Genomic DNA, 57,369 nt, shown 5'->3' with positions numbered 1-57,369 from the left:
CAACAGCAGCGCCCGAAAGCAAGATGACAATGACGATCATTAGGCCCCGCACGAGATCAACCGGCTGCCCGAGGCTCTTTGCGGAGTCGTCTCCAAAGCGAATAAGATCGAGTTCTCGGGCGGCAAGGAAAGCAAGCGTAACGGGCACAATGAGCCAGAGAGCGAGCAGGCGAACCTTGATCATGCTGGCATCGTAGACACTGCCTGCCAGCCAGATCATCGCCCGCTGCACATCGCCAATGTCGCCAAAAGTTGAGAGAAAGGTGGTGAAGGCCGTCGCGATCGCGGAAAGGCCGATGCCAATCAGGATGATGCGAAGCGAGGATGACCCGTTGCGCCAGGCGAGCGCGTAAACCGCCAGCGCCATGGCCGCTGCACCCAAAAAGCCAGCCGCTTGCAAGAGTAAAACGGGCGGATCCTGGACCAGAACAATAACTGCCATCGCCGCTGCCGCCGCACCACTGTTGATGCCGAGAACACCTGGCTCCGCAAGCGGGTTACGCATGATGGCAAGCGTTATCGTGCCAGCCATCGCGAGCGCAACTCCGACGAGGAGCGCGAGAAGGACCCGCGGCAGCCGAAGGTCGAAGACAATCATAGCACTCTGCGGATCGGGGTCGCCTGTGCCCGTTAGCGCCTGGAAAAGATCCTTCCATGTCAGCGACACGTCGCCAAAGGCGAGGCTCGCGGCAACGAGAAAGGCGAGCAGAAGCGTAAGAGCGCAGCAAGTTCGGATCATGCCTCGTTCCTCAACCGCGTGACGGCGAGGTAGAGGAAGAACGGTGTACCAATGAGCGCGATCGTCACGCCAACCGGAAAACTCTGGCTTCCGAAAACGAGCCTCCCGAACATATCTGCGAGGAGGACGAGCAGTGCACCACCAACCGCTGCGAAAGGAATAATCCAACGGTAATCGACACCAATGCACATCCGCACGATATGCGGGACAACAAGGCCAACAAAGCCAATCGGTCCGGTAAGCGCGACAGCGCCGCCCGCAAGCAAGATGACGATGGCAATCGAAACACCGCGCCAGACGATCTGGTTCTGTCCGAGGGATCGCGAAGCATCCGCCCCAAGGCTAAGCGTCGTCAGATGACGGCCAAGAAGGAGTGCTGCGACAAGGCCGGCGAGGATGGAAGGTGCGACCATTCGAGCCTGCGCCATGGTTCGCCCCGTCACCGAGCCAGCGGTCCAGAGCCGTACCGCATCGAGCGTGCTCTCGTCAAAAATCAGCACGGCGGTGGTGAGCGACGTGAGAAAGGTGGCGACGACGACACCCGCGAGCACAAGCCCGAGTGTTGAGTGCCTAACCCCACCCAGGGAGCTTACGGCGTATACGGTGATCGCCGCGGTTGCGGCACCGAGAAATGAGAACCAGACATAGATATCCCCGACGCTGGCGCCAAAGAGGCTTATCAGCGTGACGACTGCAAATGCTGCCCCGGCGTTGATGCCGAGAAGGTCGGGCGAGGCAAGTGGGTTGTTCGTAACGGCCTGCATGATGGAGCCGGAGACGGCGAGCGCGCTACCGGCAAGGAGTGCCGCGATGGCGCGAGGCAGCCGGATAGTCATCACCAGCAAGTGGTCGCGTGAGCCATCGAACTGAAAGATCGCGGATGTAATTCGGGAAAACGCTATGGGTACCGAACCGGTCGCGACGGAGTTCATTGCCGCAAATACGAGGAGACAGAGGAGTGCTGAGAGCGCAAGCATCCGCGCGCCATCGGCAGCAGCAAGACGAGCGCCTCTTCGACCTGTCATCGGTCCACCAGAATATAGCGCTCGACGTCGTCGAGAATGCGATTTGCCGAACCGATGCCGTGGAAGCTCTGCCACGGCCCCCTGTTGACCCGGTGGGTACGTCCAGCCTGGACGGCAGGCAGCAATTGCCATAGCGGGTTTTCAGTTACCTGCTTTTCCAACGCGTCGTCTGGACCGCTCTCGAAGCCGCTGGCGGAAACGTAGAGCAGCACGTCTCCGTCGAGATTGCCAAGCTCCTCCCAGTCCGGCCGCTTGACGATGGTGTCGTCGGTCACGGTCTCGTAAGGCGATCGCTTAACACCTGCCTCATGCAGCACGGCGAAAGGGGCGTAGGCTTTGGGTCCATCGACGAAAACGACAAATCGATCAGGCGCCAACCGAACGGATGATACCGTGAGCTTCTTGCCCTTCATTCGTTCGCGGATCTCAGCGACGCGGATATGGTAGGCATCCAGCGAAGTCTTCGCGACGCCTTCTCGACCGGTCACCTGAGAAAGGCGCTCCAGGTAGATTTTCCAGTCCATATGCTTGAACAGCACCGTGGGTGCAATTTTTGCAACCTGTTCATAAATGCCGGAATGAACTTCCGCCGACCCGATGATGAGATCTGGTTTGAGAGCGGCAACCCGCTCGAGGCTGGGCTCCTTCGGATTGCCGAGATCGACCATCTTTTTGGCCTTCACCACATCGAGAACAGCCTCATCGGTGATCGCCATATAAGGCGTGGCTACAACAGGCGCCTCCAATTCGATCAGCATTCCAAGCGTGATCAATGGATCAAGCGTGACGACTCTCTTGGGGGCTTGCGGAATGCAGAATGGCGGATTGTAGACCTCGTCGACCAGCATATCGCCCTGACAGGCGGCCTGCGCCAGCGAGCCAGCCAACAAAAATGCTAGGAGACAGAGAGAGAAGCGCAAGGGAGAACCACTTCATTGCTGGAAATTGAAGAGCGATTGCGGAGATAAGCCCCGCAACCGATGGGGTTAAAGCGCGCTGCGGAGCATAGTGTCACGCAGCGCAGATGTGCGACCATACGCTAGAACTTCGCTCGCACATTGAGGCCGAAGGAGCGGCCCTTTCCAGCCTGTCCGTAGGGAAGCGAAGCGTTTGGATCGATCTGTGTGAAGTATTTTTCATCCGTCAGATTTTCCGCCAGGAGAGTGACCTGCCAGTTGTCGACTTTGAAACCGACCTGCGTGTTCAGGATGAAGCGCGAGTCGATGTCGTACATGCCTTTTGAGCCGAAACGGGAATTGTACTCGCTGGTATATTTCGCATCGGCCCCCACGAATATCCCACTTTCGAATTCGTAGCGTCCGCCAAAGCCCAGGCTCCATTCGGGTGCCTCTGGGAAGGATTTTCCGTTCTGCGATTCAGCCAGCGATGCAAGGTTGAATTCTATGAACTTTGTGTTGAGATAACCGAGCGAAGCAAATGCAGTGAATTGATCCGTCACCTCCATGCTGGGCTCGATTTCGAAGCCCCATGCGCGTGAATTGGCGGCGTTCGAAATGACGCGGTAGCCCGCATTATTGGGGTCAGGACGGATTTCCACCTGCTGATCATCATACTTGGTATAGAAAAGATTGGCATTCAGTGTCATGCGTCCGTCGAGAAGCGTACCCTTGTATGACAGTTCCACGTTCTGCGAGTATTCGGGGTCATATTTGCCGAGGGTATCTTTCACCCGATCGTAATAGGATGCGCCCGAGCGGAACCCCTGCGTATAGGTAAGACCGACAGTCTGATTGTCTGCGAACTCATTCGAAATACCCACTTTCGGTATGAAGTTGATTTCGTTGAGCGATGAGGGATCGCCGGTCAGAACCGCCGCCGGATCAATGACTCCCAGGTAGTTTTTCTGGTGATCCTTGTCCTTTACATAGTCCAGACGTCCGCCAGCGGTGGCAAACCACGTCGGTGCAAACTCGTAGGTGGCTTCACCAAAAACGGCGAGGTTGGATGTGCGGCGGTGCTGAGTGTCGCTCTGCTGATAGGGAGCGATAAAAAAGTCGGTTGCCCCGTCCCATTTTTCGTAGCTGCCGTAAACGCCGGAGACCCATTTCCAGCGGTCACCTTCGTAATTCAGGCGAAACTCGTGCGTAAAGATCGAGTTGTCATCTTCGCCCGTGCTGCCATCTGTAATGCCAGCCGTGCCGTAATCGACAGAACGTCTGTTGTTGATGCCATATTGGAAACCCGTTTGCGAAGTGAAGCGCAGGGTGTCAGAAATGTCATGCGTGACTTCCAGCCCGAGATTGTGGGTCTCCGTCCAGCGGAGTTCAGTATATGTGATGGGTTTGTTGTTGAAATCGCCGCGCCCCGAATAAAGCCCCACCAGCGCATCGTTGGGTCGATCTTTCGAATATGAGTAGGTCAGTACCGCGCGAGTATCTGGCATTTCCGATGGGGTCAGCAGCAGCTTGCCACGCAGCACGCCGCTCATGTCAGTGATGAGATCGTCGTAATAGTTGTACGTGCTTAAGTTCGAGTAATCCGGTTGGGCGCGCGAACGCTCGAAAGCGCCGGAAATTCTGAGTGCGACCTGATCGTCGACAACAGGCGTATTGTACATGAAGGCGCTACCGACAAGATGGTCGGTGCCCACGGTGCTGGAAAGCTCCAGTTCCTTTTCGAAGGTTGGGTCCTTTGATTTGATGTAGACGGCACCGGTCATGGCTGCGCGGCCGGAAAGCGTGGATTGCGGCCCGCGATAAACCTCGACCTGCTCGACGTCCCAGAGATTGCGTGCGCCAAAACGGGCGTTGTAGCGTGTTTGCAGGATGCCATCGACATAGATGGAGCCGGCAGCGTTACCGGAAGCCACAAGACCTTCGGAACTCATGCCACGGATAACGAAACCAGAATTGACGGTTGCGCTATCCATCACGTTCGCCATGCGGCGATATGCTTCCTGGGTGGTGCGAATCTGGCTATTTTCCAAGCTTTGAGCACTGAGAACGGCGACACCACTTGTCGTGCTGGCGAGGGTGGTCGCATTGCGGGCACCGTAGATCACGATGGGTTCGAGCACGGTCCCGACCTGCTCCGGGTTTCCTGGGGAAGAAGGCGTACTCTGCAACGTGACCCGATTTTCTCCGGCAAAGCGCGCATCAACGCCGGTTCCGGCGAGTAGGGCCTTCAATGCCTGTTCGGGTGTCAGCATCCCATTCAAGCCGCGGGTTGATTTGCTTTGGGCAACCGACGCGTCGAACAGAATCTGCAAGCCGGTCTGGGCGGCAAGGCTGTTAAGCGCCGGGGTAAGCGGACCTGCTGGTACTGAGATCGCCTGCTGTGCTGCCTGAACCTCTCGCGCCATTGCAGGCAGCGTTGGTGTCAACATTATAAGCGCTGATCCTGCAAAAAGGACAGCTCTGAGGCTCGCTCGCGCCTCGCCTGTAGCGGAATAAGTATTTATCATAGAATCCCCAAACTCTCCGGTATTCAAGGCTTTGCGGCCTACCGCTAGGAGCAACTCCACATTGTGCTCGAGGGATAGACGATTGATCCATCCGGTTTGGGACTCTGGCTGCAAAAAAATGATTAGGTTTTTAGTCTGCGACGCCGAGATGTCGCCGCATGGCGCGGCTTTTCGTGGCATCATTGCCGCATGAGAGAGGCATGGGGTTATACCCTTCGCCCATGTGCAGGGCCAAACGCACCACTGACGGCGTCCAAAAGACCCAAACGGCGGACGCGCGGACAGTGCCTCTCGTTTTTCAACGAAATCAGCGCAGTCCAGCCATGAATGTTACAGCTTCGGAACGGACTATGGCGCCTACTGTTGTATCCGGAACCTCGATCAGACAGGCTGACAACGGTGAAATTGGCGGCCGGATAGGTGCTCCCCTTCTCCCCGTCATCACAATCGCCTCACGATCTTCCTTTCGTCTCCCGACATCGTTGCGAACAAAACTTGACGCTATCCCAGTTCTTCTCCCACTTCTTTCGCCATGAAAACGGCCTGCCGCAAACCGGGCAAATCTTTGTAGGCAGGTTTGATTTTTCGCGATGTTTTGCCATCCGTTATTCCAGAATCTTCTATCGTTAAAACAACCTTCGCCTAGGATGGCGAGAGCAGTTTGGCGACAACGTGCGCGCGGTCAGCTTGGCGGCCATCGGCGGTTTCCGTGACGATATTAGGGCTGCCTTTGGGGATGTAAACAAGTCTGCCTCAATCGGCCGTTCAGTTGACACTCCATCCACGCACCTGCTGCCCACCGAATATCATTTCAGTCGGCATCTGGAAGATGAAATAAGGATTGAGCATCGGCAGCGCGCTTGCCACTTCCAGTCGTTGCAGATGTTCATCCTCCAGTACAATGTCGAGAGAGGCAATGTTTTGGGTGAGTTGCTCTACCCGGCTTGCGCCGATCAGCACTGAGGAGACGCCAGGGCGTTTCGCTACCCAGGCCAGCGCCACTTCCGCAGGCGAACGGCCAACCTCCATTGCTACCGCTTTCAGAACATCAACAATATCGAAGTTGCGATCCGTAAACAGCATGCCACCAAACGGGTTGTCACCATTGAGGCGCCCATCGCTTTGGCCTTCACTCACGGTTCCGGCCTTGTCTGGCAGGGCGGCTGCCCGGTTGGCGTCGCTGATCTTGTCGAGACCGTATTTTCCTGTCAGCAGACCAGCCGCAAGTGGGCTCCATGGCACCATTCCCAAACCAAATTCGGCACCAGCCGGAATGAGATCCAGCTCCACGCCACGGTCGATCAGCGAATAGGCATATTGCAAGCCGATCGGCTTTGGCAGACCATGCGCTTCTGCAAGTGTCGCGACCTTTGCCACATACCAGGCAGGTGTGTTGGAAAAACCATAATGCAGGATCTTGCCAGCGCGAACCGCATCGGACAGCGTTTGCAAAACCTCTTCTGCTGGAGTCGTGCGGTCCCACACATGCATCCAGTACATGTCGATGTAATCGGTTTTCAGCCGCTTTAGCGAGCCTTCCATCCCCATACGAATATTCTTGGCACCGTTGCCACCCCACAAAGGTGTGCCCTGCCCGCGCGGAAAACCGGATTTGGTCGCGATCACCAACCGATCACGCATGCCGCTGTCGGAAACAAAAGTCCCGAGCATGTCCTCGCTGCGGCCGGCGGAATAAACATCCGCAGTATCGATGAAATTGCCACCGGCTTCGACATAGGCATCGAAAATTGCGCGCGCGGTTTTGTCGCCAGCGCCCCAGCGCTCTGCCCCGAATGTCATGGTGCCAAGCGCCAGCGGGCTGACGATAAGGCCGGACTTGCCAAGCGTGCGGTAACTGGTGAGATCCATCGGTGTTCTCCATCATTGTTGTGTAGAGGTGTAACGACCGGTGTCTGAGAAGATAAGCCATTGTTAGCGGCATGAACTTATGAGCACAGTGCATGAATGGAACGAAACGAACTCAATGATCTCCTCGCCTTTGCTGCCGTTGCCCGCGAACGCAGCTTTACCCGTGCTGCCGCCATTCTCGGCATGTCACCCTCGGCGCTGAGCCATGCGATGCGCGGACTGGAGGAGCGGTTGGGCGTCCGGCTTCTTTCGCGCACCACGCGCAGCGTGGCACCGACTGAACCGGGTGAACGGCTGCTGCAATCGCTCAATCCGGCACTTGCCAATATTGAGAGCGGACTAGAAGCGTTGGCGGAGTGGCGCGACAACCCTTCTGGTACGGTCCGGATCACCACTTTCGCCTATGCATCCCGCATGGTGCTTCTGCCGAAACTGCCAGCGTTTCTACTGGCCAATCCGGATGTGCGGGTTGAGGTGAATATCGATGATGGACTGACGGATATCGTGGCCGCAGGTTTCGATGCCGGTATTCGGCTGGGAGAGGCCGTCGCCAAGGATATGGTCGCGGTGAAGGTGGGCCCGGATTTAAGGACGGTGGTGGTTGGAACGCCGTCCTATTTCGAGCGCTACCCTGCACCGTTGACCCCATATGACCTCGAACGTCATGCCTGTATCGGCTACCGACTGACGACATCAGGCGGATTACTCCCTTGGGAATTCGAGAAAGACGGCAAAGAGATCAATATCCGCACCAGCGGCCCCCTGGTGGCCAATGATGGCGATCTACCGGCGGCTGCCGTTCGTGCCGGCGCCGGGCTCGGTTACATCAATGAGCATGATGTGGCTGACGAGATCGCAGCGGGAACCCTTGTTCAGGTGCTGAAGGACTGGTGTCCAAGCTATCCTGGCTTTTTCCTGTATCACCCCAGCCGCAGGCAATCGCCACCAGCTTTGAGGGCTCTGATCGCTGCCCTTAAGGTGGCATGAAATTCCGCCACGCCTTTGGCACGAGATGGATGATTGTTTAGAGATATAAAAAACAACCTTCCAAATCGTCCAGCGACCATGTATGTTCCGCATTTGTTCGTGAGGCCATCCAACTTCACTCTCGGCATCAAGTGAGCTCTTATGGCAGTTGCGTATCTGGAAAAATTGAACGAGCAGCAGCGCCGAGCCGTCGAGCATGGCGTGGGGTTGGCGGAGGGCAACACGGCGGGGCCGCTGCTGATCATCGCTGGCGCTGGCTCTGGCAAAACCAATACGCTGGCGCATCGTGTGGCTCACCTCATCGTCAATGGTGCGGACCCGCGCCGCATTCTGCTGATGACCTTTTCGCGCAGAGCCGCCTCGGAAATGGCTCGCCGCGTGGAGCGCATCTGCCGCAATGTGCTGGGTGCCAATGCTGGTATCCTCACAGACGCGCTTGCGTGGTCCGGTACGTTTCATGGGATCGGTGCGAGACTGTTGCGGATGTATGCCGAGCAGATCGGTCTCAACCTTGACTTCACCATTCATGATCGTGAGGACAGCGCGGACCTCATCAACCTCGTGCGCCACGAGCTTGGATTTTCCAAGACGGAGAGCCGCTTTCCGACCAAGGGCACCTGTCTCGCGATCTATTCACGGGTGGTGAACTCGCAGATGCCGCTGAGCGAAATCCTGCGGCTGCACTACCCATGGGTGGCCACCTGGGAAGAACAGTTGAAGGAATTGTTCGGAGCTTATGTGGAGGCCAAGCAGGCGCAGAACGTGCTCGATTATGACGATCTCCTGCTTTACTGGGCGCAAATGGTCAGCGATCCCGATCTCGCCGACGATATCGGCAATCGCTTCGACCATGTCATGGTCGATGAATATCAGGACACGAACAAGCTGCAAGCGTCTGTCCTTATGGCGCTCAAGCCCGGCGGACGTGGTTTGACCGTTGTCGGTGATGATGCGCAATCGATCTATTCGTTCCGGGCCGCGACGGTTCGCAACATTCTAGACTTCCCGGCATCTTTCAGTCCGGCGGCAGACGTTATCACATTGGACCGGAACTACCGTTCGACCCAGCCTATTCTCGCAGCAGCCAATGGCGTGATCGAACTGGCGCGCGAGCGTTTCACCAAGAACCTTTGGACCGAACGGGAATCGCTTGAGCGACCCAAACTCGTGACTGTCAAGGATGAGACCGAACAGGCGAATTTCATTGTCGAGCAGGTGCTGGCAAACCGCGAAACCGGGATGACGTTGAAACAGCAGGCCGTCTTGTTTCGCACATCGAGCCACAGTGGCACGCTCGAGGTCGAACTGACGCGCAGAAACATTCCCTTCGTCAAATTTGGCGGCTTAAAGTTTCTCGACAGTGCACATGTTAAGGACATGCTGGCGGTGCTGCGTTTCGCCCAGAACCCGCGTGATCGGGTTGCGGGGTTTCGGCTCCTGCAAATGCTGCCAGGCATCGGCCCCAAGAAAGCCGGCACCATTCTAGACACGATCGCCACCGACCCTGAGCCGCTACTGGCGCTTGCCGAAATCCCACCGCCGCCCAAAACGGGTGCGGACTGGACCTCCTTCGTTCAACTGCTGGGCGGCCTTCGGAAAAACCATGATGGCTGGCCGTCGGATATCGCGCAGGCCAGGCAATGGTACGAACCACATCTGGATCGCATCCACGAAGATGCTGACACCCGCAAGGCCGACCTGCTGCAACTCGAACAGATTGCCAGCGGCTACCCCTCACGCGAACGGTTCCTCACAGAGCTGACGCTTGATCCACCAGATGCCACGAGCGATCAGGCGGGCGTGCCGTTGCTTGATGAGGACTATCTCATCCTGTCGACCATCCATTCGGCCAAGGGCCAGGAATGGCGCTCGGTCTTCATGCTCAATGTTGTCGATGGCTGCATACCGTCAGACCTCGGGACAGGTACGACGCAGGAAATCGAGGAGGAGCGGCGACTTCTCTATGTCGGCATGACGCGCGCAAAAGACAGTCTGGCGCTGATCACACCGCAACGGTTTTTCACGCACGGCCAGAACTCGCAGGGTGATCGGCATGTTTACGCTTCGCGTTCTCGGTTCATCCCGGCGACCCTGCTGCAATATTTCGAGGCGGTTGCCTGGCCGAAAGTCTCAGCCGCAGCATCTGAACGCAGTGCGCAGCAGATCCGCATAGATGTCGGCGCACGCATGCGCGGCATGTGGAAATAGGAGCGGTCGCATTGCAGAGGATGGGCATACAGACCGATCCAGCAAGCACAAGGGCAATCGGTAAGGACCAGACATGCACCCGGTTCGCAAAATCATTCACGTGGATATGGATGCGTTCTACGCTTCTGTCGAGCAACGTGACAACCCTAAGCTCCGGGGCAAGCCGCTGGCGGTTGGGGGATCGGCTGCCCGAGGGGTTGTGGCTGCCGCCAGTTATGAGGCAAGAGCCTTCGGCGTCTATTCGGCAATGCCGTCGATCACCGCCAAACGGAAATGCCCGGACCTGATATTCGTGCCGCCTCGTTTCGAGGTCTATCGTCAAGTCTCCCAGCAAATCCGCGAGATCTTTGCCCAGTACACACCCGTTATCGAACCGCTTTCACTTGATGAGGCGTATCTCGATGTTACCGAGAACCTGAAAGGCATGGAGATTGCAACTGATATAGCGCTCGAAATCCGCGCAAAGATAAAGGATGTCACGGGCCTCAACGCATCTGCGGGAATCTCATACAACAAGTTTCTGGCGAAGATGGCGAGTGACCTGAACAAGCCAAATGGCCAAGCGGTGATAACACCGAAAAACGGGCCGGCCTTTGTCGAGGCCCTCCCCGTCAAGAAATTCCATGGCGTGGGTCCCGCCACAGCCGAGCGTATGAAACGACACGGGATCGAAACGGGTCTGGATCTGAAAACCAAACCGCTTGCCTTCCTGCAACAGCACTTTGGCAAATCAGGCCCATATTTTTATGGCATTGCGCGCGGCATCGATGAGCGGCAGGTCAAGCCCAATCGCATCCGTAAATCCGTCGGCGCGGAAGACACGTTTGTCGAGGACATCGAGCATCTCGACGTCGCCAAGGCCGAATTGAGACCCTTGGCCGAAAAGGTCTGGCGGTACTGCGAGGCACACGACATCACCGGAAAAACAGTGACGGTCAAAATCAAATATTCAGATTTCACCCAGGCGACACGAAGCAAGACCGTAGGGGTAGATGTCTCAGGCATCGACATGATCCTGGACATAGCGGAGCCCCTGCTCTCTTCGGTTTTTCCGTTTAAAGGCCCTGTGCGACTACTTGGGGTAACCCTGTCATCACTGAACACCCAAGAAAACGGCCATAAACAACAGCTCGCGCTTGGGCTGTGACCCGGTAGCCGTCACTTCAAAAAAAGATGTAACACAGCAGGAGTGATGCCGCTGTTGCCGACATAGAGACGCCCGCGTTATCGGCGGGCGTGGTGGCCGTTGGGATGTGCAGGCAAACGCCTGCTTAACGTGCGAGCGACTGGCGGGCAACGCTCTGGATGTCAGCGCGATTGATACCCAGATCTTCGAGTTCGCGCGAGCTCATACGGCCAAGTTCGCTAACGGTCTGACGGTACTTGCGCCAGTTGTTGAAAGTGCGTGCTACGTTCATGATGATCCCCTTTCGTGAGGTCTCTTGACGCCAGCAACCTTGCTTCGGTTCCAACGTCGTTTCGATGGGCTTGATATAGGCGCCTCGCCGTTGGCCGATAAGGCACAAGGTCTCAGGCCCGCTATGCGTTCAAAGCATGGGTCTGACCGCAGACTGCGGCGTCATATAGCTAGGCGCCTATCAACACACCTCTATTATTTCATTTAAAGCAATTCACTCTCAATTTTTATTGCAATTCTTCAGCATCATCCGCTGGCTTAAGTTCTCAACTGTAACCAAGAGATGAACGCACAGAGGCAAGGCAAGCAACATGATGTCACTTTCAGACAATCGTTCGGCATAACCTTCAAGACTTGCCGCCTCCCCTCCTCCATTCCCTTACGCAACCCATCAAAGGAAATACGACATGTCCAACAAGCTTCAGGTTCTCACACCCCAGAACAGCCAGATCATCTTCATCGACCAACAGCCGCAGATGGCCTTCGGCGTTCAGTCCATCGACCGTCAGGTGTTGAAGAATAATGTCGTCGGTCTTGCCAAGGCTGCCAGCATTTTCAACATTCCGACCACCATCACCACCGTCGAAACAGACAGCTTCTCGGGCAACACCTTCCCTGAATTGCTGGCCGCCGTTCCCAACAATGACATCCTCGAGCGTACATCAATGAACTCCTGGGACGACCAGAACGTTCGCGATGCGCTTGGCAAACACGCAGCCGAAGGCCGCAAGAAGATCGTTGTTTCCGGCCTGTGGACCGAAGTCTGCAACACGACCTTCGCGCTGTCTTGCATGCATGACACAGATTATGAAATCTACATGGTTGCCGACGCCTCCGGCGGCACGTCCGTGGATGCGCACAAATATGCCATGGACCGTATGGTTCAGGCTGGTGTGGTTCCCGTCACCTGGCAGCAGGTTCTTCTGGAATGGCAGCGCGATTGGGCGCGCAAGGAAACCTACGACGCCGTTACCACCTTGGTCAAAGAGCATTCCGGCGCTTACGGCATGGGCATTGATTATGCCGTTACGCACGTTCACGGCGGTTCCGAGCGCGTCAGTCACGGCAAGCGCATCGGCCCTAACCCGGCCGCCATCTGATCTGAAGCAGCCCCGCCTGAATTGCCGGGCGGGGCAATCATTTTGGAAAAGGATCGCTTCAATGAAAATCTACCTCCTTTCGCTCGCCGTCGGACTTCTCGTCGGGATGATTTACGGGCTTCTCAATGTGCGGTCACCGGCACCACCTGTCATCGCTTTGGTCGGCTTGCTTGGCATTCTCGTCGGCGAACAGATCGTGCCGCTGGCAAAGACCATATGGGCAAAGGAGCCCGCTGCCGTTTCGTGGCTCACCCATATCAAGCCACATATGTTTGGCCATATGCCGAAGGGCGGGCAAGGCCCAGTTGCGGTCGTATCCCGAGATGACGCGACGGATGGGCAAGCCTGATGGCGACGCGCCGCACGTTCCTCGGCGGGGCGTCAAGCCTCGCTCTGTCCAATCTCTTCTCCACGGCCAAAGCCGCAGATCCAAACAAGACCGGAGCAGACACGATGCATCCCGATATCATCCTGCACAACGGACGCGTCACAACGCTTGACCGCGCCAACCCCGAGGCAGGGGCCATCGCCATCAAGGACGGCATTTTCACTGACGTGGGCAGCGAGGCCGATGTGATGGCGCTGGCCGGACCGGACACGAAGATCATCAATCTCAGGGGTAAGCGCGTTCTGCCCGGCCTGATCGACAATCATACCCACGTTGTGCGCGGTGGGTTGAACTTCAACATGGAACTGCGCTGGGACGGCGTCCGCTCGCTCGCCGATGCCATGGATATGCTCAAACGGCAGGTGGCGATAACCCCCGCTCCGCAGTGGGTGCGTGTCGTTGGCGGCTTCACCGAGCACCAGTTTGCAGAAAAACGCCTGCCGACAATCGAAGAAATCAACGCTGTCGCGCCCGATACACCCGTCTTCCTGCTCCACCTCTATGACAGGGCACTTCTGAATGGCGCGGCCCTTCGTGCCGTTGGCTACACCAAGGATACACCTGAGCCGCATGGTGGTAAGATTACGCGCGATCTCAATGGCAATCCGACCGGGTTGCTGCTGGCCAAGCCGAATGCAGCCATTCTCTATTCCACCCTTGCCAAGGGGCCGAAACTGCCGCTGGATTATCAGGTCAATTCGACCCGTCATTTCATGCGGGAACTGAACCGGTTGGGCGTTACCGGCGTGATTGATGCCGGCGGCGGTTTTCAGAATTACCCGGACGATTACGAAGTCATCCAGAAACTTTCTGACGAAAACCAGATGACGGTTCGTCTCGCCTACAATCTGTTCACGCAAAAGCCGAAGGAAGAGAAAGAAGACTTTCTCAAATGGACGCAGTCGGTCAAATACAAGCAGGGCAATGACTACTTCCGGCACAATGGCGCTGGCGAGATGCTCGTCTTCTCCGCCGCCGATTTCGAGGACTTCCGCCAACCAAGGCCCGAAATGGCACCGGAAATGGAAGGTGAACTGGAGGAAGTGGTGCGGGTTCTGGCCGAGAACCGCTGGCCATGGCGTCTGCACGCCACCTATGACGAGACGATCACCCGTGCGCTCGACGTGTTCGAAAAGGTCAACAACGACATTCCGCTCGAAGGTCTCAACTGGTTCTTCGACCATGCCGAGACGATTTCGGATCGCTCCATAGACCGTATCGCGGCGCTTGGTGGTGGCATCGCCACCCAGCACCGCATGGCCTATCAGGGCGAATATTTCGTGGAACGCTACGGTCACGGTGTAGCCGAAGCCACTCCGCCCATCGCCAAGATGCTGGAGAAGGGCGTCCATGTTTCAGCCGGTACCGATGCAACCCGTGTCGCCTCCTATAATCCTTGGGTGTCACTATCATGGATGGTGACCGGCAAGACCGTTGGCGGCATGCAGCTTTATCCCCGTGCCAACTGCCTTGACCGTGAAACCGCTCTGCGCATGTGGACGGAAAAGGTCACGTGGTTCTCCAACGAGGAGGGCAAGAAGGGTCGCATCGAAAAGGGCCAGTTCGCGGACCTCATTGTGCCGGACAAGGACTTTTTCTCCTGCTCCGAAGACGAAATCTCGTTCCTGACCTCGGATCTCACCATGGTCGGTGGCAAGATCGTCTATGGTTCGGGTGACTTCAAGGCGCTGGATGAAAACGACGTGCCGCCCGCCATGCCGGATTGGTCTCCCGTTCGAAAGTTCGGCGGTTACGCTGCATGGGGCGAGCCTGAGGGTGCAGGTGCACGTTCCTTGCGCCGCACCGCGATTTCCAACTGCGGCTGTGCCAGCGATTGCGGCGTTCACGGTCACGATCATGCGGGCGCATGGACGTCGAAGCTGCCGATCGCCGACCTCAAGGGCTTCTTCGGGGCGCTGGGTTGCTCGTGCTGGGCGGTGTGATTGTTCCTACTCTGAGGGACGGGCCTCATAGCCCGTCCGCATCTCACTATTGTAAAAAATGCAATTAAATCGAAACTATTGATGCAATTGCTGGCAGCAACGTTTCGGCTCAAGATCACTCCATCGCAACAGCTCATCAACATGGGCAAACCTGCAGGAGCAGCCATGACCTACCATTCATCGACCACCACTAAACTGAAAACAGGTCTGGCGGGCATTATTGCAACCCCAGCGGTCCGGACCATTGGACTGCTTGCGCTATGCGCAGCCTATATCCAGGGACCTTTGACCAAGATTGTCGATTTCAATGGTGCCATGGGAGAGATGGACCATTTCGGCCTGCATCCAGCGGCCGTCTTTGCGGTCATCGTCATTGTTTTTGAGCTGACGGCGTCTGCCATGGTGATTTCAGGGTTTCTTCGCTGGGCGGGTGCACTCGCCTTGGCAGGCTTCACTGTGATGGCGACGCTCATCGCTCTGCGGTTCTGGGAAATGGCTCCCGGCATGGACCGCATGATGGCGACCAACGCTTTCTTCGAACATCTTGGCCTTGCCGGGGCATTCGTCTTTGTTGCAGCCTTTGATCTGACCAAGGGAGCGAAGTGATGAGCGCCCGCACATCCACAAGCGGAAGCTTTGCCCCGCTGCGCCAGCCAGTCTTTGCGGTCCTGTGGGCGGCAACGGTTCTGGGCAACACCGGCAGCTTCATGCGCGATGTCGCCAGTTCCTGGTTGATGACCGATCTTTCCGCAGCACCGGCAGCCGTTGCCCTTGTGCAAGCCGCAGGTACATTACCGATCTTCCTTCTGGCGATCCCGGCGGGCGTTCTCTCTGACATTCTCGACCGTCGGAAGTTTCTGATCGCCATTCAGCTTCTGCTGGCCAGCGTCAGCATATCGCTGATGACCCTGTCCTATTTCGGCATGCTGTCCGTCAGCGCCTTGATTGGCCTGACATTTCTAGGCGGCATAGGAGCTGCTCTGATGGGGCCGACATGGCAGGCCATCGTGCCGGAACTGGTGCCGCGCGAAGATGTGAAAGGCGCGGTCGCGCTGAACTCGCTGGGTATAAACATCGCCCGCTCGATTGGCCCTGCGGCAGGCGGGCTTTTGCTCGCGGCCTTCGGAGCGGCTGTCACCTACGGGGCTGATGTTGCCAGCTACATTCTCGTCATAGCGGCACTCATCTGGTGGCCTCGCGCCAAAAATGCCGACGACGCCTTGTCCGAAAATTTCCTCGGCGCGTTTCGTGCTGGGCTGAGATATACCCGCGCCAGCAAGCCATTGCATGTCGTGCTGTTGCGAGCGGCCATTTTCTTTGCCTTTGCCAGCGCCGTCTGGGCGCTGCTGCCCCTCGTCGCCCGCCAGCTTCTTGGCGGTGACGCCAGCTTCTATGGACTTTTGCTCGGCTCGGTCGGCGCGGGCGCCATCGGTGGGGCGCTGGTCATGCCGAAATTGAGAGAGCGTTTCGATTCGGATGCTCTTTTGCTGGGCTCTGCCATCGTCACAGCCCTGGTTATGGGCGCACTCTCCTTTGCCCCACCACAATGGCTGGCCATCATCATCCTGCTGTTTCTTGGAGCATCGTGGATAACCGCACTAACGACATTGAATGGCGCGGCGCAGGCTGTTCTACCCAATTGGGTCAGAGGACGCGGGCTTGCAGTTTATCTGACGGTGTTCAATGGCGCGATGACGGCGGGCAGCCTTGGTTGGGGCGCGGTGGGCGAAGCTGTGGGCGTACCAGCAACGCTGCTCATCGGAGCGGCAGGATTGCTGGTCGCGGGCTTCATCATGCACCGCGTCAAGCTTCCAGCAGGCGATGCCGATCTGGTCTCGTCCAACCATTGGCCTGAGCCGCTGGTCGCAGAGCCCGTCGCGCATGATCGTGGCCCTGTATTGATCCTGATCGACTACCATGTCGAGAAGCACAACCGCGCCAAGTTCCTGCACGCGCTCAATGATATGTCGTCCGAACGACGCCGCGATGGCGCCTATGGTTGGGGTGTTACCGAGGACTCCTCCGATCCGCAGAAAATCACCGAGTGGTTCATGGTGGAATCCTGGGCGGAACATTTGCGCCAGCATAAGCGCGTGTCCAATGCGGATGCGGATATGCAGAGCAAGGTCATCGCCTTCCATACCGGTCCAAACAAGCCCGTGGTTCGGCACCTCCTGACAATCAACAAACCCGGCAAGGTGAGGTAAAAGAATTATTGCAATAATCGAAACTCATTCGAGACTTTTGTTGCAATTGTTGGCCGGTTTCTCTCGGTGCATTCTCTTCACACAGACGTACGCATGACCACGAAAATACCTCGAACGAACAAGGAGCCGTCATGGCCAACCACAATCTTTCCCTCAGCCGCCGTGATGCCCTTCTTGCGGGCGCTGTGTTGACCGCAGGGATGCTGCTTCCAACCCGCCCAGTTCATGCCGCACAGGCTACCAACCATCCAAACCCAACGACAGGAGACGATACAATGAGCTTCGTTAAAACCACAGACGGCGTCGACATTTTCTACAAGGATTGGGGTCCGAAGGACGCTCAGCCAATCGTATTCCACCATGGCTGGCCGCTGTCGTCAGACGATTGGGATGCGCAGATGCTGTTCTTCGTTTCCAAGGGTTACCGGGTGGTTGCCCATGACCGCCGTGGCCATGGACGCTCAGCCCAGGTATCCGAAGGGCATGATATGGACCATTATGCCGCTGATGCCTTTGCGGTGGCCGAACATCTGGACCTGAAAAATGCCGTCCATATCGGCCATTCCACAGGTGGCGGTGAAGTTGCGCGTTATGTTGCCAAGCATGGCGAACCCGCTGGCCGCGTTGCCAAGGCTGTTCTCGTCTCTGCTGTTCCACCGCTGATGCTGAAGACAGAAAGCAACCCCGAAGGTCTGCCCATGGAAGTCTTTGACGGTTTCCGCTCGGCACTTGCCGCCAACCGCGCCCAGTTCTTCCGTGATGTTCCCTCAGGTCCGTTCTATGGCTTCAACCGGGATGGCGCGACCGTGCACGAAGGTGTCATCCAGAATTGGTGGCGTCAGGGCATGATGGGCAGCGCGAAAGCCCATTATGATGGCATCAAGGCGTTTTCGGAAACCGACCAGACCGAGGATCTGAAGGCCATCAGCGTTCCAACGCTGGTTCTCCATGGCGAAGACGACCAGATCGTTCCGATTGCCGACGCGGCCCACAAGGCCATCAAGCTTTTGAAGAACGGCACGATCAAGACCTACCCCGGCTTCTCCCACGGCATGCTGACCGTGAATGCCGATGTGCTGAACGCTGATCTCCTGGCCTTCATCAAGGGCTGAGACGCCCCCGTTGACCGACTAAAAAATGCTGATGCCGATGGCCAACCCGCTGTCGGCATCACGCCGGCTAGTGCCGGTTACGCAAGCGCCATTCGCTTGGCGCAACACCGGTGACCCGCGTGAAGCTTTCAACAAATGCAATCTGATCTTTAAAACCGCAAACCTGCGCCACCGCGCCAATGGTTTCTGCCGTTTTGACAAGATAGGACTTGGCCCTTGCGATCCGGGTTTCGAGCAACCATTCGCTAACACGGTAACCAGTCGTTTGTTCAAAACCGTATGCCAAATCCTCTACCGAAAAGCCGCTTGCCATCGATATGTCCGCGAGGCTGATCTCGCGGGACAGGTTGGTGTTGATATAGGTCTTGATACGTTTTTCCTGCAGGGGTGTAAGCCGACCGGACGCAGACAGGTTTTGCGCAGGCGACAGTCCGTATCTGTGGGCAAGGTGAGCCATAAATGCGAGGCCAATGTGGGGAACAAGCATGTCTCGTGCCTGATCCGGCATGTCAAACAATGGCATCAACGCCGCACCCATGTTGCGGATGACCTGATCGTGCAGACCCCGACAGATCATAAAATCATCGATCCGTGGTTCACCCGCTTCCTCTGCAAGCTCGGCAAGATGCGACGCAGGGATGTGAAAAACGAGCACATCAAGTGTGCCGTCTATGGAAATGGCCGCACCCTTCGCCAAACTCACCAGACAGATCGAGCCGTTTGAATAGGTCTTGATCGCACCCAAGCTACCATCAGACGCAATGTCGCAATGTCGGGCATCTCCAAGATAGAGCATAACCATAAACGCATCATCAGGTGCGAGGACAACCCGGCTGTTGCCGTGTTCGTAGCAACTCACAATATGCACGATGGTGAGTTGCGCTCCCCCCAGCGGCTTGACTACGAATGCCCTTGCTGCATCGACACCAAAGCTGGCCGCGATTTTTTCATTGACTTTCAACCATTTACTCACATCTGTATAGTGCTGGCATGAATTGCGCTGTAGCCGTAATCGGGGGCCATATATTGCAGTTTCCTACACGCTAATTTTCACGCTATATTGTACAAAAGCGCTTTTTCAAGATCGATTGGTCGCTAAACTTTACGTCAAGCGACCAGCATAATTTATGGGTAAACTGCGTTCGTCGCAGATAAGGGAGCTAGGTTTCATGATGACTGGCCCCGGAAATGCAAGCCTTTATACCCCAGTCAAAGCTGCGGACAAATTCGGCTGCACGTTGACCCAATTGGCGACGAACCAAAACCTGTCATCGCCGGACATGGATATTTTCCGCAAGGCAACGCGCTCCTCCCAACTCGATCAGGTCAGCACATCTGGAAGCGATCAGGGGTTTCTGGTCGGCGTGTCGTTACGCGCAGGTCATCAGCGGCGTATTTTTCAAGAGCACCACGCGACCAGCCACGACTTTTTCGAAAACGCATTTTATATCCGTAACCTGGCGGATGACTACAAAGCTGATCTTTGCACGCCGTTCGATTTCATGCTGTTTCAGATATCGCCTTCTTCACTGGCAAAGATCGCTGATGATGCTGACGTGGGCGGGGTGAATATGCTGCTACCGGCGACGGCTGGCAAGGATATCGTTCTGACAAATCTGGCGCGCGCGCTGGTTCCTGCCCTCCAGCGACCCGAAGAGGCCAACGCTCTTTTCGTTGATCAGATGACGACGGCGATCGGCACCTATCTGGTTCAGCGTTACGGCGGACGGCCTGTACCCGCTCCTGTGCGAACGCCGGTGCTTTCCCGCGCGCAAGAGCAACTGGCAAAATCCATTCTGCTTGAGCATCTTGAAGGAGATGTTTCGATTGCTGACGTTGCGCAGGCCTGCAACCTGTCGCGCGGCTATTTCATCCGTGCTTTCCGCGAAGCCACAGGCGTGACGCCCTATCAATGGCTCCTGAACCAACGCGTCGATCGCGCCCGGCACCTGATAAAAACGTCCAGTGCGCCTCTCGCGGAGATTGCCGTGGCCTGTGGATTTGCGGATCAGAGCCACTTCACACGCGTGTTCTCGGCTCTTGTCGGGACAACGCCCGGCACTTGGCGACGCAGTATTTGATTTTTTCCTACAATGAAGTTTTACCCCACCGCGACCGCCGCATACGACTAAACGTGCGCGACGGTGCAGAGGGGCCGTCCTGATGTGATCTCTGTCTGGTAAAACCATCAGGCAACGTTGACGCGCACATTGCCGCTAAACGGACGCGGTAATCACCGCGTCGTAAATGACCTCGGCCACATCCGCAGGTGCTGACAGCAAAGACATGTGGCTAGCCTCAAGCTCGATTGTCTTTGCTTCCATTTTCACGGCGAGTGCACGTTGCAACTCAACGTTTACTGCACGGTCTTCACTGGAAACGACGTAGTAGGTGGGTCTGTCTAACCACGCCGCTTGGCTCACTGTGTCACTGAACGTTGAAACTCCAAGCGGCGTCTGCACAGCGGCAAGGAGCCTTGCCTCGCTCTCAGGAAGATCTTGGGCGACGTTGCCGATCCAGCTTTCCACACTCATTATAAGCTTGCCGTTTCCAATGTCGGTCACACCGCTCAAACCTGGAGGTGCTTCATGCGCGTCCACTTGATCGCCGGTCGACTGCCCCACGTCGGGGGCGAACGCCGCAACATAGACCAAGGCTTTGACGTTCGGACTGTTACCTGCTTGCGTAATAACCGTTCCACCCCAGCTATGACCGACAAGGACTACCGGTCCCTTGATTGCATCGAGCACGAGTTGCGTGGCAGCAACGTCATCGGCCAGCGAGGTGGTCGGGTTCTGGACCGCGACAACGTCGATCCCCTTTTCCAGAAGCAACCTGATGACGCGCCGCCAGCTGGAGCCGTCGGCCCAGGCACCGTGAACAAGCACTGCGGTGGCATTACGAGATGAATGCAATTCCATGATCGATCTCCTTGATCGTTTGAATGCGGTGTGTCTCGTCCCCTAAGCCTGGGAGCAAGCTCCTGACAGCTTGGGCAGATGCGCTGTTTATGCCGCGAGTGGCGCGAGATTAGCCTCGATCTCATGGCGGAAGTCCTCATAGCGGCTGGGCAGTTTCAGTGCCTCACCGAGGTGAGCCGTGTCTTCATCCCGATTGAATCCCGGTTCGTTGGTGGCGATCTCGAAGAGGATGCCGCCCGGAGTTCGGAAATAGATTGCCCAGAAGTAATCGCGGTCGATGACCGGGGTCACCTGATAACCGGTATCCATCAGCGCCTTGCGCACCTGGAGCTGCTTTTCCCTGTTATCAACGGCAAAGGCGATGTGATGGACAGAGCCAGCACCCTGCCGAGCAAATGGCGTCTTCCCAAGTCCGGCGAGATCGATCGTATTCGCCCCATTACCGCCGGGAATGATGAACCGGGTAACATTGCCTTCAGTCTCGGCCCGCTCATACCCCATAAAGCCTAGAAGCTCTTGGGTGGCTGCCGTTTCGTGGAGGTTGAAGCGCGCTCCGGAAAAGCCTCTGATAGCAACATCGTCGGGCACGCCCTCGCCGACCCAGGCAGTACGGTCGTCATCTGTCGTTTCGACCAAGGCGAAGCCGTCACCATCAGGACCGTTGAACCGCAAGCGGTTCGCTCCAAACACGCTGTCGGTAGAAAGCCCGCTGACACCCTGGGAAACAAAGCGATCCTTCCAGAAGGCGAGAGCACCTTTAGGAACGGCGAATTGCGTTTCACCAACTTCGCCGACACCCGGACGTTTGGGCATCATGTTCGGAAAGGGAAAATAGGTCATGACCGTACCAGGCGTACCGTTTTCATCGCCATAGTAGAGGTGATAGACACTTGGATCGTCGAAATTGACTGTCTTTTTCACTCGGCGAAGTCCGAGCGTATCGGTGAAAAACCTGTTATTTTGCCGCGTATCAGATGCCATGGAAGTGATGTGATGCAGCCCTTTGATATCCTTGATCATCGCCCTTGTCCTTCTGCATGATGACTGTCTGTTCCAGTGAACAAAGATCTACCCGGCTTGATCGCGACACGGAATTGCAATATTGCTGTCGAATGAATTGCTCTTTTTGAAATAATCGAGATGAATGATTACAAGGTTCTGAAGACGTTTCTGCTGGCTGCCGAGAAGCGTAATTTTGCGCAGGTCGCTCGCGAGCTCAACATGACGGCTGCCGCCGTAACGCGGGCAATTGCAGCCCTTGAGGACGACCTTGGCGTCCAGCTTTTCGTGCGAACGACCCGGCAGGTATCGCTGACAACGGATGGCGCGGTTTTCGCCGCGCAGATTCAGCCGGCGGTAGAGGCGCTTGAAAGCGCCCGCAAGGATATCCGCAATGCCCACAAGGCTGATCAGGGCCGCCTGCGGATCAGCGCGCCGACCTGGTTCGGCAAAGCTGTGTTGCAACCGATCCTATCCGGTTTCAGGGAGCTTCATCCGAAAATCAGTTTCGAGATATCGCTGTCCGATGGGCTCGTGGATATCGTCGATGACGATTATGATCTGGCCATCCGTATCTCATCCCAACCGTCGGACAAGTTCACGATCTGGCGCAAGATCCGAGTTGTGCAACGCATTCTGGTCGCAGCACCGGGAAGCCGGTTCGTCGATATGCAGCATCCGAGCGAACTGACGCCCGACGATTGCCTTGCCTATAGTGGCGAAAGCCGCCGGGAAAACTGGGTTTTGTCAGATGGCGGGGCAAGTATGACAATCCCTGCCGGACAGGCATTCAGCGCCAATAGTGGTGAAGTTCTGGCCGATATGGCCGCCGATGGTGCCGGTGTTGCATTGCTGCCGGGCTTTCACATCTCGGAACATCTGAAGACCGGACGCCTGGTGCACATTCTCCCGGGATGGTCGCCACCAGATCTCTGGCTGACACTCTACTATCCGCCATACCAGGCCCTGCCGCCCCGCATCGCCTCGTTCTCAAAATTCTTCGAAGAACAGGTGGCCTCGCATATGGTCATGCTGAACTGAGGCAGCCTGATCCAAGGATCACGACAGCACTGGCGTATTCGAGAAAACCAGTTCCATTCGGTCAGCGAGAAACCGCGTCACAATGCTCTGCACCGGCCTGTCCTCCAGATCGACATCCACGGCCTGACTGACGAGGATGATGCTATCCGATGCGCAGTTTAGAAAATCCTCGTCCCGCGCAGAGGCGCGCTCAGCGGTTAGTCGTGTTTCGCGTCGCCGGTAATCGGCCAGCCCTTCACGCAGCAAAGCTTTGGTGATCGAACCTGTCTCTGCATAGGCCGCGATAATTCCGGGAAAACGGTCGGCTGAGAAGAACGAAGTCGAACGCGACATCGGCACTCCATCGACCACCGCCAGATGTTCGAGGCGATGCAGAGGTATGCCGACACTACAGTCCAGAAGCCGCGCCTGAACTGCATCCGCAGATACTCTTTGCGCGTTGATAAGTCGGCCCGATGGTTCCAGCGACTGGCGCATCATGTTCTCGGAAAAGCGCGCTCTGGCTCCAATCGGGTAGACGATCCGCTTCTGGACCGCGTTGACAAAAGTGCCGCGTCCGCGCTCGGCGCGCAGCAAACCCTCGCTCGAAAGTGCAGCGATCGCACGCCGCACCGTATGGCGGTTGACGCCATATTGCGCCGCAAGTTCGGTTTCCGGAGGCAGTTGATCGTTGATTGCCCCTTCGCCGATGGCGCTGCGTAACCCGTCTGCAACCCTTCGCCAGCGCGAAATGCCATCATCTGTTCCGTTCATCGCAATATCTTCCAGCTGTCATTCGACCGTCATCGTTCTCAGTATATAAAGTCAACAAGACTAGTTGTCTACACAAATAGACAAATACGGAGCGACAATGATCAGCGATAATAATGTCGATATCTTCTCCAGAAAGAACGCGCTGGGCATGCTGGCCGCGGCATCGGCAGACATTCTTGCCGAACAGTATGAGGCGCTGGAGCCGACGCTGCCGGCTGCAGTTCCAGTTCGCGGCCCGGAAATCGGTGCCGTCATGATCCGCGGCAAGGTTGGTGGCGGAGGCGCTGCATTTAACCTTGGCGAGGCCAGCGTCACCCGTGCAACGGTCAAGCTTGCAAGCGGAGAGATTGGGCATTCGATCATCCTTGGCAGGGACGAGCGCAAAGCTCGCATCGTCGCTCATCTAGATGCATTGCGGCAGATACCGGATTGGGTTGAGCAGATCGACAGCAAGATCGTCCGCCCCGCACTCGATGCGATGAACGCTGAAAAGCTTCGCCGCGCCGAAGAAACCGAGGCCACCAGAGTCGACTTCTTCACCGTCGCACGAGGAGAAGATTGATGCAGGATGCAGTTTTCGACGGCGGCTTTGCCGATCCGGTGTTTGCCTCACAGGATATTTTCCGCGCCGTGATGGATGCAATGTCTCGTCCGGGCACGATGGTCGATCTCGGCTTACGTGCTACTGGACCTTACCCGCTGAATTCTGCCGCATCGGCAATTCTGCTGACGCTTGCCGATTATGATACGCCGGTCTGGTTCGAGGCCTCGAGTGATGTGCGGGAAGCTGCAGCCTGGCTGACTTTTCAGACCGGCGCGGTGATTGCTCCGGACGCCGGAAAAGCCAGTTTCGTCGTCCTGTCGGAGATGAGCGACACGACGCGGTGGCAGGCTTTTCCCCGTGGAACGATGGCTTATCCCGACCGCTCTGCAACGTTGCTGCTACCCGTCCAATCTCTTGTCGGCGGGGCAACTCTCCAACTCTCCGGCCCCGGCATCGAAACCATCTGCGAAATCGCACCGAGTGGTTTGCCGGAAAGGTTCACCGAGGTGATGAAGACCAATGCAGCGTCATATCCGCTCGGCTTCGACGTCATTCTTGTCTGCGATGCAAAGGCAGTCGCCTTGCCGCGCACGACGCGCATCCGGGAGGCTTGAGGCATGTATGTAGCCGTAAAGGGCGGCGAAGCCGCAATCGATAAGGCTCATAAGCTGCTGGCCGACCGCCGCCGCGGAGAACGCGACATCCCGGCCCTGACCCTCGAGCAGATAGCCGGACAATTGTCGCTCACTGTCGACCGGGTCATGGCCGAAGGCTCTCTCTACGATCCTGATCTTGCCGCCATGGCCGTGCGCCAATCGCGTGGTGATCTGATTGAGGCGATCTTCCTTCTACGCGCCTATCGTACAACTCTGCCCCGTTTTGGCTATTCCAAACCACTCGATACCGGCGCAATGCAGATCGAACGGCGTGTGTCTGCAACCTACAAAGATGTCCCCGGAGGCCAGTTGCTCGGCCCCACCTTTGACTACACACACCGCCTGATCGATCCGGCCATGGCAGGCGACGAACCGGTGGAACGGCCTGCCAGACGACCGCTCGATAGTGACGTTGCCTATCCCCGCGTCACCGACATCCTCAATGACGAAGGCCTGATCGAACCAGATGTACCCTCGGATAAAGAGCCCGCCGACCTGACACGCGATCCGACAGCTTTTCCAGTCAGTCGCGATCTGCGCCTGCAGGCGCTGGCGCGCGGCGACGAAGGTTTCCTGCTTTCGCTCGGTTATTCGACACAGCGTGGCTATGGCCGAACCCATCCTTTCGTCGGCGAAGTGCGCATCGGGCTGGTGGAGATCGAGATCGATATTCCAGAGCTTGGTTTCGCGGTGGCGATCGGCTCGATCCGTGTGACGGAATGCCAAATGGTCTCCCAATTCAAGGGATCGGCTGAGGACGGCCAGCGCTTTACCCGCGGCTACGGCCTTGTCTTCGGCCAGTCTGAGCGAAAAGCAATGGCGATGAGCCTGTTGGACCGCGCCCTTCGCGCCGACGAGTTCGATGAACAGCGCGTGGCACCTGCGCAGGACGAGGAATTCGTCCTCGCCCATTGCGATAATGTCGAAGCAACAGGCTTTGTCGAGCATCTGAAGCTCCCACACTACGTGGATTTCCAGGCCGAACTCGGCCTGCTGCGCATGTTGCGGCAGGAAAGCGCTGACGCCTTGCATCAGAAGGAGGCGGCGGAATGAGCCTTCCCGCTTACAATTTTGCTTATCTCGACGAACAAACCAAGCGAATGATCCGCCGTGCAATTTTGAAAGCGATCGCCATTCCCGGTTATCAGGTCCCTTTTGCCTCGCGCGAAATGCCGATGCCCTATGGCTGGGGAACCGGCGGCGTTCAAGTCACCGCCGCCATTCTGGGGCCTGACGACGTGCTGAAAGTCATCGACCAGGGTGCGGACGACACCACCAACGCGGTCTCCATCCGCGCATTCTTCGCCAAGACCGCAAATGTTGCGACCACGACAAAGACGACCGAGGCAAGCGTTATCCAGACCCGCCATCGCATCCCGGAAACGCCTCTCAAGGCAGGTCAGATCCTTGTCTATCAGGTGCCTATTCCTGAGCCGCTGCGGTTTCTCGAACCGCGTGAGACCGAAACCCGCATCATGCATGGGCTGGAAGAATACGGTCTGATCCAGGTTAAGCTTTACGAGGACATCGCCCAGCATGGCCATATCGCAACGACCTATGCCTACCCGGTCAAGGTCGAAGGCCGTTATGTGATGGACCCCTCGCCTATCCCGAAATTCGACAATCCGAAAATGCACAATTCCCCGGCATTGCAGCTGTTCGGTGCAGGCCGTGAAAAACGTATCTACGCTTTGCCGCCATTCACCAAGGTCGTCAGCCTGGATTTTGAAGACCATCCATTTGCCGTGCAGACATTCACGTCGTCCTGTGCGCTTTGCAATGCCAGCGATGTGTACCTCGATGAAGTGGTCACGGACGACCGCGGTGGTCGTATGTTCGTCTGCTCCGATACCGATCATTGCGAGACACGGCAGACCGAAGGTCATCACGGACCCGGATTGCCGCAGTCATCCATCGGAGATCAGCCATGACCGGCCCCATCCTTTCCGTCCGCGACCTCGAACGGCGCTATGGTAGTTTCATCGGCTGCACGGATATCTCGTTCGACGTCTGGCCCGGAGAAGTCGTTGCCATCGTTGGCGAATCCGGTTCCGGGAAAACCACGTTGCTGAACTGCATCTCCGCTCGTCTCGACCGATCGTCCGGAAGCGTACGATACCGCATGCGTGACGGAGAGTTCCCCGACCTCGCCGATCTCTCCGAAGCAGAACGCCGGTTCCTGATGCGCACCGACTGGGGCTTCGTTCACCAGAATCCGGCTGATGGATTGCGGATGCGGGTTTCCGCCGGTGCCAATGTCGGCGAGAGGCTGATGGCAGTCGGCGAACGGCACTATGGCGATATTCGCCGCACCGCTGGCGAATGGCTGTCCCGCGTCGAGATCGCCACCGACCGTATCGACGACCAGCCAATAGAGTTTTCCGGCGGCATGCGGCAGCGGCTGCAGATTGCCCGCAATCTGGTCACGCATCCCCGACTGATCTTCATGGATGAGCCAACCGGCGGCCTGGATGTCTCGGTTCAGGCCCGCGTACTCGATCTTTTGCGGGGCTTGGTCAACGACCTCGGTCTGTCCGTCGTGCTTGTTACCCATGATCTGGCTGTCGCCCGTCTGCTGTCGCAACGGATGATCGTCATGAAGCGTGGCCGGATTGTGGAACAGGGACTGACCGACAGGGTGCTGGACGATCCGCAACATGCCTACACCCAGCTACTTGTCGCTTCGATCCCGGAGAGCTGAGATGACACTTTACGCCCCGCCCACAACCCTCGACGATAACGTGCTGCTCTCAGTGCGTGACGTCGCAAAATCCTTCACCATGCATCTGCGCGACGGTCTCATCTTGCCGGTCGTCAGGAATGTGAGTTTCGATCTGCACCGCGGCGAATGCGTCGTCCTCGGCGGTCCGTCAGGGGTGGGAAAATCCTCGATCCTGCGCATGGTCTACGGCAACTACGCCATCGACCAGGGCCAGATAGTGGTTCGGGATGGCGCGTCTCTAGCAGTACAGGATCTCGGCAGCGGCGATCCGAGACTGGTGCTGGAATTGCGAAAACGCAGCATTGGCTATGTCAGCCAGTTCCTGCGTGCCGTTCCACGTGTTTCAGCGCGAGAAGTCGTCGCCGAACCGTTAACGTCTCGCGGTGTGGCGCGTGACGAGGCGCTTGAAACAGCCGGGGCATTGCTCTCACGGCTAAACTTGCCCGAAACCCTGTTCGGCTTGCCGCCCGCCACCTTTTCGGGCGGCGAGAAGCAGCGCGTCAACATCGCCCGTGGGTTTATAACAGATCATCCGATCCTGCTTCTCGATGAACCGACAGCGTCGCTGGATGCGGAAAACCGCGACGTGGTCTTGGCAATGATCGCGGAAAAGCGTGCCAAGGGCACAGCGATCCTTGGGATATTCCACGACCAGCCCGTTCGTGACGCAGTCGCGACACGGATTCTAGATGTGTCTGCATTCTCCGCCCGAAAGGTCGCAGCATGACCAAGCTCTCAATCCAGCCATTGATCCATCCCACGGCTGAGGTCAGTGACTCCACTCTCGGTATCTACACCGAGATCGCCGAATTATGCCGCATCTCCGAGACCGATATTGGCGACTATTCCTACATCGAACGTGGCGGCCAGATTTGGTGCGCGACAATCGGCAAGTTCGTCAACATTGCCGCTTGCGTGCGCATCAATGCCACCAACCATCCGATGGATCGCGCCAGCCTTCATCACTTTACCTATCGGGCCGGAGACTACTGGCCGGGTGCCGGTGACGAGACGGACTTCTTCGCGCAACGGCGGGCAAAGCGTGTGTTCATCGGTCACGATGTCTGGCTCGGCCACGGCGTGACGCTTCTTCCCGGCGTCACAATTGGCAATGGGGCCGTTGTTGGCGCAGGCGCCGTGGTGTCTCGTAATGTCGCGCCCTACACCGTCGTCGGCGGTGTCCCGGCCCGGCTGATCAGAGCCAGATTTGCTGATGGTGTAGGTGAGCGCATGGACCACCTTGCATGGTGGGATTGGCCACATGACCAGCTGTTCGAAGCGCTTGAAGACTTCCGCAGACTCTCCGCTGAAGATTTTCTTTCCCGTTACGGCGGTTGACGCAAAAACTTCATCAAAGCGTCACTGCACGATCATCGAAAGCCATCCAATCTCTTCGAACCGACCGAGCCATGGAGACGAGCAATGACTGCGATTACGGTTTCCAATCTTTCTAAAAATTACGGCGCAACTCGTGCGCTTGCGGGCGTTAGCCTGACACTGGAACGCGGTGAAATGGTCGCACTGATTGGTGCATCTGGTTCCGGCAAGAGCACGCTGATCCGGCATCTAGCGGGTCTTGAAACGGCGGATGGTCAGAGCGGGCAGATCGACATTCTCGGCACGGTATCGCAAAAGGCTGGCCGCATGACCGGTCGGGTCAAGCGTGGCGCAGTGTCGGTGATCTTCCAGCAGTTCAACCTTGTTGGCCGGTTGTCGGTGCTGACCAATGTCTTGGTCGGCCATCTCGGCCATGTTCCACGTTGGCGCGGAACGCTTGGTCTGTTTAACCGCGACGAAAAGGACAAGGCGCGTGCGGCCCTTGCCCGCGTCGGCATTCCGCAGGTCGCTGCGCAACGCTCATCGACCCTTTCCGGCGGCCAGCAGCAGCGCGCGGCAATCGCACGAACCCTGGTCCAGGGAGCAAAGATCCTGATTGCCGATGAGCCGATTTCGGCGCTCGACCCATCTTCCGCACGCCGCGTCATGGACGTTCTTGCCGATATCAACACGCAGGACGACATCACGATTCTCGTGTCACTGCATCAGGTCGAATACGCCCGGCGCTACTGCAAGCGGACAATCGCAATGCGCGACGGCGTGATTGTCTTCGATGGCCCATCAACAGCCCTTTCCAACGCTTTCCTTGCCGAACTCTATGGGTCGGCCTCGGAAGAACTCGTCCTGCCGGATGCCCCGGCGGAGCAATCGACACCGGTGGTCGCCACCGGGTCAGTCAAACGTCAGCCGGTCCTAACGACTGCCTGATCAACACAGCACCGGAGACCAAACATGAACGCGATACTGAAAAGCATGGCGGCGATGTCTGTCGCCTTTACGATGACCTCCGCGGCCTTTGCGCAGGAAAGCACGATCAACTTCGGCATCATTTCCACCGAATCCCAGCAGAACCTCAAAACAAACTGGGATCCACTTCTTGCCGACATGAAGAAGAAGACCGGCCTTGATGTGAAGGCATTCTTTGCTTCGGACTACGCCGGCATCATCGAAGGCATGCGCTTCGACAAGGTTCAGATCGCCTGGTACGGCAACAAGTCTGCAATGGAAGCCGTGGACCGCGCCGATGGCGAAATTTTCGTACAGAGCGTTCCCGCAAGTGGTGAGCCGGGTTACTGGTCGGTTGTTATCGTGCCAACAGACAGCCCGCTGAAGAACATCGATGACCTGCTGAAATGCGACAAGTCGATCAACTTCGGCCTTGGCGACCCCAATTCAACGTCTGGCTACCTTGTTCCAATGACGTTCGTATTTGGCGCCAAGGGCATAGATCCAAAGACGTGCTTCAAGAACGTCACCAATGCCAACCATGAAACCAATGCCATGGCTGTTGCCAACAAGCAGGTCGACGCTGCTGCCAACAACACCGAGAATATGGCGCTGATCAAGCAAAACAAGCCTGAAGCTTTCGCAAAAATCCGCGAAATCTGGCGCTCGCCTCTGATCCCGTCTGACCCGATTGTATGGCGCAAGAACCTTCCGGAAGCTTCCAAGACAAAGATCCGCGACTTCTTCATGACCTACGGCACCGACAAATCGACAGGCGATGTCGCTGCAGAAAAGAAAATCCTCGCAGGCCTGAAATGGGCACCGTTCCGTGCCTCTAGCGACAAGCAGCTTCTGCCAGTCCGCGTCATGGAACTCTCGAAGTCGATCTCGCAGGTTGACGCCGATGCCACCCTTTCCGCTGATGCCAAGGCCACCAAAATCAAGGCCTTGACCGAGCAGAAGACCAAGTTCGAAGCCGAACTCGCATTGGCTTCCAAGAGCTGATTGCACCGATCATTGACGGGCGGATCTTGTATCCGCCCCTTTTTCCGAAACTTGGACCGTAACGATGAGCGAAACAATCCTTTCGGCGAACACCACCGCCAAACCAGCCATGTCCCATGCGAAGCGGCAGGGCGGCATGCGGAACGGGTTACTGACGCTTGGTATCCTGGCGGCGCTGGCTTTCAGCTGGGGACCCGCAGAGATGAGCCGCTGGACTTACCTGTTTACTGACAGCGGCAACATGGCGGACTACGCCAAGGATTTTCTCAGGCCAGATTTCAAGACATGGCAATATTATCTCGAGGAAATGCTCGTCACCGTCCAGATCGCGCTTTGGGGTACGTTCCTCTCGGTCATCCTGTCTGTCCCACTTGGTATTCTCTCAGCGCATAACATGGCGCCATGGTGGGTCAATCAGCCCGTCCGCCGACTGATGGACATGTTCCGCGCCATCCATGAAGTCGTGTTCGCCGTCCTCTTCGTCGTCGCTGTCGGTCTTGGACCGTTTGCAGGCGTGATGGCCCTGTTCATCCACACAACTGGCATTCTCGCCAAACTGTTTTCCGAAGCGGTGGAAGCGATTGACCCACGTCCGGTCGAGGCTATCCGCACGACGGGCGCATCCCGCATTCAGCAGGTCATCTTTGGCGTCATTCCGCAGGTGCTGCCGCTCTGGATCTCGTTTTCATTGTACCGGCTTGAATCCAACATTCGATCAGCCACCGTCCTCGGCCTCATCGGCGCCGGTGGCATTGGCCAGATCCTGTTCGAAACGATCCGTGGTTTCTATTACCCGCAGGCCTCGGCAATCATCATTATCATCGTGCTGACAGTGACGGTGATGGACCTCATTTCGCAGCAACTCCGCAAGCTCGTTATCTGACCCTGTTGGCCAAGACGAACCCCTTCCAAAACAAGAATGATCCCACCAATGACATCTGAACTCACCTTCACAAACGGCTCCATCATTCTTCATGACGAGATAGTACAGGGCACGCTTGTTGTCCGTGATGGCAAGATTGCAGACATCGCCACCGGCTCCTCGGTTTCCGGCATCGATCTTGGCGGCGACACCATCATGCCTGGTTGCGTGGAACTTCATACCGACCATCTTGAAACCCATTTCCAACCACGCCCGAAAGTGCGGTGGAACATGGATGCGGCTCTTCAGGCTCATGACGGGCAGATCGCCACATCCGGCATCACCACCGTTTTCGATGCGCTGCGCGTCGGAATGGATGGCGATACTGAACTTGGGGCACCCGAAATGTCAGCGATGGCGCGGACCATTTCCACCGCCAGCGCTGCCAACAGGCTGCGTGCCGAACATTTCATCCACCTGCGTTGTGAAGTCTCGGTGCCAGATGTGGTCGAACATTTTGATGAGATGAGCGGAAACAACCGCATACGCCTCGCCTCTTTGATGGACCACGCACCCGGCCAGCGCCAGTTTGTCAGCCTTGACGCGTATCGCATCTATTATCAGGGCAAGAAGAAGCTTTCTGACGAAGCCTTCAAAGCCTTTAGTGAAAGGCGAATTGCAGAATCCGAGGCCAATTCCGTAAAAAACCGGAAACTGATCGCAGATCGTTGCCACGCGGCCGGCATTTCTATCGCCTCGCATGACGACGCGACCGCCGAGCACGTTGCCGAGGGTATTGAACTCGGCATATCGATGGCAGAATTTCCAACCACGGTCATTGCTGCCGAACTTTCCCGTCAGGCTGGGCTTCAGATCCTGATGGGTGCCCCAAATGTTGTTCGCGGCGGCTCTCACTCCGGCAACGTCTCGGCCCTCGATCTTCTCAGCCATGGTGCGCTGGATATCCTCTCCTCCGACTACGTCCCGTTCAGCCTGGTTCAGGCGGCATTTCTGCTCGCAGAGAAACAGATCATCGCCCTTCCTCACGCCATCCGGCTCATCTCGGCCAACCCGGCCGATGCGGCAAAGCTGCATGACCGTGGGCGGATAGAGATTGGACGCCGCGCTGATTTGGTCAGGGTGCGGACAACAACAGGACTGCCACCGTTCATCGCTGGCGTCTGGCGGGAGGGAATGCGTGTCGCCTGAACGAAAAGGTATCTTATTGCCCGGTAAAAAAGTGCTGGCATCTGGCCGGGCAAAGATAACGTTTTCGCGATAGAAGAGAAAACATCTCGTGCTTAAAACTAACCGTGCCTATGTAATCTGGTCAGGTTAGAAAAGGAGATGGAATGAGCGAAACGTATGGTCCCCACGCCCAAATGGCAACACTTGCAGAGCGAATGGCGGCTCATTTCCAAACGGATTCAAACCTTGAGCTAGGCCCGCACCTTTCTCATTACATGGAGGAGGTCGAGGTGAACATTGCCGCTCACAGTTTTGACCATGTTGGGTTCATGAGCAAGATTCATGAGCGGCTGGAAATAACACTGGCGGCAACATCCAACCCCCGGCGGCACGAATTCTTGCAAGCCGTTATTGGCGCACTTGGAGGTCGGATAGACCGGTATAAGATAGTGAGCGCAGGGTAGCATCGGAGCTCGCCCAGGCGCGACTGGCCTTTGCGATTTGGCAGCAGGACCCAAACCGTTCGTGATCCCTTTGATCGCCGCCACTGTAGATGAGCAGCCTAGGGCTGCAATCCAGCACAGCGCGCCGTGTTTTGGATATGCGCTTCCATTTCACTGCGGGCCAAAGCGCCATCATTTGCTCTCAGGGCAGCGATGATACGGCGGTGTTCTGCAATGGATTGGCGCATTCTTTCCGGATCAGTGATCGGGATTGGCTGGCGCTGGGTTTCGGTAACCTGATCCCGTACGGTCTGGTAAAGCGCTTTCAGCATGGTGTTGGAGCAGGCCGAGACGATGGTGCCATGAAACTCCAGATCGGCATCGACATTGGCGAGCAGGTCTTGATTGGCCCAGCAATCCTCCATGGTCTTGGTTGCCTTTTCCATCTTTTCCAATTGCGTTTGTGAAAGACGTCCAGCGGAGAGACGCGCGATCTCACCCTCCAGCAGGATACGGGTCTGGAAAACATCGAACACGGAATAGCTTTCAGAATAACGCCATGGCGCCATGTGCCCCGCCTGTCCTGCGGTTCCATCAGCCGCAGCAACGAATGTCCCGCGTCCGGCTTCCGTTTTCAGCAGGCCTAAAGTTTCCAGGGTGAGCAGCGCTTCTCTCAGAGACGCCCGGCTAATGCCAAATTTTTGGGAGAACTCGCGCTGTGACGGGATCTTTTCCCCAGCCTTCAGTTGCCCAGCCTGTATCATGGCCTGGATTTCGCGGGCTACCGATTGCGGCACTAGCGTCTTGTTGAGCATTCGATCCCTGTTTCCCTAAAGCCACCTCGGCCTTTCGATATATTTTTCAAGACGCATCTTGCAAAGCATAAAAGCACATGCTTGTTTGGTCGGACTGGTCTGACCAGTTAGACCAACGTAGATTGGCTTAAAACATAAAACAAGGGGTTCTCCAATGCATCACGTTTCGCGCATCAAAAGCACACTTCTAGCCGGGCTGGTATCAGCGCTTGGCGTGTTCAACGTTCAGGCCGCCGATTTGACCGTCGGGGCCAATATCGGCAACGTTCCATGGGAATTCGAAGATGCCAGTGGCAAGGTCACCGGCTTCGAAGTCGATCTGGTCAACGAGATCGCCAAGCGCCTCGGAAAGTCGGTTGAGTTCGTCAACACACCGTTCAACGGTCTGTTTCCCGCTGTCCAGTCCGGCCGGATCAACATGGCCATTTCATCGATCACCATCACCGAAAAACGCCTCGCATCCGTTACCTTCGCGCAGCCCTATTATGACAGCGACCAGTCTTTGACTGTCACAGCCGCCTCCGGCATCACGGGTCTCAAGGGCATGAGCGGCAAGGTCGTCGGCGTCGATACGGGATCGACCGGTGACATGTGGGCCGAAGCCCATAAAGCCGAATACAAGCTGGGTGAAATCCGCAAGTTCGAAGGCTTGCAGCCCGCCATGCTCGATCTCGTCGCCGGACGCGTCGATGGCTATATTTCTGATATTCCCGCCCTTCTCTACTACGCCAAGGACAAGCCGGAGCTGAAGGTTGTCGAGCGCATTCCGACCGGCGAAAAGTACTCGATCATGTTCAACAAGGGCGATCCTTTAGCCACCGAAGTCAACAAGGTCATCACCACGCTGAAGGGCGAAGGCTTCATCGCCAAGCTGCATGAGACATGGTTTGGCGCAAAGGCCGAGGATACGACATCGACCGTCGCTGTTCTTGACATGCCGAAAGCCAAGTAAGGCTTGAACCGCATCTGGCGGGACCCATCGCGTCCCGCCAGATTTGAAAGGGAGCCTCCTTGGCATGAACCTCATCAATACCTTCTTCAATGTTCCCGTATTTCTCAACAGCCTGCCGCAGCTGCTTTGGGGTCTGCTTGTCACAATCCAGATCGGCGTCACCAGCATCCTTTGCGGCCTTATCGGCGGCCTGTTCCTGGCGGTGGCACGGCTTTATGCTCCAGCGTTCTTTAAACTGCTGATCCGCATCTACATCGACATTTTCCGGTCGATCCCGCTGCTGGTGCTGTTGATTGTCGTTTACTATGCGCTGCCCTTTGTCGGCATCAGGCTGTCACCATTTCTGTCAGCGGTTACCGCATTGTCGCTTGTTTCTGCGGCCTATACGGCAGAAATCTTTCGCGCGGGCATCGAGGCGGTACCCCATGGGCAATTCGAGGCATCCGCAGCCCTTGGCCTCTCCAACCGCAACACCATGGTGGATATCATTCTGCCGCAGGCTATCCGCATCGTCATCCCTCCGCTGACCAACAACTGCATCAACGTCATGAAGGACACAGCCCTTGCCTCGGTGGTTGCCATGCCGGACCTGTTGAAACAGGCAACGCAAGCGCAGGCACTCAACGCAAACCCAACCCCGCTGATCGGCGCTGCACTCATTTATATAGCGCTTCTCTGGCCCATGGTTGCCATCGTGGCACGTCTTGAAAAGCACTTCAGCCGGGGGAAGCGTTGATGGAAAAACAAAGTGTCCCCCTCATTTCCATCCGCGGGCTGACAAAGGCCTATGGCACATTCACCGTGCTGCACGGCATCGATCTCGATGTGGCAGAAGGGGAAGTCGTCTGCGTCATCGGCCCCTCCGGTTCCGGCAAGTCGACGCTCATACGCTGCATCAACCATCTTGAAGCCTTTGCGCCTGAAAGTACGATCACCGTGGATGGTACTCGCGTTGCTCCCGGACCAGCGCTCGCAAAGGTGCGCGCAGAGGTCGGCATGGTTTTCCAATCCTTCAACCTCTTCCCGCATATGACTGTTCTGAAAAACGTCATGATTGCGCCCATGCGGGTACGCAAAACTCCTGAAGCCGAAGCAGAGCGCAAGGCACGTGAGCTACTGGCCCGCGTCGGCATTTCAGAGCAGGCAGGGAAGTTTCCCGGCCATCTCTCAGGTGGTCAGCAGCAACGTGTCGCAATTGCCCGCGCTCTTGCCATGGAACCACGCGTTCTCCTGTTCGATGAGCCAACATCGGCGCTTGACCCGGAGATGGTGGGCGAGGTGCTGGATGTCATGCGCAAGCTGGCTGGCACAGGCGTCACCATGGTGATCGTGACCCACGAAATGGGTTTTGCCCGTCAGGTCGCCGACCGCGTCATTTTCATGGATGGCGGCAGGTTGGTGGAGGAAGGCACGCCGGCGGAGATTTTCGATAACCCACAAGAGGCGAGAACGCGCGGCTTCCTTCGCGCCGTCCTCAATCATTGAATAAAAAACATTCGGGAGACACCAGGAATGACCACCACTTCACCGCTTAACCTCGATTATGTGCGAAGCCAGTTTCCAGGGCTTTCACGCGGCTGGACCTTTTTCGACAATGCGGGCGGATCGCAAATTCTCAAGGGCGCGCTGGAGCGCATCAATACGTTTCTCATCGAAAAGAACGTTCAGATCGGCGGCTCTTATGAGGTCTCACAAAGTGCAGCCAGCGCGCTTTATGAGGCGCGCACAGCCGCCATGCATCTGGTCAATGCATCGAGACCAGAAGAGATCGTGTTTGGCAACTCAACCACCGCCTTGCTGCAAAATCTTGCCCGCGCCATGCAGAGCCAATTGTCAGCAGGCGACGAAATCATCGTCACCGTCAGCGACCACGAATCCAACATCGGACCCTGGGACCGGTTGCAGGATGCGGGCATAGTGCTGAAATTCTGGCCACTGAACAAGGAAACCCTGACGCTTGATCTCGCTGACCTTCAGCCCCTGATGAGCGAACGGACCAGGATGGTTTGCGTTACCCATGTCTCAAACATTCTTGGCTCTATCAATCCAATCCGCGAGATAGCCGATTTCGTGCATGCGCGCGGGGCAAAGATTTGCGTCGATGCCGTGGCCTATGCGCCCCACCGCGCCGTGGATGTGCAGGCCTTTGACGTCGATTATTATGTCTTCAGTCTCTACAAGACCTACGGTCCGCATTACGCGCTGATGTATGGCAGGTACGACCTGCTGCTCGAGCTTGATACGCTCTACCATTATTTTTACGGCAAGGACAAAGTCCCGGGCAAGCTGGAACCGGGCAACCCCAATTATGAGCTAGCCTATTCCACCTGCGGTATCGTCGATTACCTGACTGCACTGGGTGAGCAGGCGGGGGAGACCGGCACGGTGCGCCAAAAAATTGAAGCCGCCTTTTCAGCCATTACGGCACAGGAAAATCTGTTGACCGAGCGGCTGCTGAGCTATCTGCGCTCCCGCAACGATTGCCGGATCGTCGGTCAAATATCTAACCTTGGTGATACCCGTGTGCCGACGATTGCGTTCCGTATCGATGGTCGCGAGGCAGGTGAGCTTTGCAAGGCGATGGACGGCGAGCACATCGCCATGCGCTTTGGCGATTTTCATTCGAGACGGCTTGCCGAATATCTCGAACTTACCGACCATGGCGGTATGCTACGGGTGTCGATGGTGCATTACAACACGCTGGAAGAGGTTGATCGCTTTACGGCTGCACTCGACCATATTCTGGCAAGCGATGCGGGATTTGCGAAAGCAAGTTGAGCGGTGAAAAGCATAGGGAACATGGAATGATGCGTTTCGATACGGTAATCAAGCACGGAACCGTGGTGACGGCAAGCGACACCTTCGTCAGCGATGTCGGTATCAAGGATGGGCGGATTGCAGCGCTCGCCGCTGAGCTGACCGATGCCGACGAGGTGATCGATGCCACTGGTCTTTTCGTCCTGCCCGGCGGCATAGATAGCCATGTCCATCTCGACCAGCCGTCTGGCGACGGCATCGTCATGGCAGATGATTTCGACCGCGGCACCCGCTCGGCGGCCATCGGCGGAAACAGTACCGTTCTTGCCTTCTGCATGCAGGAAAAGGGGCAGTCTCTGCGCGAAGCGCTGAAGGTCTATCATGCAAAAGCTGATGGCAACTGCCATGTCGACGTGTCCTTCCACCTTGTCATTACAGATCCGACTGCAGAAGTGCTGGGACAGGAACTTCCAGCACTGGTGGAGGATGGCTACACCTCGCTGAAGGTTTTTATGACCTACGAAGGCTTGCGGCTTCGCGATGACGAGATTCTCGCGACGCTGGATACGGCTCGGCGCACCGGCGCTCTGGTGATGGTCCATTGCGAAAACGAGGATGCCATTCGCTACCTCATCGGGCGTCACGAGGAAGACGGCAAGTTCGAACCGAAATACCACGCCACGACACGCCCCATCGCCGCCGAACGGGAGGCAACGCACAGAGCACTGTCGCTTGCCGAAATCGTCGATGTGCCTATCGTCATTGTTCACATCTCCAACCGCGAGGCCATGGAAGAAATCCGTCGAGCACGCCAACGCGGCCAGAAAATTGTCGGAGAAACCTGCCCACAATATCTGATGCTGACCGCGGACGATCTCGACCAGAGCGAGATGGAAGGCGCAAAATATGTCTGCTCACCTCCCCCGCGCGACAAGGCCAGCCAGGACGCCTGCTGGGAAGGCATCGAACAGGGTGTGTTCGATCTGTTCTCATCCGATCATTGCCCGTTTCGTTTCGATGACCCGGAAGGAAAACTGAACGAGAAGGGCAAGCGCCATTTCCGCTGGATTCCGAATGGCATTCCCGGCGTTGCCACACGCTTGCCAATCCTGTTTTCCGAAGGCGTTATGAAAGGCCGGATCGACCTCAACCAGTTCGTTGCGATCACCTCCACCAATCACGCCAAACTTTACGGCCTCTATCCACGCAAGGGCACCATCGCTGTCGGTGCAGATGCCGATATCGCATTGTGGGACCCGAACAAACGCGTCACCCTCACCAACGACATGCTGCACCATGGCGCAGATTATACGCCGTATGAAGGGCTCGATATCCGTGGCTGGCCGATACGCATGCTGTTGCGCGGCAAGACGATCGTGGATGACGGGAATTTTATTGGCCCGACCCCAAAGGGGAACTATCTGCCGCGGGAGCGATCATCGCTAACTCGCCAGCGTTCTCAAGCACTGATCTGAGTTCGAAAAAGCACGTGGTCCGAGGATCGCGAATTGCCCGGCATCAAGTCGATGCAAGCAATTCTGCTACCCGGCATTCTTTTCAAAAAGTTGCGGCCTTGGACGGACGAAGGTTTTGCGTCCGGCTTTCCAGCCAGCCAAGGTCTGCGCCCCTGATCGGATGGCGCTGCGGTGGTCCCGGGCGTCAAGGATGACGACGTCGGCCACCGCGCCGACAGACAATCCGTAGGGTATTCGCTTAATCTTCGCCGCATACGCGCCGACCATTTGGAAAACGGCGTCTATATCCTCATCGCGGGAAAGCTGCATGACGTTGGCATAGAGATTGGCCATCCGCCCCAACGAGGCATCTCCGAATGGGGTGAAGGGATTGAGGATGTTGTTGGTGGCAATGGCAGCCTCCACTCCCTCTTTCAGCAAGAGATGCGCAGGCGTAACGCCGCGCGGGATGTTGAACTGCTGATCGCGTCCCATCAGAAAAAGATCCGTGGCCGGCAGAACCGTGAAGGCAATTCCGGCAGCGGCAATCTTGCGTGCGATCATTGAACGTACTGGCGGATCAAGCGCGGAGAGGTTGGTGACGTGGCCGATAGTGACCCGGCCCCCGTAGCCGTTTGCATATGTGGCCTCGATGACCGCTGGCAGGTCTGTCTTTTTCGGATCGAGGCTGAAGTCCAGATGGAAATCCACATCGACATCATGCTTTCGAGCTAGCGCGAATATCCGCTTGATGTGCTCTTCCGGTCGAGGGTCGGTATAGGGGCAACCGCCGATGAGATCGGCCCCGGTGCGCAACGCCTCGTCCAGCATCTCCTCTGTTTCTGGCTCCTGCGTCAGCCCTTCCTGCGCAAAGGCGCAAATCTGGATGTCTATAGCAAATTTGAACCGCTCACGAACACGCTTGATGGCTTCGAACGAGCGCATGCCAGCGCGGGGATCTATCTCCACAAAGGTGCGCATGCGCGTGGTGCCATGAATGATGGCCTGTCGAACGACAGCAGACGCACGTTCAAAAACGTCTTCTTCAGAAAATCCAGTCTTGGCTTTTGCCGTTTCGCGTACGGCTTCTTCCAGAGTACCAGCGCAGATCGAACAGCGATCCATAATGCAGGCCTTATCCAGATGGACATGACAATCCACGAAGCCGGGAAAAGCAAAATTGCCCTCCACATCGTCCTCGATAATGGCATCGCAGCGGATGTCTGAGCCAATCGCAGCAATGCGACCGTCCTTGACGGCGATATCCACCGGCCCTCGCTGATCTGCCAGTTGCGCGTTTCGAATGACCAGATCGACGTGCATATCTGCCCTCAAATACCGATGGCGATGCCATCGCTGCGCGGATCATGCGCACCGTCGATCCCACCTTCACTGTTCATTCGGATAATCCCCGCTTGCCCGGCAAGCGCGCTGAGTGCGGGAATCGCAATGGTTTCGTGGCCCATGGAATGCAGTGCCCCGATAACCTCTTCACCAATCGATGACTCGATCTTGAGATTATCCCGGCTATCGGAAAAGGTTCGCCCAAGCAGAAACCGGGGCGCAGAAAGTGCCGAAAGCGGGTCGAAACCATGGTCGATCAGAAGACTCAGCAGCAGTGCCAGCGTCTGAGGTTGCCCATCGGCCCCTTGCGTTCCGTAGAGAAGATGTGGCTTGCCATGTTTCAGACCGATGCCCGGATTGAGCGTGTAGAATGGTCTTTTACCCGGGGCGAGCTTGTTGAGGCTTGTCGGATCCGTGCTGAAGGCTGCACCGCGATTTTGCCAGAGAATGCCGGTGTCGCCCACCAGCACGCCGCTTCCCCAATCGTAATAGGTGCTTTGAAGAACGCTGGCGCAACGACCCTCATGATCCACTGCAGCGAGGTAGACCGTGTCACCGGTCTGATGAACTGCGGGCCATGGCTTGGCGACATGCCGGTCAATGGCTGCCGCCTTGCGCGAGAGTGCTGTGTCACTCAACACGTCAGCGCACGCCTGCGCCACGAAATCGGGGTCGGCAATGGCACCACGGTCAAGGAAGGCCTGCTTCACTGCCTCGACGCACAGATGATAAAACTCGGCTGAGGACGGCTCGACATTGCCCATCTCAAAATGCGCGAGGATTCCCATGATGGCGAGCGTGGTTATGCCTTGCGTTGGCGGCGGCGGTGCGAGAAGTTCGACGCCACGATAGGTCATGGAGATGGGTTCGACCGTTTGCGCAGCAGTCTTTCGCATGTCGCTGAGGCGAATAGGGCTGCCTGCTGCCTCAAGACCGCTGACGATGCGTCTGGCAAGTTCGCCCTCGTAAAACTCCCGGTGGCCATAAAGAGCGATCCGTTCCAGAACGGCAGCCAGTTGCGGTTGCCGCTGAACACCTTCAGCCGGGAAATGGGTGGCGACGCCAGGCCATGTGGAAATTTCGGCTGCACGAAATTCATGCCAGTGCTTTTGCGATTGGCTGACAGGAAACCCCTCTGCGGCCAATTCAATCGCGTCCGCCAGCAATGTGCCCATGCTCTCGGTTCCCTGCCAATTTTCGCAGGAGTACCGCAATGCCTCGCCCCAACTATCGACAAGTGCTGCTGTTGTCAGCGCCGAGAGCGGGCCGCGGCTCGGAATGGTATCCAGCACAGGCAGATGCTCCGCAGCCTGACCGATGCCCATGATCGTCTGCCGACGACCGGAACCATCCGCCACGATCCACACCGCATCTCCGCCTAACCCGCAAAAATGCGGGTAGAGGACGGTCAGCGCGGCACCGGCGGCAATCACAGCCTCGATCGCCGTTCCTCCCCGCCGCAAGACCTTCGCACCCGCTTCACTCGCGGTGTGATGCGGCGTTGTGATCATGCCCTTATTCGAGCGGGCCAACGTGTTTTCCGACTGCCGCATGATGCTCCTAATCGGATACGGAAATGTAACGGCTGAGAATCTCGGTGATGTCGGGACCATCGTCCTTGTCGTCCACCTTGGCACGGTCTTCGACGGCATGAAGGTGATGATCCATGATCCGGGTTGCCGTCTCGGCATCGAGGTTTTTCAATGCCTCGATCAACTGGACATGCTCATCGATGCCGCATTCGGCAGAGTGCGGGCGTCCGAAACGCGCGAGAATGAGCGAGGAGCGCGAAACAATCTGGCTGATGAAATCGATCAGTAGCTTGGAGCCCGTCAGTTCGGCGAGCAGAATGTGGAACTCACCAGCAAGCCGGATAGACCGTGGAGACGATGCCTGTAGAGCGCGCTCCTCTTCATGCACATGACTGATCAAAGCATCGATGCCGTCTCTTGGCATGCGCTTGCACAGGCGGCCTATCACTTCCCGCTCAAGGCAGCGCCTCAACGCAAAGACCTCTTCCGCCTCTTCCAATGTTGGCATGGCAACCGCTGCACCGCGATTGGGTTTGATCTCCACCAAACCATCCGAGGCAAGGCGCAACAAAGCGTTTCGGGCGCTGGTTCGGCTGACACCGAATGTGTCGCCGATGGAATCCTCTGGCAACTTTGTTCCCGGCTTCAACGCCTGCTCAAGAATGGCGCGGCGAAGAGAGGCGTAGATCGCGTCGCTTCTGCTGAGATTTGTCGACATAAAATGCGCTCTTTGTCTGGATGCAATTTCTCTCCATATCGCATGGGTAAATCGGAAAATCCATACCCATAAATTGCATGCAATTTTCTATTGCTTTTGCATTCTTGCTGAATTAGCGTTGATCATAGTTTGCAAAAAAGAGCTACTAGGCCGTTTGCAGCTACGGGTTTCAACAGCATTCAGTCCGAAACGCGGCAAATTGCCGACAGGATTGAATGCAATCCGAGGGGATCTATAAATGCAATTTTCCAGAACTTTGATGGCCGGGGCGGCACTGCTGGCGCTCGCCATGCCATCGTCTGCGGCTACCTTAAAATGGGGCGCATCCCGCGATATCAGTTCGCTCGACCCATATTCCTACGGCGACAGTTTTGCTCTTGGCGTGCTCAACCACTCCTACGAAGGATTGATGCGCTATGACCGAAACCTGAAGATCGAACCTGCACTTGCAACATCCTATGAAATCATCTCACCCACCACGTGGCGCTTCAAACTCCGAGAAGGTGTGAAATTCCACAATGGAGCCGATTTCACGGCAGACGATGTGCAGGCATCGCTCGTGCGTGCGACAAACCCGAAATCACCCCTTCGCGGTAACATACCCGCCTATAAGGGCTCCCGCGTCATCGATGCCCACACAATCGAGATCGACGTATCGGCCAACTATCCGTTGCTTCTCAACGATTTGACCACGATCTACATTTTTGATGCGGGCTGGCTGAAGGACAATAATGCTGAAGCGCCGACCGATGTTGGCTCTGGCACCGAAGGTTACGCCACCTATAATGAGAACGGCACCGGCCCCTTCAAGGTGGAAAGCCGCCAGCCGGACGCAAAAACCGTTTTCGTGAAATATGACGGCTGGTGGGACAAGCCACAGCACAACATCGACCGCATCGAGCTGACGCCGATTGCCTCCAGCGCCACGCGCGTAGCCGCACTTCTGTCCGGTGATATCGACTTTACCGATCAGGCACCGGTGCAGGACTTGCCGCGGCTTGAAGCAGCCTCCGGGCAGGTGAAGCTTCTTGAAGGAACCGATCTGCGCACCGTCATGATCGGGTTCAGCCAGCGTGACCAGTTACTATCGGGTGCGCCCAACCCGATGAAGGATCTGCGCGTTCGTCAGGCCATGCAGCTCGCTATTGATCTGGATCTGATCCAGAAACGCGTGATGCGCGGCAAGTCCCGCAATGCCGGCGCTCTCGTGGCGCCACAGATACCAGGATATGATGCCGCACTCGACCAACCGGTCAAGGCCGATCCCGAAAAGGCGAAAGCACTTCTCAAAGAAGCAGGTGCTGAAGGTTTCGAGTTTGAAATCAACTGCGCTGACACTTTGGTCAACGAAGAACAGATGTGCCAGGCCGTCGCGTCCATGTGGTCGCGTGTTGGTCTCAAGCCGAAACTGGACCAAGGCACGCGCGCCGTTCAGACCCCGAAACGATCTGCGGGCAAGGTGGACGTCTATACACTCGGCTGGGCCACGTTGCCCATGCTGGATGCCTACAGCCTGACATCGCAGGTTCTGCACACCAAGGAAGGTTCGTTCGGCATTTTCAACTGGGGTGGCTGGTCGGATAAGGAATTCGACAAGGTGACGGAGGCCTCAGCAGTCGAACTCGACACGACCAAACGCCTTGCACTGGAAGCACAATCACTGAAGATCGCAAAGGATCATGCACTGATGATCCCGCTTCACCAGCAACCGCTGGCCTGGGCCACAAGCGCCAAGATTGCCGACTTCCCGCTGTTTTCGGATAACCTGCCCCGTTTGTGGCTGGTGAAAATGTAAGCCGATCCCCGCCAATATTGTGGCGGGGACCTTCCTTCGCGTGGGCCAGATCAAGGACATTTCACCATGCTTGCTTTCCTCATCAAGCGGATCGGCAATGCCGTTCTCGTGATGCTGACGGTTGCTTTCTTTGCCTTTCTCATCTTCCGGTTCCTCGGAGATCCCGTCGAGATGATGGTGAACGAAAGCGCCACCCAGGTTGACCGCGATGAATTGCGCGGACGCCTTGGCCTGAACGATGGCTTCCTCGTCCAATATGTTCGCTTTGTCGCAAACGCTGCGCAGGGTGAATTCGGCCTGTCCTGGCGCAACCAGCAGTCCGTTCTGGGTCTTATTGCAGAGCGATTTCCAGCCACCTTCGAACTGGTCATCATTGCCACCATCCTGTCCCTCGTTATCGGCATACCGCTGGGTGTTTTCACCGCAATCGGCCGTGGAAAATGGTGGGCGGAAAGCCTTCAGTTCAGCTCTATCATAGGCGTTTCCCTGCCCAGCTTTCTCGTCGGCATTCTCCTCATCCTCGTCTTTTCCGTCACGCTTGGCTGGTTGCCCGGCTATGGGCGGGGCGATGTGGTGCGCATCGGCTGGTGGTCCACGGGGCTGTTGACGCCTTCTGGCCGCGCCGCTGTCATCCTTCCGTCGCTGTCGCTCTCCCTTTTCCAGATCACGCTCGTCATGCGGCTGGTTCGGGCGGAAATGCTGGAAACTTTAAGAGCAGACTTCATCAAATTTGCCCGTGCACGCGGCGTGAAAAGGCGAGCGCTCTGGTTTCGCCACGCGCTCAAGAACTGCCTGATGCCTGTTGTTACCCTGACCGCCATGCAGGTCGGCAATCTCATTGCTTTTGCGCTCGTTACTGAAACGGTTTTCCAGTGGCCTGGCATGGGAATGCTGTTCATGCAGGCTGTCACCTTCGTCGACATCCCGGTCATGGCGGCCTATCTGTGCATCGTATCCTTCATTTTCGTTACGCTGAATACCTTCGTCGACATCGCCTATGCGGTCATCGACCCGCGTCTACGCGCCGCGTGACAGGAGCCAACCCATGACCGCCATCGAGCCAACACAAACAACGACCAGACCATCGCGCTTTTCACGATTACTGCAATCCGATCTGGGGTGGAGCTTTACCCATCACCCATCCGCGATCATTGCCGCCCTCATGCTTTTGGTGCTGATCGCGTCAGCCTTTCTGGCCCCGTTATTTACGGTGCAGAACCCCTATGATCTGGCCTCTCTCGATCTTCTGAACGCCGAGATCCCACCGATATGGATGGAAGACGGCCAGTGGCCATACATTCTCGGTACCGACGTTCAGGGCCGCGATCTGTTGTCGGCCATCCTTTATGGATCGCGGGCATCCATCATCATCGGTGCGGCCTCTGTAGCCGTATCGCTGATCGTCGGCTCGACGCTCGGCTTGATTGCCGGCTACCACGGCAAATGGGCCGACAGTCTTTTGATGCGCGCAGGCGATGTACTTTTATCCATGCCGACAATGCTCATCGCCATTCTCGTCTCCGCACTCGCCCGGCAGATGCTGCCGCCCTATCTGCGTGAAGCAGGGGCATCAGGCGTCATCGTCTTTGCGATCTCGCTGTCTGCGTGGGTGCAATATGCACGGACAGTGCGGGCGCAGACCATGGTCGAGCGCAACAAGGAATATGTGCAGGCGGCGAGACTGATCCGCGTGCCGACATGGCGCATCATGCTGAAGCACATCCTTCCCAACACCACGACACCCCTGCTGGTCACAGCAACGCTGAACTTCGGTCTTGGCATACTGATCGAGGCGACGCTGTCTTTCCTGGGCGTTGGCATGCCGCCGGAACAGCCATCGCTGGGGACGCTGATCCGTATCGGCAATCAATATCTGTTTTCAGGTCTGTGGTGGATCGTCCTTTTCCCCGGCCTCCAGCTCTGTCTGCTCGTTGTCTCCATCAACGTGCTCGGTGACTGGTTGCGCGACGCCCTTAACCCGAAATTACGCTGAGGCATCTGATGACTGATCTTTTGATTACCAATGCTAGACCCATGGGCGGCGCAAAGGCCGATATCCTGATCAAGGATGGGCGCATTGCCGATATGGGTGAAAATCTCACCGCCGATGGCGTCGCTGTCGAGGATGCAGGTGGTCGCATCGCCATTCCCGGTCTTGTCGATGCCCACACCCATCTCGACAAATCGCTGCTGGGCTATCCATGGTACGTCAACACTGTTGGCCCGCGTTTGATCGACAAGATCGACAATGAGCGCGCAGTAAAGCGTGAATACGGTCTCGACGCACACGTTCAGTCAATGCGGCAGTCATTGCAGTCGGTCGGTTACGGCACGACGCTGATCCGCACTCATGTCGATATCGATACCGACCAGGGCCTGGTCGCACTGGAAGGTGTCATGGAAACGCGGCGTCAGCTTGCCGGCGTTGTTGAAATCGAAATCGTCGCTTTCCCACAATCCGGACTGATGCGCAGACCCGGCACCGCCGAACTGCTGGACAAGGCCATGGAAATGGGTGCCGATCTGGTCGGCGGGCTCGATCCGTGCGGCATGGATCGCGATCCGAAAGGCCATCTCGATACGATCTTCGCGATTGCCGACAAATACGGAAAAGGCATCGATATCCATCTGCATGAAGGCGGAGAGCTTGGCGCTTTCTCCATGGAGATGATCTTCGAGCGCATCCGCGCCATGGGCATGCAGGGCAAGGTCGCGGTCAGCCATGCCTTCTGCCTTGGTCTTCCCGACTGGAACGTGTCTCAAGCACTGATCGCCACATGCGCCGAGCTCGACGTCCCTATTTTTACCACCGCCCCGCCTTCCCGAGAAGTGCCGTCTCTGAAACGCCTGCATGCTGCGGGCGTGCGCTTCGGTGCCGGCGTCGACGGCTTTCGCGACACATGGGGGCCGTATGGCAACGGAGACATGCTGGAACGCGCCATGCTGCTGGGCATGAAGAACAATCTGCGCCGTGATGATGAGCTTGCCATGGCGCTCGATGTTTGCACCACCGGCGGTGCTTTGGCGATGGACCGCCCGGCACACGCGCTTGAGGTGGGCGGTCGGGGCGACGTCGTTCTAGTCGAAGGTGAGAGCGTCGGCGAAGCGATTGTCACGCATCAGCCGCGCAAACTGGTTGTCACCGCTGGCAATATCGTTGCACGCGATGGCGCAAGCTTGAGAGCACGACCATGATGGAAGAAAACTGGTCCACTCTGCCCCTCGGCAAACGTCCGCCCGGTCGGTGGGCGCTTGCTGCGCGTTACGTCATTGCCGATCTGCCTGAAGGCAGACGCCTCATCACCAGCGGCGAAGTCGTCATCGAGAATGACCGCATCCTCTGGGTCGGCTCCCGCTTCGAAGGCGAATTGTCCGCACGTTATGACATGGGCGAAGCCCTTATCGGTCCGGGCTTTGTCGATCTCGATGCCCTGTCCGATCTCGACACGACCGTGCTTGCCATGGACAACCAGCCGGGCTGGAAAAAAGGACGCGTCTGGCCTTCGGATTACGCCGCTCGGGCCTATGAGATGTATTCGCCAGAGGAGCTGGCTTTCCAGAAGCGTTACGCGTTTGCGCAATTGCTGCTCAACGGCATCACATCGGCACTGCCGATCGCATCGCTTTTCTACCGCGCATGGGGTGAAACGGTCTCCGAATTCGAGGTTGCCGCCATCGCTGCAGAAGACCTCGGCATCCGTGTCTGGCTCGGCCCGGCCTATCGCAGCGGCGGCGTCATCCTTGACCCAGCGGGTGCCATGCAGCCGGTCTTCGATGAAGAGCGGGGACTTAGAGAGCTTTCTGATGCGGCAGCCTTTGCCAAAACGCTTCACGGCAAAGGCAATGGTCTGATTTCCGGCATGTTCGCACCGGACCGCGTGGAAACCTGCACGCAGGAACTCCTGCGCCTCACATTTGCCTATGCCGATGATCTCGACATGCCCGTACGCCTGCATATGGCGCAGGGAGAAATGGAGTTGCAAACCGTTCAGCGGCTGTATGGCACCACAGCCCCGCAGTGGCTCGATAATCTGGGCTTGCTTTCTTCGCGCCTGATCGCACCGCATGCGACTGTGGCGACGGACGACGATCTGGCTCGCTATGCTGCAAACGGCGTGACCGTTGCCCACTGTCCGCTTGTGTCTGCGCGGCATGGCTCGTCTCTGAAATCCTTCTCCCGACTGAAGGAGAAAGGGATTCGCATCGGCATGGGGACTGATACGGCGCCGCCAGACATGGTGTTGAACATGGCCGTTGGCTTGATGGCAAACAGGATAGCGGAGGGACGTGGCGATGCCGGATCGGCAGCCGATTTCTACGATGCAGCCACCCTTGCCGGAGCAGATGCCCTGAAACGATCTGATCTCGGACGTCTCGCGCCCGGTGCCAAAGCTGACATCGCCGTGTTCGACATGGCAGACCGTATGATCGCGCCGCGCATTGATCCGATCCAGACCCTCGTCTATGGCGCAACCGGTCGCGTAACCCGCGCAACAATCGTCGATGGGCGGCTTTCCATGCGTGATGGACAAGTCGCCGGGATCGATCTGGCAGCAGCGAGGGGCCAGGCGCAGCAGCAATTCGACCGCCTGATCGAACGCTATCCCGAGCGCACCTTCGGCCATCCACCGGTGGAAGACATTTTCCCGCCAAGCTACCCCTCCCATCAAAGCGAGGTGTCTTCATGAACACTGCCAGCCCATCGCCCGCCCTTGAGGTCAAAAGCCTGTCTGTCGAGTTTCCGACCCGCAGTGGCGTTCTGACTGCATTGTCCGATGTATCTTTGACGATCGCGAAAGGAGAGATTCTCGGTGTCGTCGGTGAATCCGGTGCCGGGAAATCCATGACCGGCATGGCCGTTCTCGGCCTTCTCGAACCGCCAGGGCGCGTTGCATCCGGCGAAATCCATATTGGTGGAAAACGAACAGACAATCTGAGCAATGAGGAAATGGAGAACGTGCGGGGTCGCATGGTGGGTGCTATATTTCAGGACCCGCTGACATCGCTCAACCCCCTATTCTCCGTCGGGCAGCAGCTTATAGAAACCATCCGGCTGCATTCAGACCGAAACCGCGCGCAGGCACGTCTTCACGGTATTCACCTTTTGCAACAGGTGGGCATTCCCGGTGCTGAAGAGCGCATCGACCATTATCCGCACCAGTTTTCCGGCGGCATGCGTCAGCGCGTTGTCATCGCCTTGGCATTGGCAGGAAATCCGCAGCTGATTATCGCAGATGAGCCAACGACAGCGCTTGATGTGTCGATACAGGCGCAGATCACCAGCCTCCTGCGCAAGCTATGCCGGGAACAGGGTGCCGGCGTGATGCTTGTCACGCACGACATGGGCGTGATTGCTGAGACCGCAGACCGTGTGGCGGTCATGTATGCCGGTCGCATCATTGAGATCGGCGCGGTCGAAGATGTCATCGCCCGCCCCAAGCATCCTTATACGCAGGGCCTGATGGGTTCCATTCCAGCGCTTGGTGCGCGTGTCGAGCGTCTTACCCAGATCGACGGCGCGATGCCACGGCTTAATGCCATTCCCAATGGCTGCGCCTTCAATCCGCGCTGTCGCTCGGTCGGTCCACGCTGTCACAAAATCCGCCCGGCACTGGTTCCGCAAGCCAACGGTGCCGTTGCCTGCCTGCTTCATGATGGAGGTGTCGCATGAGAAGCTCTCGGAACGCGCTTGAAGTTGACCAATTGACGCGGGTGTTCGATGTCTCGACGCCCTGGCTCAACCGGATGATCGAGCGCAAGCCGAAACGGTATCTGCACGCCGTGCAGGATGTCACCTTCATTGTCCAGAAAGGCAAGTGCCTGGCACTGGTGGGGGAATCTGGATGCGGAAAATCGACGGTAGCGCGGCTGGTGACGGGTCTATACGCGCCAACCGAGGGTGCCATCGTCTTTGCGCCTGCCAATGACGGCAAGCCTATGGAAGCGCAGATGATCTTTCAGGACCCGCATGCGAGCCTTAACCCGCGCTGGCGCGTTGGCGATATCATTGCCGAACCCATCCGCGAATTCGGCCTTCGTGACAGTCCAGAGGCCGTTACCGAGCGTGTTGCCGATCTGCTGACGATCGTGGGTCTTTCGCCCGATGACATCAGGCGGTATCCGCATGAGTTTTCCGGCGGTCAGCGGCAGCGCATTTCCATTGCGCGGGCGCTGGCAAGCGAGCCGGAATTCCTTGTCTGCGACGAGCCGACATCGGCGCTGGATGTTTCCGTGCAGGCGCAAATCCTCAATTTGATGCGAGAGCTTCAGGACGAGCTTGGACTAACCTACCTGTTTATCAGCCACAACCTGGCCGTCGTGCGTCACATGGCAGACCGGATTGCCGTCATGTATCTCGGGAGAATTGTAGAAGAAGCGGATACGGAAGCACTCTTCGCCAATCCGCAGCATCCCTACACGAAGCTGCTGCTCCAGACGATCCCGGATGTCGGCTCCCCCAATCGCGACCGTGCATTGATGGGCGGAGAACCACCCAGCCCGCTCGACCCACCGAAAGGCTGCGCCTTTCACCCACGCTGTCCCCTTGCCGCAGATATTTGCAGCCGGGAGGCCCCGATTTCACGCGAGCGCCACGGCGGTGGTGTCGTCGCCTGCCACATGGCGCCGCTTTAGGAGGCGCCGTCATTTCGACGTCGAACACGTTATAGATTGCTTCAGGAGTTTAATAAGCATGACAAAGACTGTCTTCACCAATGCCAAACTGGCTTGCGGCCTGCTGCATGATGTCACTGTCGAGCAGGGACGGATTACGTCCATCGAACCTGCCGGATCAAATGCCGCTTCAGCTTCCATTGTCGACATTGCCGGAGACATGCTCGTACCGGGGTTCGTCGAAGGACATATCCATCTGGACACCAGCTTCTACGGCGACACATGGATGCCTCATCGCCCCTGCACCAACGGCTTCGACGTGCATGAGCGCGTGGCATTCCAGGCGGAAAACATGGCCATCGCTGCACCGATGGACAAACGCGCACGCGACCAGCTCGATCTATGCATCGGCAATGGAACGCTGCATATGCGCAGCCACGTCATGGTGGATGGCTCCGTCGGCCTGAAATCACTGGAAACCATTCTGGCGGTTCGTGAAGACTATAAGGACATCATCGACATCCAGCTCGTCGCTTTTCCCCAAAGCGGCATTTTGAAAAGCCCGGGTACACCGGAACTCCTCGACGAAGCGATCAAACTCGGCGCAAACCTTGTCGGCGGTCTTGACCCCGCGAGCTTCGACCGAGACGTCAACGGCCATCTCGATGTGGTCTTCGGCGTTGCCGAAAAACACGGGGTGGACGTGGATATCCATCTCCACGATGCCGGAAGCATGGGTGCTTTTACAATCGAGGAAATTTGTGCGCGCACGGTGGCGCTTGGCATGCAGGGCCATGTCGCCATCAGCCACGCCTATGGGCTTGGGGACCTGCCCATGGACGCGGCGCGCAAAATTGCTGCGACCATCGCCAAAAGTGGCGTATCGATCATGACAAATGCACCCGGCAATCACACTTTTCCGCCCGTTGCTCTGCTGCGCCAAGAAGGCGTGACCGTCTTCAGCGGTAGCGACAACATCCGCGATTCCTGGTGGCCCTATGGTGACGGCGACATGCTGCATCGCGCAGAAATCATCGGCTACCGCTCCGGCTTCTACACCGACGAGGAGCTGCAAGCTGCATTCGACATCGTCACAACCGAAAGCGCAAAAGCTCTTCGGCTCGATAATTACGGAATTCAGGTCGGTGCAAAAGCTGATTTTGTGACGCTCTCGGCCACGTGCATCCCGCAAGCGGTCGTCGCATTTCCCAGAAATCGCAAGGTCTTCAAAGGCGGGAAAATGGTGGCAGATGGCAACAAAGTGATTTGGTGAGACCGATTCGTGGAATTCGTTGTAGGCGACGCCGCAGTGTTGGAAACGATGATTGACCCTGCACTTCATGCAGGATCAGTCAAGGACAGGCGGTTAGTGTCGAGTGTTTATGGAGACAGCTCTTCCAGAACCTTGCCCTTCGTTTCCACTGCAAACACCGCAGTCACGAGAGCACCCACAAGAAGTATCACCGCGAATGCGCCGAACACATACTGGATACCCATCGAAGACATCACCCAGCCAACAGCAATCGGACCCGCTGACGATCCAAGGCGCAGCCACGCGCTGCCCGTCCCGGTGCCAATGGCACGCAAACGGGTTGGATAGATTTCCGCCGAATAGAGGTACAGCGAAAACGTCACAGTCTGTAGAATGGCATATGCCAGCCCGGCGAGGATAAGAACCTGTGTTGCCGATGTTGCCCCCAACCAGGCAAGAATGACAAGCGGAATGGGTGCGAGCAGCAGTGCGCCTACATACCAGCGCTTGCGTCCAACCCGATCAATCAGCAGTGCGCATATGATGGCTGCGATCACCCCGCCGACTGACGTCATGAAGCCGTATAGGATGCTGGTTTCGAGCGGCAGGTTAAAGGTCTGTCGATACAGTGTCGGAAGCCAGGTAATCGTGCCATTTGCAACCATATAGGCACAAAACCACATAGCCCAGATAGAGAGTGTGCGCTTGAGGTAAATGCCTTGAAACAGTTCGCGCCAGTCGGATTTACGGCGCAAGGGAGCGGCTAAGAGCTTGGGTTCGGGCAGTTCGTGGCCAGACGAGCGTGCGCTATTTTCAAATTTGGTCACGATCTTGTCTGCTTCCTCATAGCGCCCATTGGCAACCAGCCACCGGGGAGATTCGTGCAGGCACCAACGCAGCGGTATCATCAAAATCGCAGGAACGAGGCCGACCACAAACATGGCTTTCCAGCCATAAACCGGCACCATGAAATATCCGATGAAGCCAGCACCAACGAGTCCGAGCAAAAACATCACTTCGTACAGAAGAAAGAAACGACCGCGGCCTTTGGAGCCAATCAGTTCGTTGATGTAGGCGCTGGCCACAGGAACTTCACCACCCGTTCCAATTCCCTGAATAAACCGAAACGCCATCATCATTCCTGCGCCTGCGGCGAAGAGGCAAGCGACGTCCATGCTGACGAAAAGCAGGATCGTAAACAGCAGGACCTTGAGACGTCCGATCTTTTCGGCCATCCAGCCAAAGCACACCGCACCGATGAGCTGCCCCAGATAGCCCATGGAAAGGATCATGCCGGTTTGTCCCGGGGTGAGGTTCCATTCACGAACCAGAACAGGCATGGCATATGCAATGGCAATAACGGTATAGCCATCAAAAAACGTCGCGGCGCCGACGATGTTACGAGCCCAGAAAACCTCCCGGGTTACCGGCAATCGTTCAAGGCGTGCACTGATTTCAGCTTGAGGATCAACGAGCGGCGTTGCCGCCGTCATCCTTTGTTCCATATTCATGATTTCCTCCCTTTGCTGGCCCACTCCCGGCCTAGCCTCGAACCTTCCGCACCAATCGTCTCAAATTCCGAAATCGACCAGGCAGGCACGCTCTTTCACGGATTGCGCAGGTGCATCACATCACTCCCTGATGTGCGGCAAGATTTTCTTCCCCGTCATTCAATAGCCCCCGCCTGTTCAACGGGGGCTTTCGAACATTATTCAGCCGCCATCAATTGCTCGACACGGCCGATACCTGCGGCTTCAAAGGCGGCAAAGATTTCAGCTTCGGCCTTTTCGCCGAGGTTCTTCAGCGGCTCACGAATGGTTGCATGGTCCAGCACACCTCGGTGAACGAGGCCGAGCTTGAGCGCAACTGTGCCCTCCATGTGGGAGCCTCTGTGATAGACGGCGCGAGTGACCGGCAGCAAACGCTCGAAAATCTTTCGCGCTTCAGGATAGTTTTGTGCCTTGCCTGCATTAATGAGCTCAATCAGCAATTCCGGAGCGATATTGCCGTAACCAACCAGCAAGCCGTCAACATCAAACATGGTCGGCAACAGCCACTCATCATGGCAGCTGAGGATTTGAAGTTTAGGGTTGGCCTTTTTCAACTCAGGAATTTCGACGTACCAGCGCTTCATATTGCGCACGCCGTTCTTGGTCGCAACGACGCCTTCCTGGGTCGCGATCGCCAGCTGGGTATCGAGGTCATAGGACGCTTTGGTCACATCAGGGTACTGGAACAGGATGCACTGAAGCCCGGATTCCTCCCAGATCGCCTTGTAACGATCCTGAGGCGCGCCTTTTTGAAAGCCAAACCGCAGCCAGCCATGGTTCGGATAGACGAGCGCACCTGTCGCACCAGCAGCCTTGCACTTCTTTGCCTCTTGCGCGGCGACCCTTGTTCCTTCGCCAGTGATACCGGCGATGATCGGGATGCAGCCGTCCACAGCCTCGACATAGGTGCGAATAAGCTTGAGCCGCTCTTCTTCCGTCAGGAATGTTCCTTCGCCGGCGTGGCCCAGAATGACCAGGCTCTTTACGCCATCCATTCCGGCAAGCCATTTCGCGATACGGGCGTTGGCCGCGTAGTCAACTTCACCTTCACGGGTAAATGCCGTGACCGGCGCGGGGCTGAGGCCTCTCATGTCCATTGCTTGCATGGGATATCTCCTCCTCAGATAGCCACTGTCCGCCTTGCGATCAGTGGTGGGATCGGTAATGGGAACGTTCCCAACATCGATCTGGATTTTACTGGTGTCAATAGTTTTTTTAATGCATGGTCCGCATTAGCGAATGTGAGGATAACCGTGGCGAAAAAAACAGAAATGGAAGCAGCGTCTAAAGAGGCAGGCCGTCAACCACGAGTAACCATCCTCGATGTCGCCTCAGCCGCAGGGGTGTCCAAGTCGACGGTGTCGCGAATTCTCGATGAACGCCTCCCCCGTTCTGACAATGCCACGTCCCGGCGTGTGCGAGAGATCGCGGAGGAAATGGGATATATGCGCGATGTCTCGGCAGCGAGCTTGAGACGCGGCAACACCATGACAATTGGCGTGATCGTGCCTCGGTTGACGGATACGGTCATGGCGATGCTTTATGAATCGTTGGCCAAGGCGTGCAGCAAAACAGGACGCTTCGCCATTGTCGCTACGACCGACGACAAGCCTAAAGCTGACCGGCTTGCGGCAGAGTCTCTTCTCAAAAGAGGCGTCGATGGATTGATCTTGTCGACGGCGCGTGAAGACGACGATTTCCCAGAGGTCCTCACGGCTCGAGGGATACCTTTTGTTCTGGCTCTGCGCGGTGATGGTCGAAGCCTCTCCTCTGTTGGTGATGATCGATTGGGTGGATATCTTGCAACACGACATCTGCTGGATCTGGGGCATCGACGCATCGGAGTGATTGCCGGTCCGTCATATGCTTCAAGCTCAATCGGACGTGTAGAAGGTTATCGTCAGGCCCTAGAAGAGGCAGGCATATCTGTCTGCATGGAGTACATCGTCCCCTCTACGTTTGGTATTGATGCTGGCGCCGATGCTGCTCAACAACTCATGGGCCTGCATGATCGTCCGACAGCAATCTTCGCCGTCAACGATAACACCGCCATCGGAGCCCTGTCCGGTCTGTCACGCATGGGGCTATCCGTGCCTGGCGATGTTTCCGTTGTGGGATACAATGACATTCCGATCGTCAACCACCTTCCGACACCACTAACTACGCTGCGTGTACCTTTTGATCAGATCGGATCGAACGCTCTGGATCTGCTCGCGAGCGGAACAACCGCAAGCGAGGATCGCATCCGCATCTCGGCTCCGACGCTCATCCCCAGAAAGAGCTCGACCAAGCCTAGGTCTTGAAGGCTGTTGAACGTCGCACACCCAAATCAGATCTGAGAGGGTCGCCACCTTTCTTTCTGTCTCTCTACCTAATCAGAAGGAAAATTGGGTCCAAGGTCACCGCCAGGACCGAGATTGCTAACCGCAAGTTCCTTTATCTCGCCCGTAGGGCGATGAGCACACCAAACAGCGCCTGATGCCAATCGTGCGCGACCTCACCCAGAGGGGCATCATCGGCCAAGGACCTGACGATTAGCTGGCATCTCTGCAAGTCCACGGCACATTGCGACCATCATGTCGTCGATGGACATAAAAGACGTAGCGCATTGCCTCTGAGGCCAGACGCACGAACTTTCTCAAGGCGTATGCAGAGGAACTATTGAGGAGGTTTGCCGAGTGGGAGCTTACCAATATTTTTGGTTGCGGGGGCAGGATTTGAACCTGCGGCCTTCAGGTTATGAGCCTGACGA

The 57,369-nt window shown here is 57.0% G+C and carries 54 protein-coding genes (1 of these 54 only partly in view); 37 read left to right on the top strand and 17 right to left on the bottom strand.

Features of this window, described 5'->3' with window-relative positions:
- From RQI55_RS11445 to RQI55_RS11420, 6 genes are all read right to left on the bottom strand, one after another.
- A protein-coding gene (locus tag RQI55_RS11445) for an iron ABC transporter permease (protein ID WP_042618885.1) crosses the window boundary here: on the bottom strand, positions 1–739 show its 5' portion. It extends 248 nt beyond the left edge of the window; 739 of the gene's 987 nt are visible here — the first part of the coding sequence; the start codon lies at positions 737–739; its stop codon lies off the left edge, out of view.
- A complete protein-coding gene (locus RQI55_RS11440) occupies positions 736–1,764 on the bottom strand; it encodes an iron ABC transporter permease (RefSeq protein ID WP_042618884.1) in 1,029 nt (342 codons plus the stop codon). Before RQI55_RS11440 ends, RQI55_RS11445 begins: the two co-directional genes overlap by 4 nt.
- The gene (locus tag RQI55_RS11435; protein WP_311272578.1) at positions 1,761–2,651 is read right to left on the bottom strand and encodes an iron-siderophore ABC transporter substrate-binding protein; all 891 of its coding nucleotides are present in this window, start codon (positions 2,649–2,651) and stop codon (positions 1,761–1,763) included. Before RQI55_RS11435 ends, RQI55_RS11440 begins: the two co-directional genes overlap by 4 nt.
- A 152-nt stretch (positions 2,652–2,803) precedes the next feature.
- Positions 2,804–5,110 (bottom strand): TonB-dependent receptor, encoded by a 2,307-nt coding sequence (locus RQI55_RS11430; protein ID WP_311272577.1) that lies wholly within the window; start codon positions 5,108–5,110, stop codon positions 2,804–2,806.
- Between the two features lie 530 nt (positions 5,111–5,640).
- The gene (locus tag RQI55_RS11425; protein WP_082249930.1) at positions 5,641–5,790 is read right to left on the bottom strand and encodes a DUF2256 domain-containing protein; all 150 of its coding nucleotides are present in this window, start codon (positions 5,788–5,790) and stop codon (positions 5,641–5,643) included.
- A 163-nt stretch (positions 5,791–5,953) separates the two neighbouring features.
- Positions 5,954–7,057 carry an aldo/keto reductase gene (locus RQI55_RS11420; RefSeq protein WP_042618881.1) on the bottom strand — a complete coding sequence of 368 codons (1,104 nt, stop codon included), beginning with the start codon at positions 7,055–7,057 and terminating at the stop codon, positions 5,954–5,956.
- A 96-nt stretch (positions 7,058–7,153) separates the two neighbouring features.
- On the opposite strand from RQI55_RS11420, the gene RQI55_RS11415 reads away from it, so the two are divergent.
- The 3 genes from RQI55_RS11415 to dinB all read left to right on the top strand — a co-directional run bounded on the left by RQI55_RS11415 (position 7,154) and on the right by dinB (position 11,399).
- A complete protein-coding gene (locus RQI55_RS11415; RefSeq protein WP_042618880.1) occupies positions 7,154–8,044 on the top strand; it encodes a LysR family transcriptional regulator in 891 nt (296 codons plus the stop codon).
- Positions 8,045–8,185: 141 nt separating this feature from the next.
- A complete protein-coding gene (locus RQI55_RS11410) occupies positions 8,186–10,252 on the top strand; it encodes an ATP-dependent helicase (protein ID WP_042618879.1) in 2,067 nt (688 codons plus the stop codon).
- Between the two features lie 73 nt (positions 10,253–10,325).
- On the top strand, positions 10,326–11,399 hold the full coding sequence (dinB, locus tag RQI55_RS11405) for a DNA polymerase IV (protein WP_042618878.1): 1,074 nt from the start codon (positions 10,326–10,328) through the stop codon (positions 11,397–11,399).
- Between the two features lie 124 nt (positions 11,400–11,523).
- Here the strand turns inward: dinB and RQI55_RS11400 are convergent, their stop codons facing one another.
- Positions 11,524–11,670, bottom strand: a complete 147-nt coding sequence (locus tag RQI55_RS11400) for a DUF1127 domain-containing protein (RefSeq protein ID WP_082249934.1) — start codon at positions 11,668–11,670, stop codon at positions 11,524–11,526.
- A 406-nt stretch (positions 11,671–12,076) separates the two neighbouring features.
- On the opposite strand from RQI55_RS11400, the gene RQI55_RS11395 reads away from it, so the two are divergent.
- From RQI55_RS11395 to RQI55_RS11370, 6 genes are all read left to right on the top strand, one after another.
- Positions 12,077–12,769: a hydrolase gene (locus tag RQI55_RS11395; protein ID WP_042618876.1), complete on the top strand. Its 693-nt coding sequence runs from the start codon at positions 12,077–12,079 to the stop codon at positions 12,767–12,769.
- A 61-nt stretch (positions 12,770–12,830) separates the two neighbouring features.
- Entirely contained in the window at positions 12,831–13,118 is a 288-nt protein-coding gene (locus RQI55_RS11390; RefSeq protein ID WP_042618875.1) for a XapX domain-containing protein, read from the top strand.
- On the top strand, positions 13,118–15,100 hold the full coding sequence (locus RQI55_RS11385; RefSeq protein WP_042618874.1) for an amidohydrolase: 1,983 nt from the start codon (positions 13,118–13,120) through the stop codon (positions 15,098–15,100). Before RQI55_RS11390 ends, RQI55_RS11385 begins: the two co-directional genes overlap by 1 nt.
- A 165-nt stretch (positions 15,101–15,265) precedes the next feature.
- Positions 15,266–15,706 carry a DoxX family protein gene (locus RQI55_RS11380; RefSeq protein WP_042618949.1) on the top strand — a complete coding sequence of 147 codons (441 nt, stop codon included), beginning with the start codon at positions 15,266–15,268 and terminating at the stop codon, positions 15,704–15,706.
- The gene (locus RQI55_RS11375) at positions 15,706–17,307 is read left to right on the top strand and encodes an MFS transporter (RefSeq protein WP_042618873.1); all 1,602 of its coding nucleotides are present in this window, start codon (positions 15,706–15,708) and stop codon (positions 17,305–17,307) included. Before RQI55_RS11380 ends, RQI55_RS11375 begins: the two co-directional genes overlap by 1 nt.
- A 275-nt stretch (positions 17,308–17,582) precedes the next feature.
- Positions 17,583–18,419, top strand: a complete 837-nt coding sequence (locus tag RQI55_RS11370; RefSeq protein WP_042618948.1) for an alpha/beta fold hydrolase — start codon at positions 17,583–17,585, stop codon at positions 18,417–18,419.
- A 67-nt stretch (positions 18,420–18,486) separates the two neighbouring features.
- On the opposite strand, the gene RQI55_RS11365 is transcribed toward RQI55_RS11370, so the two are convergent.
- The gene (locus tag RQI55_RS11365; RefSeq protein WP_042618872.1) at positions 18,487–19,380 is read right to left on the bottom strand and encodes an AraC family transcriptional regulator; all 894 of its coding nucleotides are present in this window, start codon (positions 19,378–19,380) and stop codon (positions 18,487–18,489) included.
- A 286-nt stretch (positions 19,381–19,666) separates the two neighbouring features.
- Here RQI55_RS11365 and RQI55_RS11360 point away from each other — a divergent pair, with 286 nt between their 5' ends.
- Positions 19,667–20,500, top strand: coding sequence for a helix-turn-helix domain-containing protein (locus RQI55_RS11360; RefSeq protein WP_042618947.1), 834 nt, complete (start codon positions 19,667–19,669; stop codon positions 20,498–20,500).
- Between the two features lie 135 nt (positions 20,501–20,635).
- On the opposite strand, the gene RQI55_RS11355 is transcribed toward RQI55_RS11360, so the two are convergent.
- Both RQI55_RS11355 and RQI55_RS11350 read right to left on the bottom strand, forming a co-directional pair.
- On the bottom strand, positions 20,636–21,340 hold the full coding sequence (locus RQI55_RS11355; protein WP_311272575.1) for an alpha/beta hydrolase: 705 nt from the start codon (positions 21,338–21,340) through the stop codon (positions 20,636–20,638).
- Positions 21,341–21,427: 87 nt separating this feature from the next.
- Entirely contained in the window at positions 21,428–22,360 is a 933-nt protein-coding gene (locus RQI55_RS11350; RefSeq protein WP_042618871.1) for a VOC family protein, read from the bottom strand.
- 120 nt (positions 22,361–22,480) lie between these two features.
- Between RQI55_RS11350 and RQI55_RS11345 the strand changes: the two genes are divergently transcribed.
- Positions 22,481–23,380 carry a LysR family transcriptional regulator gene (locus tag RQI55_RS11345; RefSeq protein WP_042618870.1) on the top strand — a complete coding sequence of 300 codons (900 nt, stop codon included), beginning with the start codon at positions 22,481–22,483 and terminating at the stop codon, positions 23,378–23,380.
- 18 nt (positions 23,381–23,398) lie between these two features.
- On the opposite strand, the gene phnF is transcribed toward RQI55_RS11345, so the two are convergent.
- Positions 23,399–24,133, bottom strand: a complete 735-nt coding sequence (gene phnF / locus RQI55_RS11340) for a phosphonate metabolism transcriptional regulator PhnF (protein ID WP_042618869.1) — start codon at positions 24,131–24,133, stop codon at positions 23,399–23,401.
- A gap of 97 nt (positions 24,134–24,230) precedes the next feature.
- Here phnF and phnG point away from each other — a divergent pair, with 97 nt between their 5' ends.
- From phnG to RQI55_RS11280, 12 genes are all read left to right on the top strand, one after another.
- Positions 24,231–24,695 carry a phosphonate C-P lyase system protein PhnG gene (gene phnG / locus RQI55_RS11335; RefSeq protein ID WP_042618868.1) on the top strand — a complete coding sequence of 155 codons (465 nt, stop codon included), beginning with the start codon at positions 24,231–24,233 and terminating at the stop codon, positions 24,693–24,695.
- A complete protein-coding gene (phnH, locus tag RQI55_RS11330; RefSeq protein WP_042618867.1) occupies positions 24,695–25,291 on the top strand; it encodes a phosphonate C-P lyase system protein PhnH in 597 nt (198 codons plus the stop codon). The genes phnG and phnH overlap by 1 nt, the downstream gene beginning before the upstream one ends.
- Positions 25,292–25,294: 3 nt before the next feature.
- Entirely contained in the window at positions 25,295–26,386 is a 1,092-nt protein-coding gene (locus tag RQI55_RS11325; RefSeq protein ID WP_042618866.1) for a carbon-phosphorus lyase complex subunit PhnI, read from the top strand.
- Positions 26,383–27,264: an alpha-D-ribose 1-methylphosphonate 5-phosphate C-P-lyase PhnJ gene (locus RQI55_RS11320; protein ID WP_042618865.1), complete on the top strand. Its 882-nt coding sequence runs from the start codon at positions 26,383–26,385 to the stop codon at positions 27,262–27,264. The genes RQI55_RS11325 and RQI55_RS11320 overlap by 4 nt, the downstream gene beginning before the upstream one ends.
- Positions 27,261–28,034: a phosphonate C-P lyase system protein PhnK gene (phnK, locus tag RQI55_RS11315; protein ID WP_042618864.1), complete on the top strand. Its 774-nt coding sequence runs from the start codon at positions 27,261–27,263 to the stop codon at positions 28,032–28,034. The genes RQI55_RS11320 and phnK overlap by 4 nt, the downstream gene beginning before the upstream one ends.
- Before the next feature lies 1 nt (position 28,035).
- Positions 28,036–28,782 carry a phosphonate C-P lyase system protein PhnL gene (gene phnL / locus RQI55_RS11310; protein WP_042618863.1) on the top strand — a complete coding sequence of 249 codons (747 nt, stop codon included), beginning with the start codon at positions 28,036–28,038 and terminating at the stop codon, positions 28,780–28,782.
- Positions 28,779–29,393 (top strand): DapH/DapD/GlmU-related protein, encoded by a 615-nt coding sequence (locus tag RQI55_RS11305; protein WP_042618862.1) that lies wholly within the window; start codon positions 28,779–28,781, stop codon positions 29,391–29,393. The genes phnL and RQI55_RS11305 overlap by 4 nt, the downstream gene beginning before the upstream one ends.
- Positions 29,394–29,477: 84 nt before the next feature.
- Positions 29,478–30,320, top strand: a complete 843-nt coding sequence (gene phnC / locus RQI55_RS11300; RefSeq protein WP_042618861.1) for a phosphonate ABC transporter ATP-binding protein — start codon at positions 29,478–29,480, stop codon at positions 30,318–30,320.
- A 24-nt stretch (positions 30,321–30,344) separates the two neighbouring features.
- Positions 30,345–31,343: a phosphonate ABC transporter substrate-binding protein gene (gene phnD, locus RQI55_RS11295; protein WP_311272574.1), complete on the top strand. Its 999-nt coding sequence runs from the start codon at positions 30,345–30,347 to the stop codon at positions 31,341–31,343.
- Positions 31,344–31,407: 64 nt separating this feature from the next.
- Positions 31,408–32,226: a phosphonate ABC transporter, permease protein PhnE gene (gene phnE, locus RQI55_RS11290; protein ID WP_042618859.1), complete on the top strand. Its 819-nt coding sequence runs from the start codon at positions 31,408–31,410 to the stop codon at positions 32,224–32,226.
- 48 nt (positions 32,227–32,274) lie between these two features.
- Entirely contained in the window at positions 32,275–33,414 is a 1,140-nt protein-coding gene (locus RQI55_RS11285) for an alpha-D-ribose 1-methylphosphonate 5-triphosphate diphosphatase (RefSeq protein ID WP_042618945.1), read from the top strand.
- Positions 33,415–33,557: 143 nt separating this feature from the next.
- Complete coding sequence (locus RQI55_RS11280) at positions 33,558–33,857, top strand: hypothetical protein (protein ID WP_042618858.1); 300 nt, start codon at positions 33,558–33,560, stop codon at positions 33,855–33,857.
- Positions 33,858–33,955: 98 nt separating this feature from the next.
- Here RQI55_RS11280 and RQI55_RS11275 read toward each other — a convergent pair whose 3' ends face one another.
- Positions 33,956–34,651, bottom strand: coding sequence for a FadR/GntR family transcriptional regulator (locus RQI55_RS11275; RefSeq protein WP_042618857.1), 696 nt, complete (start codon positions 34,649–34,651; stop codon positions 33,956–33,958).
- 154 nt (positions 34,652–34,805) lie between these two features.
- Between RQI55_RS11275 and RQI55_RS11270 the strand changes: the two genes are divergently transcribed.
- From RQI55_RS11270 to hydA, 5 genes are all read left to right on the top strand, one after another.
- Positions 34,806–35,603, top strand: a complete 798-nt coding sequence (locus RQI55_RS11270) for an ABC transporter substrate-binding protein (protein ID WP_042618856.1) — start codon at positions 34,806–34,808, stop codon at positions 35,601–35,603.
- A gap of 64 nt (positions 35,604–35,667) precedes the next feature.
- Positions 35,668–36,339 (top strand): amino acid ABC transporter permease, encoded by a 672-nt coding sequence (locus tag RQI55_RS11265; RefSeq protein WP_042618855.1) that lies wholly within the window; start codon positions 35,668–35,670, stop codon positions 36,337–36,339.
- Entirely contained in the window at positions 36,339–37,088 is a 750-nt protein-coding gene (locus RQI55_RS11260; RefSeq protein WP_042618854.1) for an amino acid ABC transporter ATP-binding protein, read from the top strand. Before RQI55_RS11265 ends, RQI55_RS11260 begins: the two co-directional genes overlap by 1 nt.
- 27 nt (positions 37,089–37,115) lie before the next feature.
- Positions 37,116–38,381, top strand: coding sequence for a cysteine desulfurase-like protein (locus RQI55_RS11255; RefSeq protein WP_042618853.1), 1,266 nt, complete (start codon positions 37,116–37,118; stop codon positions 38,379–38,381).
- A gap of 29 nt (positions 38,382–38,410) precedes the next feature.
- Positions 38,411–39,835, top strand: a complete 1,425-nt coding sequence (hydA, locus tag RQI55_RS11250) for a dihydropyrimidinase (protein WP_042618944.1) — start codon at positions 38,411–38,413, stop codon at positions 39,833–39,835.
- Between the two features lie 66 nt (positions 39,836–39,901).
- On the opposite strand, the gene RQI55_RS11245 is transcribed toward hydA, so the two are convergent.
- Genes RQI55_RS11245 through RQI55_RS11235 form a run of 3 tightly spaced genes read right to left on the bottom strand, consistent with a single transcriptional unit; the run spans position 39,902 to position 43,408 of the window.
- A complete protein-coding gene (locus tag RQI55_RS11245; protein WP_042618852.1) occupies positions 39,902–41,137 on the bottom strand; it encodes an amidohydrolase family protein in 1,236 nt (411 codons plus the stop codon).
- An 8-nt stretch (positions 41,138–41,145) separates the two neighbouring features.
- Positions 41,146–42,669: a gamma-glutamyltransferase family protein gene (locus RQI55_RS11240; RefSeq protein WP_042618943.1), complete on the bottom strand. Its 1,524-nt coding sequence runs from the start codon at positions 42,667–42,669 to the stop codon at positions 41,146–41,148.
- A gap of 49 nt (positions 42,670–42,718) precedes the next feature.
- Positions 42,719–43,408: a GntR family transcriptional regulator gene (locus RQI55_RS11235; RefSeq protein WP_042618851.1), complete on the bottom strand. Its 690-nt coding sequence runs from the start codon at positions 43,406–43,408 to the stop codon at positions 42,719–42,721.
- Positions 43,409–43,646: 238 nt separating this feature from the next.
- Between RQI55_RS11235 and RQI55_RS11230 the strand changes: the two genes are divergently transcribed.
- The 8 genes from RQI55_RS11230 (at position 43,647) to RQI55_RS11195 (ending at position 53,088) form a co-directional block, all read left to right on the top strand.
- A complete protein-coding gene (locus RQI55_RS11230; RefSeq protein WP_409233722.1) occupies positions 43,647–45,203 on the top strand; it encodes an ABC transporter substrate-binding protein in 1,557 nt (518 codons plus the stop codon).
- Between the two features lie 66 nt (positions 45,204–45,269).
- The gene (locus tag RQI55_RS11225) at positions 45,270–46,235 is read left to right on the top strand and encodes an ABC transporter permease (protein WP_042618849.1); all 966 of its coding nucleotides are present in this window, start codon (positions 45,270–45,272) and stop codon (positions 46,233–46,235) included.
- 13 nt (positions 46,236–46,248) lie between these two features.
- Complete coding sequence (locus RQI55_RS11220) at positions 46,249–47,196, top strand: ABC transporter permease (protein WP_042618848.1); 948 nt, start codon at positions 46,249–46,251, stop codon at positions 47,194–47,196.
- Between the two features lie 8 nt (positions 47,197–47,204).
- Positions 47,205–48,398, top strand: a complete 1,194-nt coding sequence (locus tag RQI55_RS11215; RefSeq protein ID WP_042618847.1) for an amidohydrolase family protein — start codon at positions 47,205–47,207, stop codon at positions 48,396–48,398.
- Complete coding sequence (locus RQI55_RS11210) at positions 48,398–49,891, top strand: amidohydrolase family protein (protein ID WP_042618942.1); 1,494 nt, start codon at positions 48,398–48,400, stop codon at positions 49,889–49,891. The genes RQI55_RS11215 and RQI55_RS11210 overlap by 1 nt, the downstream gene beginning before the upstream one ends.
- Positions 49,888–50,874 carry an ABC transporter ATP-binding protein gene (locus RQI55_RS11205; RefSeq protein ID WP_042618846.1) on the top strand — a complete coding sequence of 329 codons (987 nt, stop codon included), beginning with the start codon at positions 49,888–49,890 and terminating at the stop codon, positions 50,872–50,874. Before RQI55_RS11210 ends, RQI55_RS11205 begins: the two co-directional genes overlap by 4 nt.
- Positions 50,871–51,836 (top strand): ABC transporter ATP-binding protein, encoded by a 966-nt coding sequence (locus tag RQI55_RS11200; protein WP_042618845.1) that lies wholly within the window; start codon positions 50,871–50,873, stop codon positions 51,834–51,836. The genes RQI55_RS11205 and RQI55_RS11200 overlap by 4 nt, the downstream gene beginning before the upstream one ends.
- Positions 51,837–51,894: 58 nt before the next feature.
- A complete protein-coding gene (locus tag RQI55_RS11195) occupies positions 51,895–53,088 on the top strand; it encodes an amidohydrolase family protein (protein ID WP_311272573.1) in 1,194 nt (397 codons plus the stop codon).
- A gap of 107 nt (positions 53,089–53,195) precedes the next feature.
- Here the strand turns inward: RQI55_RS11195 and RQI55_RS11190 are convergent, their stop codons facing one another.
- A complete protein-coding gene (locus tag RQI55_RS11190) occupies positions 53,196–54,578 on the bottom strand; it encodes an MFS transporter (protein WP_042618843.1) in 1,383 nt (460 codons plus the stop codon).
- 197 nt (positions 54,579–54,775) lie between these two features.
- On the bottom strand, positions 54,776–55,723 hold the full coding sequence (locus tag RQI55_RS11185) for a dihydrodipicolinate synthase family protein (RefSeq protein ID WP_042618842.1): 948 nt from the start codon (positions 55,721–55,723) through the stop codon (positions 54,776–54,778).
- Positions 55,724–55,888: 165 nt separating this feature from the next.
- Here RQI55_RS11185 and RQI55_RS11180 point away from each other — a divergent pair, with 165 nt between their 5' ends.
- Positions 55,889–56,920: a LacI family DNA-binding transcriptional regulator gene (locus RQI55_RS11180; RefSeq protein ID WP_042618941.1), complete on the top strand. Its 1,032-nt coding sequence runs from the start codon at positions 55,889–55,891 to the stop codon at positions 56,918–56,920.
- The last annotated feature ends 449 nt before the right edge of the window (positions 56,921–57,369 follow it).

This window comes from Rhizobium sp. WCS2018Hpa-16 (assembly GCF_031843705.1).
GTDB classification, from domain to species: domain Bacteria; phylum Pseudomonadota; class Alphaproteobacteria; order Rhizobiales; family Rhizobiaceae; genus Agrobacterium; species Agrobacterium tumefaciens_C.
This window is presented reverse-complemented; position numbering and strand designations above follow the sequence as displayed.

Coding starts and splice junctions, on each gene's coding strand:
- RQI55_RS11355 (WP_311272575.1), bottom strand. CDS start 21,340: ATGGAATTGCATTCATCTCGTAATGCCACCGCAGTGCTTGTTCACGGT.
- RQI55_RS11385 (WP_042618874.1), top strand. CDS start 13,118: ATGGCGACGCGCCGCACGTTCCTCGGCGGGGCGTCAAGCCTCGCTCTG.
- RQI55_RS11195 (WP_311272573.1), top strand. CDS start 51,895: ATGACAAAGACTGTCTTCACCAATGCCAAACTGGCTTGCGGCCTGCTG.
- RQI55_RS11380 (WP_042618949.1), top strand. CDS start 15,266: ATGACCTACCATTCATCGACCACCACTAAACTGAAAACAGGTCTGGCG.
- RQI55_RS11270 (WP_042618856.1), top strand. CDS start 34,806: ATGCATCACGTTTCGCGCATCAAAAGCACACTTCTAGCCGGGCTGGTA.
- RQI55_RS11245 (WP_042618852.1), bottom strand. CDS start 41,137: ATGCACGTCGATCTGGTCATTCGAAACGCGCAACTGGCAGATCAGCGA.
- RQI55_RS11440 (WP_042618884.1), bottom strand. CDS start 1,764: ATGACAGGTCGAAGAGGCGCTCGTCTTGCTGCTGCCGATGGCGCGCGG.
- RQI55_RS11280 (WP_042618858.1), top strand. CDS start 33,558: ATGAGCGAAACGTATGGTCCCCACGCCCAAATGGCAACACTTGCAGAG.
- RQI55_RS11180 (WP_042618941.1), top strand. CDS start 55,889: ATGGAAGCAGCGTCTAAAGAGGCAGGCCGTCAACCACGAGTAACCATC.
- RQI55_RS11325 (WP_042618866.1), top strand. CDS start 25,295: ATGTATGTAGCCGTAAAGGGCGGCGAAGCCGCAATCGATAAGGCTCAT.
- hydA (WP_042618944.1), top strand. CDS start 38,411: ATGCGTTTCGATACGGTAATCAAGCACGGAACCGTGGTGACGGCAAGC.
- RQI55_RS11230 (WP_409233722.1), top strand. CDS start 43,647: ATGCAATTTTCCAGAACTTTGATGGCCGGGGCGGCACTGCTGGCGCTC.
- RQI55_RS11410 (WP_042618879.1), top strand. CDS start 8,186: ATGGCAGTTGCGTATCTGGAAAAATTGAACGAGCAGCAGCGCCGAGCC.
- phnL (WP_042618863.1), top strand. CDS start 28,036: ATGACACTTTACGCCCCGCCCACAACCCTCGACGATAACGTGCTGCTC.
- phnH (WP_042618867.1), top strand. CDS start 24,695: ATGCAGGATGCAGTTTTCGACGGCGGCTTTGCCGATCCGGTGTTTGCC.
- RQI55_RS11265 (WP_042618855.1), top strand. CDS start 35,668: ATGAACCTCATCAATACCTTCTTCAATGTTCCCGTATTTCTCAACAGC.
- RQI55_RS11235 (WP_042618851.1), bottom strand. CDS start 43,408: ATGTCGACAAATCTCAGCAGAAGCGACGCGATCTACGCCTCTCTTCGC.
- RQI55_RS11415 (WP_042618880.1), top strand. CDS start 7,154: ATGGAACGAAACGAACTCAATGATCTCCTCGCCTTTGCTGCCGTTGCC.
- RQI55_RS11260 (WP_042618854.1), top strand. CDS start 36,339: ATGGAAAAACAAAGTGTCCCCCTCATTTCCATCCGCGGGCTGACAAAG.
- RQI55_RS11200 (WP_042618845.1), top strand. CDS start 50,871: ATGAGAAGCTCTCGGAACGCGCTTGAAGTTGACCAATTGACGCGGGTG.
- RQI55_RS11425 (WP_082249930.1), bottom strand. CDS start 5,790: ATGGCAAAACATCGCGAAAAATCAAACCTGCCTACAAAGATTTGCCCG.
- RQI55_RS11305 (WP_042618862.1), top strand. CDS start 28,779: ATGACCAAGCTCTCAATCCAGCCATTGATCCATCCCACGGCTGAGGTC.
- RQI55_RS11240 (WP_042618943.1), bottom strand. CDS start 42,669: ATGATCACAACGCCGCATCACACCGCGAGTGAAGCGGGTGCGAAGGTC.
- RQI55_RS11205 (WP_042618846.1), top strand. CDS start 49,888: ATGAACACTGCCAGCCCATCGCCCGCCCTTGAGGTCAAAAGCCTGTCT.
- RQI55_RS11215 (WP_042618847.1), top strand. CDS start 47,205: ATGACTGATCTTTTGATTACCAATGCTAGACCCATGGGCGGCGCAAAG.
- RQI55_RS11220 (WP_042618848.1), top strand. CDS start 46,249: ATGACCGCCATCGAGCCAACACAAACAACGACCAGACCATCGCGCTTT.
- phnF (WP_042618869.1), bottom strand. CDS start 24,133: ATGAACGGAACAGATGATGGCATTTCGCGCTGGCGAAGGGTTGCAGAC.
- RQI55_RS11370 (WP_042618948.1), top strand. CDS start 17,583: ATGAGCTTCGTTAAAACCACAGACGGCGTCGACATTTTCTACAAGGAT.
- RQI55_RS11285 (WP_042618945.1), top strand. CDS start 32,275: ATGACATCTGAACTCACCTTCACAAACGGCTCCATCATTCTTCATGAC.
- RQI55_RS11390 (WP_042618875.1), top strand. CDS start 12,831: ATGAAAATCTACCTCCTTTCGCTCGCCGTCGGACTTCTCGTCGGGATG.
- phnK (WP_042618864.1), top strand. CDS start 27,261: ATGACCGGCCCCATCCTTTCCGTCCGCGACCTCGAACGGCGCTATGGT.
- RQI55_RS11345 (WP_042618870.1), top strand. CDS start 22,481: ATGAATGATTACAAGGTTCTGAAGACGTTTCTGCTGGCTGCCGAGAAG.
- phnD (WP_311272574.1), top strand. CDS start 30,345: ATGAACGCGATACTGAAAAGCATGGCGGCGATGTCTGTCGCCTTTACG.
- dinB (WP_042618878.1), top strand. CDS start 10,326: ATGCACCCGGTTCGCAAAATCATTCACGTGGATATGGATGCGTTCTAC.
- phnE (WP_042618859.1), top strand. CDS start 31,408: ATGAGCGAAACAATCCTTTCGGCGAACACCACCGCCAAACCAGCCATG.
- RQI55_RS11275 (WP_042618857.1), bottom strand. CDS start 34,651: ATGCTCAACAAGACGCTAGTGCCGCAATCGGTAGCCCGCGAAATCCAG.
- RQI55_RS11395 (WP_042618876.1), top strand. CDS start 12,077: ATGTCCAACAAGCTTCAGGTTCTCACACCCCAGAACAGCCAGATCATC.
- RQI55_RS11225 (WP_042618849.1), top strand. CDS start 45,270: ATGCTTGCTTTCCTCATCAAGCGGATCGGCAATGCCGTTCTCGTGATG.
- RQI55_RS11350 (WP_042618871.1), bottom strand. CDS start 22,360: ATGATCAAGGATATCAAAGGGCTGCATCACATCACTTCCATGGCATCT.
- phnC (WP_042618861.1), top strand. CDS start 29,478: ATGACTGCGATTACGGTTTCCAATCTTTCTAAAAATTACGGCGCAACT.
- RQI55_RS11375 (WP_042618873.1), top strand. CDS start 15,706: ATGAGCGCCCGCACATCCACAAGCGGAAGCTTTGCCCCGCTGCGCCAG.
- RQI55_RS11185 (WP_042618842.1), bottom strand. CDS start 55,723: ATGCAAGCAATGGACATGAGAGGCCTCAGCCCCGCGCCGGTCACGGCA.
- RQI55_RS11430 (WP_311272577.1), bottom strand. CDS start 5,110: ATGTTGACACCAACGCTGCCTGCAATGGCGCGAGAGGTTCAGGCAGCA.
- phnG (WP_042618868.1), top strand. CDS start 24,231: ATGATCAGCGATAATAATGTCGATATCTTCTCCAGAAAGAACGCGCTG.
- RQI55_RS11320 (WP_042618865.1), top strand. CDS start 26,383: ATGAGCCTTCCCGCTTACAATTTTGCTTATCTCGACGAACAAACCAAG.
- RQI55_RS11190 (WP_042618843.1), bottom strand. CDS start 54,578: ATGAATATGGAACAAAGGATGACGGCGGCAACGCCGCTCGTTGATCCT.
- RQI55_RS11210 (WP_042618942.1), top strand. CDS start 48,398: ATGGAAGAAAACTGGTCCACTCTGCCCCTCGGCAAACGTCCGCCCGGT.
- RQI55_RS11400 (WP_082249934.1), bottom strand. CDS start 11,670: ATGAACGTAGCACGCACTTTCAACAACTGGCGCAAGTACCGTCAGACC.
- RQI55_RS11255 (WP_042618853.1), top strand. CDS start 37,116: ATGACCACCACTTCACCGCTTAACCTCGATTATGTGCGAAGCCAGTTT.
- RQI55_RS11420 (WP_042618881.1), bottom strand. CDS start 7,057: ATGGATCTCACCAGTTACCGCACGCTTGGCAAGTCCGGCCTTATCGTC.